The sequence below is a fragment of the Paenibacillus sp. Soil750 genome, assembly GCF_001428045.1.
GTDB classification, from domain to species: domain Bacteria; phylum Bacillota; class Bacilli; order Paenibacillales; family NBRC-103111; genus Paenibacillus_E; species Paenibacillus_E allorhizoplanae.
Map to the genome: position 1 here is coordinate 57672 of NZ_LMSD01000006.1, position 57671 is coordinate 115342.

Annotated in this window: 51 protein-coding genes (1 of these 51 only partly in view); 33 read left to right on the forward strand and 18 right to left on the reverse strand. The window is 44.1% G+C overall.

Annotated elements, in window-relative coordinates; all coding sequences use genetic code 11:
• Positions 1–61 precede the first annotated feature (61 nt).
• The 5 genes from ASL11_RS35690 to ASL11_RS07640 all read left to right on the forward strand — a co-directional run bounded on the left by ASL11_RS35690 (position 62) and on the right by ASL11_RS07640 (position 3258).
• Positions 62–235, forward strand: a complete 174-nt coding sequence (locus ASL11_RS35690) for a DUF1427 family protein (protein ID WP_082595318.1) — start codon at positions 62–64, stop codon at positions 233–235.
• A 93-nt stretch (positions 236–328) separates the two neighbouring features.
• Positions 329–2161 carry an amidohydrolase gene (locus ASL11_RS07625; RefSeq protein ID WP_056611978.1) on the forward strand — a complete coding sequence of 611 codons (1833 nt, stop codon included), beginning with the start codon at positions 329–331 and terminating at the stop codon, positions 2159–2161.
• A gap of 42 nt (positions 2162–2203) precedes the next feature.
• Positions 2204–2398 (forward strand): CDGSH iron-sulfur domain-containing protein, encoded by a 195-nt coding sequence (locus ASL11_RS07630; RefSeq protein ID WP_056611981.1) that lies wholly within the window; start codon positions 2204–2206, stop codon positions 2396–2398.
• Positions 2399–2471: 73 nt separating this feature from the next.
• Complete coding sequence (locus ASL11_RS07635) at positions 2472–2909, forward strand: Dps family protein (RefSeq protein WP_056611984.1); 438 nt, start codon at positions 2472–2474, stop codon at positions 2907–2909.
• 124 nt (positions 2910–3033) lie between these two features.
• Positions 3034–3258 carry a DUF896 domain-containing protein gene (locus ASL11_RS07640; RefSeq protein WP_056611987.1) on the forward strand — a complete coding sequence of 75 codons (225 nt, stop codon included), beginning with the start codon at positions 3034–3036 and terminating at the stop codon, positions 3256–3258.
• A 92-nt stretch (positions 3259–3350) separates the two neighbouring features.
• Here ASL11_RS07640 and katA read toward each other — a convergent pair whose 3' ends face one another.
• The 3 genes from katA to ASL11_RS07655 form a co-directional block, all read right to left on the reverse strand.
• The gene (katA, locus tag ASL11_RS07645; protein WP_056611991.1) at positions 3351–4808 is read right to left on the reverse strand and encodes a catalase KatA; all 1458 of its coding nucleotides are present in this window, start codon (positions 4806–4808) and stop codon (positions 3351–3353) included.
• 65 nt (positions 4809–4873) lie between these two features.
• Complete coding sequence (locus ASL11_RS07650; RefSeq protein WP_056611995.1) at positions 4874–6100, reverse strand: MFS transporter; 1227 nt, start codon at positions 6098–6100, stop codon at positions 4874–4876.
• A gap of 191 nt (positions 6101–6291) precedes the next feature.
• Complete coding sequence (locus tag ASL11_RS07655) at positions 6292–6678, reverse strand: hypothetical protein (RefSeq protein WP_056611997.1); 387 nt, start codon at positions 6676–6678, stop codon at positions 6292–6294.
• Between the two features lie 293 nt (positions 6679–6971).
• On the opposite strand from ASL11_RS07655, the gene ASL11_RS07660 reads away from it, so the two are divergent.
• The 8 genes from ASL11_RS07660 (at position 6972) to ASL11_RS07695 (ending at position 17227) form a co-directional block, all read left to right on the forward strand.
• Positions 6972–7919 (forward strand): ring-cleaving dioxygenase, encoded by a 948-nt coding sequence (locus ASL11_RS07660; protein WP_056612000.1) that lies wholly within the window; start codon positions 6972–6974, stop codon positions 7917–7919.
• Positions 7916–8527, forward strand: coding sequence for an alpha/beta hydrolase (locus tag ASL11_RS07665; RefSeq protein ID WP_056612003.1), 612 nt, complete (start codon positions 7916–7918; stop codon positions 8525–8527). The genes ASL11_RS07660 and ASL11_RS07665 overlap by 4 nt, the downstream gene beginning before the upstream one ends.
• Positions 8528–8564: 37 nt before the next feature.
• Positions 8565–9176, forward strand: coding sequence for a flavin reductase family protein (locus tag ASL11_RS07670; protein ID WP_056612006.1), 612 nt, complete (start codon positions 8565–8567; stop codon positions 9174–9176).
• A 304-nt stretch (positions 9177–9480) separates the two neighbouring features.
• Positions 9481–10425, forward strand: coding sequence for a LysR family transcriptional regulator (locus ASL11_RS07675; protein WP_235550414.1), 945 nt, complete (start codon positions 9481–9483; stop codon positions 10423–10425).
• Positions 10426–10675: 250 nt separating this feature from the next.
• Positions 10676–12370: an extracellular solute-binding protein gene (locus ASL11_RS07680; RefSeq protein WP_235550415.1), complete on the forward strand. Its 1695-nt coding sequence runs from the start codon at positions 10676–10678 to the stop codon at positions 12368–12370.
• Positions 12371–12405: 35 nt separating this feature from the next.
• Positions 12406–14289, forward strand: a complete 1884-nt coding sequence (locus ASL11_RS07685; protein WP_056612009.1) for a sensor histidine kinase — start codon at positions 12406–12408, stop codon at positions 14287–14289.
• A gap of 5 nt (positions 14290–14294) precedes the next feature.
• A complete protein-coding gene (locus ASL11_RS07690) occupies positions 14295–15860 on the forward strand; it encodes a response regulator (protein WP_056612013.1) in 1566 nt (521 codons plus the stop codon).
• 470 nt (positions 15861–16330) lie between these two features.
• A complete protein-coding gene (locus ASL11_RS07695) occupies positions 16331–17227 on the forward strand; it encodes a LysR family transcriptional regulator (protein ID WP_056612016.1) in 897 nt (298 codons plus the stop codon).
• Positions 17228–17549: 322 nt separating this feature from the next.
• Here the strand turns inward: ASL11_RS07695 and ASL11_RS07705 are convergent, their stop codons facing one another.
• Positions 17550–18140: a hydrolase gene (locus tag ASL11_RS07705; RefSeq protein ID WP_235550422.1), complete on the reverse strand. Its 591-nt coding sequence runs from the start codon at positions 18138–18140 to the stop codon at positions 17550–17552.
• A gap of 880 nt (positions 18141–19020) precedes the next feature.
• Here ASL11_RS07705 and ASL11_RS07710 point away from each other — a divergent pair.
• The 6 genes from ASL11_RS07710 to ASL11_RS07735 all read left to right on the forward strand — a co-directional run bounded on the left by ASL11_RS07710 (position 19021) and on the right by ASL11_RS07735 (position 24012).
• Positions 19021–19971 (forward strand): ring-cleaving dioxygenase, encoded by a 951-nt coding sequence (locus tag ASL11_RS07710; protein WP_056612022.1) that lies wholly within the window; start codon positions 19021–19023, stop codon positions 19969–19971.
• Between the two features lie 104 nt (positions 19972–20075).
• Entirely contained in the window at positions 20076–20702 is a 627-nt protein-coding gene (locus tag ASL11_RS07715; RefSeq protein ID WP_056612025.1) for a nitroreductase family protein, read from the forward strand.
• A gap of 25 nt (positions 20703–20727) precedes the next feature.
• Positions 20728–21426, forward strand: coding sequence for a pirin family protein (locus tag ASL11_RS07720; RefSeq protein WP_056612029.1), 699 nt, complete (start codon positions 20728–20730; stop codon positions 21424–21426).
• A 20-nt stretch (positions 21427–21446) separates the two neighbouring features.
• Positions 21447–21773, forward strand: coding sequence for a hypothetical protein (locus ASL11_RS07725; protein ID WP_056612032.1), 327 nt, complete (start codon positions 21447–21449; stop codon positions 21771–21773).
• 49 nt (positions 21774–21822) lie between these two features.
• Positions 21823–22821, forward strand: a complete 999-nt coding sequence (locus tag ASL11_RS07730; protein WP_056612036.1) for a type I glyceraldehyde-3-phosphate dehydrogenase — start codon at positions 21823–21825, stop codon at positions 22819–22821.
• 105 nt (positions 22822–22926) lie between these two features.
• On the forward strand, positions 22927–24012 hold the full coding sequence (locus ASL11_RS07735; protein ID WP_056612040.1) for a low temperature requirement protein A: 1086 nt from the start codon (positions 22927–22929) through the stop codon (positions 24010–24012).
• A gap of 470 nt (positions 24013–24482) precedes the next feature.
• On the opposite strand, the gene ASL11_RS07740 is transcribed toward ASL11_RS07735, so the two are convergent.
• From ASL11_RS07740 to ASL11_RS07755, 4 genes are read right to left on the reverse strand one after another with little or no spacing between them, the layout of a single operon-like run.
• Positions 24483–25586, reverse strand: a complete 1104-nt coding sequence (locus ASL11_RS07740; protein ID WP_056612043.1) for a GerAB/ArcD/ProY family transporter — start codon at positions 25584–25586, stop codon at positions 24483–24485.
• Complete coding sequence (locus tag ASL11_RS07745) at positions 25586–25822, reverse strand: hypothetical protein (RefSeq protein WP_056612046.1); 237 nt, start codon at positions 25820–25822, stop codon at positions 25586–25588. The genes ASL11_RS07740 and ASL11_RS07745 overlap by 1 nt, the downstream gene beginning before the upstream one ends.
• Positions 25823–25829: 7 nt before the next feature.
• Positions 25830–27050 (reverse strand): Ger(x)C family spore germination protein, encoded by a 1221-nt coding sequence (locus ASL11_RS07750; protein ID WP_056612048.1) that lies wholly within the window; start codon positions 27048–27050, stop codon positions 25830–25832.
• Positions 27047–28504: a spore germination protein gene (locus tag ASL11_RS07755; RefSeq protein WP_056612051.1), complete on the reverse strand. Its 1458-nt coding sequence runs from the start codon at positions 28502–28504 to the stop codon at positions 27047–27049. The genes ASL11_RS07750 and ASL11_RS07755 overlap by 4 nt, the downstream gene beginning before the upstream one ends.
• 345 nt (positions 28505–28849) lie before the next feature.
• Here ASL11_RS07755 and ASL11_RS07760 point away from each other — a divergent pair, with 345 nt between their 5' ends.
• Together ASL11_RS07760 and ASL11_RS07765 are read left to right on the forward strand one after the other, a co-directional pair.
• The gene (locus ASL11_RS07760; RefSeq protein WP_056612054.1) at positions 28850–29473 is read left to right on the forward strand and encodes a TetR/AcrR family transcriptional regulator; all 624 of its coding nucleotides are present in this window, start codon (positions 28850–28852) and stop codon (positions 29471–29473) included.
• 73 nt (positions 29474–29546) lie between these two features.
• Positions 29547–30752: a YhgE/Pip domain-containing protein gene (locus ASL11_RS07765; protein WP_056612057.1), complete on the forward strand. Its 1206-nt coding sequence runs from the start codon at positions 29547–29549 to the stop codon at positions 30750–30752.
• Positions 30753–30954: 202 nt separating this feature from the next.
• Here ASL11_RS07765 and ASL11_RS07770 read toward each other — a convergent pair whose 3' ends face one another.
• Positions 30955–31989 carry a sensor histidine kinase gene (locus ASL11_RS07770; RefSeq protein ID WP_056612060.1) on the reverse strand — a complete coding sequence of 345 codons (1035 nt, stop codon included), beginning with the start codon at positions 31987–31989 and terminating at the stop codon, positions 30955–30957.
• The gene (locus tag ASL11_RS07775; protein WP_056612063.1) at positions 31986–32657 is read right to left on the reverse strand and encodes a response regulator transcription factor; all 672 of its coding nucleotides are present in this window, start codon (positions 32655–32657) and stop codon (positions 31986–31988) included. Before ASL11_RS07775 ends, ASL11_RS07770 begins: the two co-directional genes overlap by 4 nt.
• A 189-nt stretch (positions 32658–32846) precedes the next feature.
• Here ASL11_RS07775 and ASL11_RS07780 point away from each other — a divergent pair, with 189 nt between their 5' ends.
• Together ASL11_RS07780 and ASL11_RS07785 are read left to right on the forward strand one after the other, a co-directional pair.
• Complete coding sequence (locus ASL11_RS07780; RefSeq protein WP_056612066.1) at positions 32847–33614, forward strand: ABC transporter ATP-binding protein; 768 nt, start codon at positions 32847–32849, stop codon at positions 33612–33614.
• Positions 33601–35526: an ABC transporter permease gene (locus ASL11_RS07785; protein WP_056612069.1), complete on the forward strand. Its 1926-nt coding sequence runs from the start codon at positions 33601–33603 to the stop codon at positions 35524–35526. The genes ASL11_RS07780 and ASL11_RS07785 overlap by 14 nt, the downstream gene beginning before the upstream one ends.
• Here the strand turns inward: ASL11_RS07785 and ASL11_RS07790 are convergent.
• From ASL11_RS07790 to ASL11_RS07800, 3 genes are all read right to left on the reverse strand, one after another.
• A complete protein-coding gene (locus tag ASL11_RS07790) occupies positions 35488–37065 on the reverse strand; it encodes a HAMP domain-containing sensor histidine kinase (protein WP_056612071.1) in 1578 nt (525 codons plus the stop codon). The two genes, ASL11_RS07785 and ASL11_RS07790, sit on opposite strands and share 39 nt — an antisense overlap.
• A complete protein-coding gene (locus ASL11_RS07795; RefSeq protein ID WP_056612294.1) occupies positions 37062–37760 on the reverse strand; it encodes a response regulator transcription factor in 699 nt (232 codons plus the stop codon). Before ASL11_RS07795 ends, ASL11_RS07790 begins: the two co-directional genes overlap by 4 nt.
• A gap of 88 nt (positions 37761–37848) precedes the next feature.
• A complete protein-coding gene (locus tag ASL11_RS07800) occupies positions 37849–38655 on the reverse strand; it encodes a hypothetical protein (RefSeq protein WP_056612074.1) in 807 nt (268 codons plus the stop codon).
• Positions 38656–39448: 793 nt separating this feature from the next.
• On the opposite strand from ASL11_RS07800, the gene ASL11_RS07810 reads away from it, so the two are divergent.
• The gene (locus ASL11_RS07810) at positions 39449–39955 is read left to right on the forward strand and encodes a hypothetical protein (protein ID WP_056612079.1); all 507 of its coding nucleotides are present in this window, start codon (positions 39449–39451) and stop codon (positions 39953–39955) included.
• Positions 39956–40053: 98 nt separating this feature from the next.
• Here ASL11_RS07810 and ASL11_RS07815 read toward each other — a convergent pair whose 3' ends face one another.
• Together ASL11_RS07815 and ASL11_RS37985 are read right to left on the reverse strand one after the other, a co-directional pair.
• Positions 40054–40968, reverse strand: a complete 915-nt coding sequence (locus tag ASL11_RS07815) for an SDR family oxidoreductase (protein WP_056612082.1) — start codon at positions 40966–40968, stop codon at positions 40054–40056.
• A 68-nt stretch (positions 40969–41036) separates the two neighbouring features.
• Complete coding sequence (locus ASL11_RS37985) at positions 41037–41570, reverse strand: CBO0543 family protein (RefSeq protein ID WP_327205092.1); 534 nt, start codon at positions 41568–41570, stop codon at positions 41037–41039.
• A 572-nt stretch (positions 41571–42142) separates the two neighbouring features.
• Here ASL11_RS37985 and ASL11_RS07825 point away from each other — a divergent pair.
• Positions 42143–43279, forward strand: a complete 1137-nt coding sequence (locus ASL11_RS07825) for a GerAB/ArcD/ProY family transporter (protein ID WP_235550417.1) — start codon at positions 42143–42145, stop codon at positions 43277–43279.
• A gap of 128 nt (positions 43280–43407) precedes the next feature.
• On the opposite strand, the gene ASL11_RS35695 is transcribed toward ASL11_RS07825, so the two are convergent.
• Positions 43408–45225 carry a copper amine oxidase N-terminal domain-containing protein gene (locus ASL11_RS35695; protein WP_056612091.1) on the reverse strand — a complete coding sequence of 606 codons (1818 nt, stop codon included), beginning with the start codon at positions 45223–45225 and terminating at the stop codon, positions 43408–43410.
• 391 nt (positions 45226–45616) lie between these two features.
• On the opposite strand from ASL11_RS35695, the gene ASL11_RS07835 reads away from it, so the two are divergent.
• Together ASL11_RS07835 and ASL11_RS07840 are read left to right on the forward strand one after the other, a co-directional pair.
• Positions 45617–47827, forward strand: coding sequence for a sensor histidine kinase (locus ASL11_RS07835; protein ID WP_157256847.1), 2211 nt, complete (start codon positions 45617–45619; stop codon positions 47825–47827).
• Positions 47824–48519: a response regulator transcription factor gene (locus ASL11_RS07840; RefSeq protein ID WP_056612097.1), complete on the forward strand. Its 696-nt coding sequence runs from the start codon at positions 47824–47826 to the stop codon at positions 48517–48519. Before ASL11_RS07835 ends, ASL11_RS07840 begins: the two co-directional genes overlap by 4 nt.
• 385 nt (positions 48520–48904) lie before the next feature.
• Here ASL11_RS07840 and ASL11_RS07845 read toward each other — a convergent pair whose 3' ends face one another.
• Both ASL11_RS07845 and ASL11_RS07850 read right to left on the reverse strand, forming a co-directional pair.
• Entirely contained in the window at positions 48905–50080 is a 1176-nt protein-coding gene (locus ASL11_RS07845) for a YncE family protein (protein WP_056612101.1), read from the reverse strand.
• A gap of 157 nt (positions 50081–50237) precedes the next feature.
• The gene (locus ASL11_RS07850) at positions 50238–51719 is read right to left on the reverse strand and encodes an S-layer homology domain-containing protein (protein WP_056612104.1); all 1482 of its coding nucleotides are present in this window, start codon (positions 51717–51719) and stop codon (positions 50238–50240) included.
• Between the two features lie 209 nt (positions 51720–51928).
• On the opposite strand from ASL11_RS07850, the gene ASL11_RS07855 reads away from it, so the two are divergent.
• From ASL11_RS07855 to ASL11_RS07880, 6 genes are all read left to right on the forward strand, one after another.
• Positions 51929–52783: an AraC family transcriptional regulator gene (locus ASL11_RS07855; RefSeq protein WP_056612106.1), complete on the forward strand. Its 855-nt coding sequence runs from the start codon at positions 51929–51931 to the stop codon at positions 52781–52783.
• Between the two features lie 83 nt (positions 52784–52866).
• Complete coding sequence (locus ASL11_RS07860) at positions 52867–54264, forward strand: ADP-ribosylglycohydrolase family protein (protein ID WP_056612109.1); 1398 nt, start codon at positions 52867–52869, stop codon at positions 54262–54264.
• Positions 54265–54709: 445 nt separating this feature from the next.
• A complete protein-coding gene (locus tag ASL11_RS07865) occupies positions 54710–55840 on the forward strand; it encodes an amidohydrolase family protein (RefSeq protein WP_056612112.1) in 1131 nt (376 codons plus the stop codon).
• Positions 55837–56217, forward strand: a complete 381-nt coding sequence (locus ASL11_RS07870; RefSeq protein ID WP_056612115.1) for a Rieske (2Fe-2S) protein — start codon at positions 55837–55839, stop codon at positions 56215–56217. Before ASL11_RS07865 ends, ASL11_RS07870 begins: the two co-directional genes overlap by 4 nt.
• A gap of 122 nt (positions 56218–56339) precedes the next feature.
• Positions 56340–57224, forward strand: a complete 885-nt coding sequence (locus ASL11_RS07875) for an AraC family transcriptional regulator (RefSeq protein ID WP_056612117.1) — start codon at positions 56340–56342, stop codon at positions 57222–57224.
• On the forward strand, positions 57221–57671 hold the beginning of the coding sequence (locus tag ASL11_RS07880) for a sensor histidine kinase (protein ID WP_056612120.1). It continues 1301 nt past the right edge of the window; 451 of the gene's 1752 nt are visible here — the first part of the coding sequence; the start codon lies at positions 57221–57223; the stop codon falls past the right edge of the window. Before ASL11_RS07875 ends, ASL11_RS07880 begins: the two co-directional genes overlap by 4 nt.

Here is a 57671-nt window from a genome sequence, read left to right on the forward strand (position 1 = left end):
ACAGAAGGTAAGGGTTAAACAAAAACATTATTAATGACAGGATTGAAGGAGGAAAGTTAGTATGTGGGGTTCAATGCTTATCGCTCTAGCTACAGGTATCGTCATTGGCGTTGTTTTTCAATTGTTGAAGATTCCCTCTCCGGCGCCGCCTTTTTTGGGATTACTTGGTCTCTTAGGAATGTTTTTAGGACAACGGTTGATGCCTTGGATACAACTTTGGTTAAACCGCAAATAACACAATAACAAAGGAGAACAAAATCATGTCTGAGAAACCGACGATTGTTGAAGTAAACCTAGTTCCCATTAAATAACAAAGGAGAACAAAATCATGTCTGAGAAATCAAGGATTGTTGAAGCAAGTTTAGTCATTCATAATGCCAATATCGTGACCATGGACGATTCTAATCCAACTGCAACAGCCATTGCAGTGAAGAACGGCCAATTCCTGGCCGTAGGGGACGATGCCGAGATCATGAAATATGCTGGACCTACCACTCAGGTTGTGGACGCAAATAAGCGAATGTTGATTCCAGGTTTGAACGATTCTCATATTCATCTCATTCGAGGCGGTCTCAATTATAATCTCGAGCTTCGTTGGGATGGCGTGCCATCCGTTGCGGATGCCTTGCGGATGCTGAAAAAGCAGGTGGATCGTACGCCAGCACCTCACTGGGTTCGTGTTGTTGGCGGTTGGACAGAATTCCAATTCGCGGAACGCCGAATGCCAACTTTGGATGAAATCAATCGAATTGCTCCGCATACACCGGTATTTATTCTCAATCTTTACCGTCAGGCTTTTTTGAATAAAGCAGCCTTACGAGTCATCGGATATACGAAAGATACGCCGAATCCGCCAGGTGGTGAAATCCAAAGGGATAGCCAAGGGAATCCGACAGGAATGCTCATCGCTAGACCTAATGCTACTATTTTGTATGCGACCTTAGCGAAAGGGCCCAAGCTTTCATACGAGGATCAAATTAATTCAACCCGATTGTTTATGAGGGAATTGAATCGATTCGGAGTCACAAGTGTTATTGACGCGGGTGGGGGCTTTCAAAACTACCCCGACGATTATCAGGTATTTGATGAGCTTGATAGACGTGGAGAAATTACGGTTCGCACGGCGTATAATTTATTCACCCAGCATCCCAAGAATGAACTGAACGATTTTAAAGCATGGACCGCTACAACGCAGCCGTATACGGGCAGCTCCTTCTATCGTCATAACGGAGCAGGTGAAATGCTTGTTTATAGTGCAGCAGACTTTGAAGATTTTGTAGAACCTCGTCCGGAACTTCCAGCTGTACTGGAAGATGATCTCTTCGGAGTTACCCAGCACCTCGTAGAGCAGCGCTGGCCATTTCGTCTTCATGCCACATATGGAGAATCCATCACACGTTTTCTCGATGTATTTGAACGCGTGAACAAAGAGGTTCCCTTTAAAGACTTGCGCTGGATTTTGGATCATGCCGAAACAATCCAGGAGAAGGATTTGGAGCGAGTTGTTGCATTAGGCGGTTCGATCGCTGTTCAAAGCCGAATGGCTTTTCAAGGTGAATATTTCGTCGATCGGTACGGGGCCGAAGCAGCAGAAAATGCGCCTCCGATCACCAAGATGATTAAAGCCGGATTGCGTGTTGGGGTAGGGACAGATGCAACCAGAGTAGCCAGTTATAACCCCTGGGTTGCCTTATACTGGTTAGTAACGGGCAAGACACTTGGTGGGCTAGTCTTATACCCTGCTTCCAATCGTGTAGAGAGGCATGAAGCGCTTCGCATGTATACGGCGGGAAATGCATGGTTCTCAAAAGAGGAAGATGTGAAAGGGCAAATTAAAGAAGGTCAATATGCCGATTTTTCGATTCTTTCTGATAACTTCTTTCTTGTCTCCGAAGAAGCTATTAAAAAAATTGAAGCTGTCTTCACTGTTGTAGGAGGCAAGATCGTCTATGGTACTAACGAATTTCAGGCTATGTCGCCGCCAGCTCCCCAAGCAAGTCCAGACTGGTCTCCGCATAATATTTTTGGAGGCTACTACAATGGGAAAAATTACGGAGGAGGCGGAGCAGGAGTTCAGGCACCACAAAAGGCGCACCATCATCATGGATGCAACCATCACCATGGCAGTGGCTTCTGTGACCTGGATTGCTTCGTTTTCTGAGTACGGTTCACTAAAAATAATCCAAAAAGAGGCGAGATTATCATGTCTGAAGTTACGATCAAAGTAAACGATAATGGACCATTGCGTATTACAGGCAAAGTAGAAATGGTGGATGCGGTGGGAAATCGCTTTGAGACCAAGGAAAGTTTTATTCTTTGCCGGTGTGGTTTATCCAGTCAAAAACCGTTCTGCGATTTGGCTCACAAAGGTAAGTTTGACAGTGCACCTCGAGCTTAATTACTTAGATTAAAAGAATATATAGCCTAAACTCATAGTTGGAAATGTTGCTAAATTCGAAAGGAGTTTTGTGATGACTGAAAAACTAACGGAAGTGCTTAACATCCAGATCGCTAATTGGAGTCTTTTATTCACCAAACTTCATAACTATCACTGGTATGTTAAAGGGTCGCAGTTCTTCACTTTACATCTAAAGTTCGAAGAACTTTATACGGAAGCTGCACTTCATGTGGACAATCTTGCCGAGCGTCTGCTGGCATTAGGCGGTGATCCAGTAGCGACACTGTATGAAATTATTGAAAAATCCACAGTAAAAGATGCAGCGGGCAATGAGGGTGCAAATGAAATGGTCCGCACGCTCGTAGCTGATTTTGGGATTATTGTGGATGAGCTTAAAGAGGGGATGAGTATTGCCTCCCGTGAAGGCGATGAGACAACTAGTGATATGCTATTGTCGATTCATAGCTCTCTGGAAAAGCATGTATGGATGTTGAAATCTTACTTAGGATAATTGTAATCTTTCTAAAGAATAATGGATTGCTGGAAGACCTGAAAGAGAGCGGCCTTAAAAAGCTACCTTTCTTGAAGGTCTTTTCCTTATAATATTAGACAATTTTGTCATTGAGGTGAAGAAAATGATCCCTATTCTTGGGCGTATCAACCAGCTGAGCAGGAAACAACGTGAAATTGGTTTGACAGAAGAGGAGAAATCTGAACAAGCAGCATTGCGTCTAGAGTATTTGCGACTTATTAGAGGCCAAGTTTTGTCTACCATGTTAAGCTTATCCGTTGTCGACCCTGAAGGTAATGACGTAACTCCGTTAAAGTTGGTGCACGAGAAAGAAGAGCCAAAAATATAGCCGGCTAGTGTATTGGAGAATTCCATCAGTAAAAAAGAGCAATTCCCCAGCTATCATTTACTGGGTGAACTGCTCTTTTTTGACGATTCGTATTAAGTCAGTTGGGGAACCCTCAAACCAAGCCCCTCGGCGATCGCTTGTCCCCATTCGGGATCTGCTTGATAGAAGTGAGAAATTTGAAGGAGTTTAATTTCATCCTTCTCCACTGGCGTCATGGCAATTACAATGTTATTTATTAAACGGCCGCGTTCCTCTACATTAAGCAATCGATACAGGTCACCAGCTTGCGTGTAATGATCATCCTGGTCATACGGGACGCTATCGGCTGGACCGGTTACTTCAAACGGGGCTGTCTTATGTGCTGCAGATTCGACAGCTCCGTCATAACTGTTTGGTTCATAGTATAACGAATTTCCCCCATTTCGATCGAAACGCATTTGGCCATCGCGCTGATTGTTATTTACTTCAACAACAGGTTTATTAATAGGAAGGGTATTGTGGTTGGTCCCAACCCGATACCGGTGAGCATCAGCATAGGCGAATAAACGGCCTTGCAACATTTTATCTGGCGAAGCTTCAATACCGGATACGAACGCTCCAGGGGAGAAGGTAGCTTGCTCTACTTCGGCAAAATAATTGTCCGGGTTTTGGTTGAGAACCATGCGTCCAACCTCGATAAGAGGGTAATCTTTTTGTGACCATACTTTCGTTACATCGAAAGGATCGAATCGATAGGTCTTGGCATCTTCCATCGGCATCATTTGTACATACAGCTTCCATGCAGGGAAGTCACCTTTGTCAATGGCGTTAAATAAATCATTAATATGATAATCTGGGTTTTCACCGGCCAACTTGGCAGCCAGCTCAACATCCAGGTTCTTCACGCCTTGTTCCGTTTTAAAATGATATTTGACCCAAATGCCTTGTCCGCCTGCATTGACCCACTTAAACGTATGGCTTCCGAAGCCATGCATATGACGGAGAGTCGCAGGAATACCACGATCGGACATTAAAATAGCGACTTGATGTAAGGATTCGGGAGACAAGGACCAGAAATCCCAAACAGCATTGGGGTTTTTGAGATGAGTTTGAGGGTGGCGTTTCTGGGTATGAATGAAATCTGGAAATTTAATGGCATCTCGAATGAAGAAGACAGGCGTGTTATTGCCCACCAAATCATAGTTTCCTTCTTCCGTATAAAACTTTACTGCAAAACCGCGCGGATCACGAACGGTGTCTGCAGATCCCAGTTCGCCTGCTACCGTGGAGAAGCGTATAAATACGGGGGTACGTTTGCCAATCTCAGACAAAAAGCTAGCCTTTGTATAGGCGGAAATATCGTTGGTTACTTCAAAATATCCGTGTGCGCCAGCACCTTTGGCATGAACAACACGTTCGGGAACGCGTTCCCGATTGAAATGAGCAAGCTTTTCCAGAAGGTGTACGTCTTGAATAAGGGTTGGACCGCTTGAGCCGGCAGTCATGGAGTTCTGGTTATCTCCAACAGGAGCGCCCCAACTTGTAGTTAAATGGCCATTTTTGGTTTTCATGTACAACTAAACCTCCAAAGTAATAATAAGTACAACGATCGCTATTGTGAACCGGTATTATCCGGCTAGTTCTTGTTGATTTCGATTTGGGATGATGATGAGTAACTGCGAGAAGGTTCTTCTAAACGAGTGAAAAAGGGAACAATTATGCTCAAACATAATAATCCAGCTGATACTTCAAAAGAAAGCAAATGGCCTCCGTGATTTATTAGATATATCGAGAGAATCGGTCCGAGCGTTGCACCTATGAACACCATAAACATGTGGAATGAAACTGCAATCGCCCGGATTTCCCCCGCAATTTGGCCAATTAAAGAGATTAAAGAGGGAAGCGCCATAGCAATTCCCGTAATAAACACAACGCTCATCGTTACTAGAAAAATGAGATTAGCCCAAAGGCCCAACAATCCCAAGCCAATTGCAGCCAAAACCAAACCACAACTTAAAACGGTTTTGACTCCAAATTTTGCGACCAATCTTCCGCAAAAAGGCGATACTATCATTCCGATTATACCTACCGCACGGACCCATAGAATATCTTGATGGCTTAATCCGAAGAGCGGACTGGTTAAATAACTTCCAAGTGTTGTGAAAAAGCCGACAAGCGAAATAAAGAGCGTAACTGAAATGATGTAGCAAAGAGGCAAACTTTTTTTCTTGAAAATATAGCCGATTCTTAAAAAGGCAGAAAAGAAGCTGCCATTCGGTTGCTGAGTTTTATCGTTCGGAATAAAGGTAATCAAGATCGTAGATATAAAATAAACCACAAGAAGGATATAGAATGCATAAGACCAACTCATGTATAAAACAATATAGCTGCTATATATTTGACCAACGATAGTTGCCATTAAAAAAGCCGTACTAATGAACCCAATAATGGTTACTCTTCTTTTAATCGGAAACATTTCCATTGCGTAGGCCAAAACAGACGGAGGGAACATGGACGCTGCCAAACCTTGTAAAGCTCGTAGGGCAACAAGCCAATAAAAACTGCTGACACTCCCGATTAGAGGAGTTATTACGGTGAGTAATAGTAACCCTGCCAACATCATTTTTTTTCGCCCAAAGCGATCGGATAAAACGCCAAAGAACAACCCCCCAACTGCAAAAGCAAGCGAAAATGCACTGCCAGCCCAAGCAGCTTGAGAAGACGACACCTTGAATACGTCTGCAAAAAGCGTGATTAATGGAATTGTTAAATACACGCAAGATACTACAACTAATGAACACCAGAAAAGTATACCGGTAATAAATGAGAAATTTGAAGATTTAAACAACGGTTTATTAACCAAAATAGCTCCTCCTTTTTTTAGATTTTTTCATTGGATTATTTATGTTCTGCTAACCAAACGGACAGCAAGCAGACACCAAGAGCGTAGATATTGTGAAAAACATAATAAATGAATATTTTACCTTCACTAATTATCACCCCCACCGTATTAATTACTTATCTGAGTATTACAGAGAAATATCATGCTTATGGTTAATTATGAATGTCCATTGCTTTTATGTTAGTAAAAACATTGACAGCAAAAACAAAGATGCCGATTCCAGCTACGGATTCACCAAAGTGTTTTAGTGATGTAACCCAATTCGGAGCGTAGCCATGGGCCATTAAAGTGAGGGAAATAAGCATGACGGGCAGGCCGATGCCTTGCAACCAGAAGTGCCACTTCGCTAAAGGAGATCCTGCCGCTTTGGGAAAACGAAGATACGTAAATCCGCAAAGAGCCAATGTTGCCCACCCAAAAAGATTTGTATGAGCGTGTACGCTTGTTAATGCAAAGTTAAGTGTTGTACCCATGTAAATACCGATGCAAATACCAACCAAAATATAAACGACAGCCATTTTTAAAAAACGTACTCCCATAAAACTTCCCCCTTATTAATGTAATAAAGAACAATTCATCCGGCCGGGAATTATCCTTAAACTTAAACTTCTTTTAATTGGAAGTTTATTCAGCTTTATCTTATAAGCCCTGATAGACAACTATCAATATGAATTTGACTATATCTAGTATAGATATTGCTTATATTAGCTTCGCCCTTGAAGATATAGCTAATGACTATACATGATATAGAAATAATGGAATTGTTCATGAATAATGATTTCAATATGATAGGACATAAACAGGTAAAGATCATGCGAGGAGTGTTTGCAAAATGGAAAGACATACAGATGGGATCCACCATATAACGGCTTTTGTAATGAATGCGCAAAAAAATGTGGATTTTTATGCAGGTGTACTAGGTCTAAGACTTGTAAAAAAAACAATCAACTTCGACGCCCCAGAAGTTTACCATTTATATTTCGGTAATGAAGCAGGCAATCCAGGCACCATAATTACATTCTTTCCCTATGAAGGTCGTAAAGGGCGTATTGGTGGAGGGCAGGTCGGTATAACTACATATGTCGTTCCTTTAGGTGCACTCGATTTTTGGAAAGAGCGCCTAATAAGCTTTCATGTTTCTTATTCTTTAAAGACGAGGTTTGGTGAGAATTACTTAACATTTTCAGATCCGGATGGCTTACAGCTAGAGATTGTGGAGCGCGAGGAAGGGGATTTGAGTCATTGGTCGTTCGGTGGTGTTTCAATAGATAAAGCTATCAAAGGTTTTGGCGGCGCTGTCCTTTATAGTACCGTTCCTGAAAAAACGATGAATGTACTAGAGCAGGTCTTAGGTCTTCAAAAGGTGGAACAAGAAGAAGACTTTATTCGCTATAAATCAAAGGGAAGTATCGGTAATGTTATTGACGTAAACATTGCGGCAATGGGGTGGGGCATAAGTGGAGCCGGTACGGTTCATCACATTGCATGGCGCGCAAAGGACAATGAAGATCACGCTTCATGGAGAACTCATGTTGAGCAACATGGTCTTCATCCTACACCTATTATCGACCGGCAATATTTCAATGCGATTTACTTTCGTGAAAAAGGCGGTATACTGTTTGAAATTGCCACGGACCCACCTGGCTTTGCAGTTGATGAGCAGCCAGATGTATTAGGTGAAAAACTGATGCTGCCAGAATGGTTCGAAAGCAATCGTGCTGAAATTGAAAAGAACTTGCCTCCTATTCAAGTGCGTGAATTGGAGTCGTTCAAGCCATGAAATATATTTTTCGAAAAGGCTCAAGTCCGAAGCTGCCAACGCTTCTTTTATTACATGGCACGGGCGGTACGGAATACGATTTATTACCGATTGCTCAAATGATCGCCCCGGACTCCAATGTTATAAGTATTCAAGGCGAGGTTCAGGAGAATGGAATGGCACGATTTTTCAAGAGATTGGCTGAGGGTGTGTTTGACGAGGAGGACCTTTTGTTTCGAACGGAAGAGTTGAACGAATTTATTGATCAAGCAGCGAACCAAAATGAATTCGACCGTCAGAATGTCGTGGCCGTCGGGTATTCTAACGGTGCCAACATTGCAGGCAGCCTCTTGTTTCATTGTAAGAATTCATTAAAAGGTGCGATTCTATTCCATCCTATGGTTCCTCGTCGGGGTATAATACTTCCCGAATTAGCTCAAATCCCTATATTTATTGGTGCCGGAACGAATGATCCAATCTCTTCTCAAGAAGAAACCAGAGAACTGCAGTTGCTATTGGAAGGTGCAGGCTCTTCCGTTGAAATACACTGGGAGCATGCGGGTCATCAGGTAACGCACCAAGAAATCAATGCGGCAGCTCAATGGTTCAAAAAGCATTTCTATTCCTAACCTGTTCGCATACTTTATATGTGGAAGAAGGGTAACTATGATATCGATTAATTCTAACAATCAAACGGAACGGGACAATTATAAGCTGCTAATCGGAAGTATTGTTCCTCGGCCGATTGCGTTTGTGACGACTCTATCGACAGACGGCATACTGAATGCTGCTCCTTTCAGCTATTTTAATATTGTTACTTCGAATCCGCCCATGCTGTCAATCTCCGTACAACGGCAACAGGGCAAACAGAAAGACACCTCAAGAAATGCGATAGAAAAGGGAGCGTTTGTCGTTCACATCTCGGATGAGTCGAATATTGAGGCGGTCAATCAAACGGCGGTCAATTTGCCATCCCACGAAAGTGAAGTCGAATGGGCCCGCTTAACTCCTGTTCCTAGTACGGCAATTGATGTTCCAGGTGTAGCTGAAGCTAAGATTAGAATGGAGTGTGTCCTCGAGCAGGCGATACCCCTTGGAGGGAATACAGCAATGCCAGGTTGCGATCTATTGATTGGGCGCATCGTTCATTTCCATATTCATGAATCTTTATACCGGGAAGGCCGGATTGATCCAAATAAACTTCAGCCGGTAAGTCGGCTCGCAGGAGATTTCTATTCGAAGCTCGGAGAACGATTTTCAATAAAGCGGCCCCAGTAGGCCCAATAAGATGTCCAAGCAAAAACGCAGGGTTATGAAAGCAGTTAGATTATATAAAAACCTAGTAAAAGAAGAGCCTGCTTCCTATCGAGAAGCGGGCTCTTCATATTTTTAGACTACACACGTAGTGTTTCCAACGCACCACCCCTAAAATCTAGTAACCTTAACCTGAAATCTAGCGGATATATTACATGACAGGTTCCTTGATATAATGTTTACAAAGGTTCAACAATCACCAAGATACGGGAATTTTTGACACAAAATACGCTAGTGTACCTTGAGTACAGGGAGGTGTTCGCCTAGAATGGGCACCTGGAGGCAACTTTATACATCAGTACTTTTCTATTCTGGGATGATCGGGGGGATCTATATAGAGCTTCGCCAGCTTGAGTATTTTATTCAAATATGCAAATCAGGAAGTTTCACCAAAGCTAAAGAAGAACTAGGTGTGACTCAGCCTACACTAAGTCAGCAAATGCGGGTATTAGAAGATGAGTATAATATTCCATTGTTCGATCGGGTAAGTAGGGGAGTTGAAGTAACGGAAGCGGGGAAAATTCTCTTGAATAAGGGTAGCGCTATTATGAATCTTCTTGAAGAGGCGCGAAATGAAATATTTGGCCAAAACAATATATCTAGAGAAACAATTTCTATTGGATGTTGTCCTGCTGAGCTTGGATATCTAGCTCCTTATTTCATGAGATTTCGCGAAAAGTACCCGAATATTTTATTGGAGATTATCGCTGCAGAGGATGCCGAGAAAAAAGTTTTGGAACAAAGGGTAGACATTGGAATTACTGCAAATCCGATTTCAGATGCTTCGGTCATTTCGACTTATTTGTATAGACAAGAAATGGCGCTATTGATTCACTCAGAACATCCTTTGGCCGATAAATCTTCGATTCCTTTTCGCTCCTTGATGCAAATGAATTCGATTATGTTTCGAGAACAAAATAAATCATTAATTGAAATGTATTGTTTCTCTTATGGGTTTACCTTGAAGTCTATAATAGAAACGTCCTCCATTGCAGTATTGATTCATGGGGTTCGATCTGGACTTGGAGTAGCTCTTATACCAACATCTTTGCTTGAAAGTCTAAAGGACGATTCTTTGCGTATTGTAAAATTAGAAGGCAATGTTCCATGTTGGGATATCTCTCTTGTATATTTTAATTCCGTTACTATGAGGTCTACTGTACGGAAATTTATTCAAGAGATGAATCCATATGTCCAAACGGTGCTGCAATAATGAAGAATTAGTTACAACATCATAGCTAACGAACGCGAGCAAGACGAAGGAATATTTCCTTGTCGTGCTCGCTTATTACGTTGGCTGCTTAGAAAACCTGAGTAACACTACCTAAAATGTAAGCTTTCTTTATTTTTCTTGCAGTAACCCTTATACTAGCTGAAGAGTTCTGCGCAGCAGTAAGCTTGTTTGCGTATGACAAGATCACCACTTTCTCTTATACATCTGCACAGACGAAGGAGAATTATGAATGAAAATAATGCGTAAAAATGCAGTGCTTTTACTAACTCTGATGATGTGTTTGACGTTAGCAGCTTGTTTTGGGAACACTGGTACTCCGAGTAATGGCACTGCTGAGGGTCATACAAACCCGAATGCTATGCAGGCAGAGGCTTCTCGAACGAAGCCTTCTCCGGATGTGCCTGCCTGGAAACTGGACACGACACCGATTACGTTTGACTGGTATATTAATTTCGATTGGTTTACCAGCAAGTGGGGAGGGAACGTCGTTTCCGATTATATTACGAAGAAGACGGGCGTCAGCTTGAACTTTATAACGCCTGCTGGCGACGCCAGCGAGAAGCTCAACACGATGATGGCATCAAGGACGCTCCCTGACTTCATCACGCTAGGCTGGTATGAGGATGCCGTGTTGAAGATGATTAAGGGAGATATGGTGCTTCCATTAAATGAGCTAGCGAATCAGTATGATCCTTATTTCATTAAGGTTGCAGACCCCGCAAAGCTTAGTTGGTATACACAGGCCGACGGAAATGTGTATGGCTATCCGAATGCATCTTCATCACCTGCGGATTACCAAAAATATGGTCAGCTTATTACGTCTAATCAGACCTTTGTTGTTCGGAAAGACATGTATGAAGCACTTGGAAAGCCGGATATGAGTACGCCGGAAGGGTTTCTAGGAGCGCTAAAGGCCGCGAAGGAGAAATTTCCGGAAGTGGACGGCAAGCCACTTATTCCGATCGGCCTGCATGAATTTACGGAAACTGGCAACTTTTCGCTAGATACGTATCTTCAGAACTTTCTAGCCATTCCGCAGCAGAAAAACGGCAAACTGTACGACCGCCGAAGCGATCCAACATATCTAAAATGGCTGAAGGTGTTCCGCCAAGCGCATGAGGTCGGACTGATGCCGACAGATGTCTATATTGATGAAAAACGACTGGAAAAGGATGAGAAAATATCGCAAGGGCGATATTTTGCCATGTTGTATCAGTGGTCTGATTTTACTGAGATTAATCAAGCGTTGTATCAGAAGGACCCGAATAAGGTGTATATCGCGATTGATGGTCCGGCAAATGATGCGAATGATGCGCCAACACTTGCAGGAAATGGCGTGTCCGGTTGGACGGTAACGCTCATCTCAAAGAATGTCAAAGATAAGAAGCGGGCAATTGCCTTCCTTAGCTATTTGCTCAGCGAAGAGGGAAACAAGGATCTATACTTAGGAGAGAAGGGTATTACCTACGATACGATAAACGGCAAAGATCAGTTCCTGCCAGAAGTCATGCATCTGCTTAATACCGACCGCAAAGCGTTCGATAGCAAATATGGCGGTTCTTATATGTACTGGATGTTAATGGATACAAACATGAATTTAGCATGGATGACGGGAATGGATGCTGAGCCTGCCAAACAAATTGCCGATTGGACTAGGGGCAAGACAATTGGCATGACCGAGTTTGATAATCTGGATCCAGACCCGACGACGAAGGAAGGTATTGCGGAAGACCAAAACGTGCGGCTATGGGCCGAGACGCTACCTAAACTGCTGATGTCCAAGTCGGATGCTGAATTCGATCAACTGTTCACTGCATTTATGAAAAGCATTACCGAGGATCCAGAGTATGAAGCTCTCGTAGCTAGCCGCCAAGCAGCCTATGAACGAAATGTACAGAAGCTGAAGACGTCGCTTAATAAATAGTTCGATAGAGGGAGCAGCAGGATGTGAAATAGAAGATGGGATTCGCGGCAATCCGTAGGTTATTGGGGATACGTGCATTTACGTTTAAACTTTCGCTTCAAGCCAAACTGATTCTGTCATTTGTGTTCGTTATCTTCATACCGGTGGTACTATTCTCCTGGTATACGCTTAATGAAGAGTCTACCAAGGCAATGGAAGAATTAACGAAGAACAGCGAGAATGTGTTGGCGGTCGAGAAAATAAACATCGAGAATAACGTGGAGCTGATCGGATGGACCGATCAGCTTGCGTTATCCAACCGGGAAATGAACAATTATCTGCAAATTAAACAAATTCAGGATACAGCGCGTGTTATTCGTATTAAGCTTGATGTTGTCAACAACTTTCAATATTTTTTGTTCAACAATCCACGAATTGCGAATGTCCGATTGTTCACGGACAACCCTTATGTGAATGAGATTTGGCCAGTCATTCTAAAGGAATCACGTATTCAGAACAAGCCTTGGCATGATGAGGTGATAAAGCAGAGCGGTTTGCCCTGGTGGGAGATACAGGAGAACGTCGCCCTCACCGATATGCCATCCGAACCATCGCAGAATGAGCCCTTCATGACGTACTTGCAGGAATTTAAATATGCCGATAACAAACATAACGGGATTCTAGAAATATCGATGAAGTTGTCGGATTTCTTCTCCCGAACTTTCAGTAGTGTGCAGGACAAGAACTCCCAGCTGATCGTAGTAGCAAGGGGCGGACAGGTATTTAGCCTGAAGGCTTCACCAGTGTTCAAACAGCACAGTTCGGAGCAATTAATGAACAGTGTGAAGCTGACGAGTAATACAGATTTCGAGAAGGTACATTTCAAGGTTAATGGGCAGTCCTATCTAGCATTTCAGAGCTACATTCCATCGATCGACGTACATCTGGTCAATATGGTTAGTCTTGCGGACACGATGGAAGGCATTAACCATTCGAGAATTCTTTATTTTTTACTCATTTCGTTACTAGTGGCCTTTCTTGTACTGCTATCTTACTCAATGCAGTCGATAATTTTGCGCAGGCTTAAGGTGTTAAGAGAATCAATGCAAGAGGTAAGAAGCGGTAACTTCAACGTCGAGCTGCCGCCGATAACCGGTACCGATGAGGTAGGAGAGCTAGGCTTGCATTACCATAAGCTCATACTGAAGATTAACGAGCTCATTCAAGAGCAGGCAGCTAGGCAGGCGGCAGGCAAAGAAGCGGAGCTTCGGGCGCTGAAGAACCAGATCGATTCCCACTTTCTGTACAATACGCTGGAGAATGTCAAAATGCTGGCGGAGATTGAAGGACAGTACCTTATATCGGACATAATGACTTCGCTAGGCGGTATGATGAGGTATTCAATGGAATGGAAACAGGATCATGTGATGCTCAGCGATGAAATTAAGCAGGTTCAGCATTTTGTATCTGTCATGAACATCCGTTATGATGGAAGACTTGATCTCCGATTGTCCATTGCACCGGAATGCCTCAAGCAGGAATCGCTTAAAATGTCACTGCAGCCTGCAGTCGAGAATGCAATCAAGCATGGCATGAGCCGGATGCATTCCAGCGACGGAAATCTTGTCATTATGATCTCTGCCGTCTGGCGTGATCAAGCTTGTGTCATAGAGATCACTGACAACGGCTGCGGCATACCGGAAGAGAAGCTGGGCTTATTGAATCGAATGCTACGAATGGAGGAGACTGCATATCAGGATGTTCGGCAATTAGTCGTTCGCAAAAATAACCAGGACAGCAATGGAATCGGTCTCCGTAATGTGGACCAACGCTTAGTGATGAGCTATGGGACGGAATATGGGATCCAGATCGAGAGTCAGGAAGAAAGCTATACACGCATAATCATGACTTTGCCGTATCGGGTCATGGAAGGGGATTAGAATCTATGATTAGCTTGCTAATCGTCGACGACGAGAAGATCATTCAGAGGGGCTTGCAATCGGTGATTGAGAGGCAATTTCCTAATCTGTTCAACTACCGTTTTGCCGAGAATGGACAAGAGGCGCTGGAGCGGCTTAGCCAGGAGCCTGCGGATATAATGTTCACAGATATCCGAATGCCAATTATGGATGGAATCGAACTGCTCGAGCAACTGCAAGTACATCCCATAAGGCCCGAGATTGTACTGCTGTCTGGCTATAATCAATTTGTATATGCGCAGAAAGCGATTCGCTATGCTGTGAAGGATTATCTTGTGAAGCCTGTGATACGGGAGGACTTGTTTGCCGTCCTGGAGCGATTAATTAGGGAGATAAGGATGAGAGAAGAGCGAGCAGACAAGGCGGACGTAGATGCCAGCCTTGTTGCTGCCGAGCTAGTTACCCAGCATTTGACCCAGAAGGATGTGTGTGATGCGATAACACAGAACAAGCTGGAGCAGGCAGGCTTTAGCTGGTTGGATGCAGGATATACGCTGGGCTTGCTCACGCGACGCGGTGAAGGATCACAGGCTAGCAGTACGGATCCTGCTTCTTTCAGGAATCAAATCGCTGATCTGTTACAAGGGCATATGGATTGGATGCTTACGCGTGATGGAAAAGGCGGAACGATTATGATCGCACGCGATCCGGTTATCTTTTACCAGTTGACGGAACGGTGGAGGTTGAGTGTATACGAGTCTCAGCTGCGAATCGCGATTAGCGAGTCCGTTCAAGGAATACAGCAGATAAGGTTGGCATATAGCCAAACGAAACAAACCTTGAAATACAGTATTGTACTTCCAGAACTCGATGTGCTGGATTACACCAGCGTAAGTAAGCGCAATGAGCGGCATGTCGTTCCTGTTGAGTTGATTCAACGATTATCGAATCTGATGGGAATGGGAAAAGGTAACGAAATGAAGCAGCTTCTCGATCAAATTCTAGATGTTCGTATCATTAGCTGCTGTGAAATCGGCTACCTGGAACGGATTAGCCAGCTGCTCAATGAAGAGCTGTTCGACAAGGTATTCGGCATATACGGAAATAAAGTGCTTGGCCTATTAAGTGACTACGCCTCTGTTGGCCATATCGGGAATTTCGATCGATTTGAACATTATTATGCAGTTGCTGAGCAGCTTCTCAATAATCTGGATCGATTCATCCAAGATCGGAGAGAGCAAGCGCCTACGGAGCCAAATACGATGCAAAAAGTTCTCGACTACTTGCAGACGCATTATGCCGACGATTTGAACATGGCGGTCGTGTCCAACCACTTCTCACTCAATTACTCGTATTTCAGCCAAGCCTTCCAGGAATACTACGGTGAGAGTTTCTCGAACTATGTTCGCCGGTTAAGGCTGGACAAGGCGAAGGAGCTGCTGGTGCACTCTGATTTGAAGGTGTACGAAATCAGTGATCAGGTTGGATTTGAAAATGTGAAGCATTTTACGCGAATATTCAAGGATACCGAAGGCATCACAGCACTGGAATACCGAAGCCAGCGCAGGCTGTTTGAAATCCAAGAGAGATAAGATTGCACTGAACTTAGCAGGCCCTCTATCATGTGACTACGCCTAAAATGGGTAATAAATTGAATCTTGAAGTGATTACAACACAATAAGCCTTCCGCCTTCGCACTTCTTGCCATCAAGCTAACGTAATCACTTGGAGGCCGCTGAAAAGTCTCCTGTATAAAAGTAAGGTACAGATTTCTTCGTTTTTGAAGAGACTGTACCTTTTTTCTGTATAATTAAGAGTTTTAACTAAGCGGATGGTTAGGGATAATAAAAAACCAAATTGATGATATTGCATAGCGTTCTTAACGCACCAGCCCTAAAATCTAGCAACCCTCACCTGAAATCCAGCGGATATATTACATGACAGATTCCTTGATATAATGTTTACAAAGTTGAGCAACATCCGATCACACTCATCAGCACCAGCAGGCAAATGCTTAAGTGCGTTACAACTTTATTGTGAAAATAGGAGTGAATTAATCTTCATGTTCAGACAATTAGAATATTTCATTCAAATTTGTAAAGAAGGAAGCTATACTAAGGCTGCAGAAGTTTTAATGATTTCTCAACCTACATTAAGTCAACAAATCCGATTTTTAGAGGGGGAAGTTGGAACTCCTTTGTTTGAGAGAGAGGGTAGAGGGGTTAAGATTACAGCTGCCGGGGAAATACTTTACCAAAAAGCTCTTTTCGTGATGAGGCTCATTGAAGAATCGAAGAAAGAAACTTATGAGTTACGCAATACTCGAACAAAAAAACTTTTGCTAGGCATCCCATCTATGGATTTTTTTTATTTAATACCCTGGATTTTAAAGTTCCATGAACAATATCCTGATATCACATTAAAATTTGCCAGTGCAGAGAATACATCACAGCAATTATTAAATGGTAGTATCGATATTGGCATTACCGACAACCATGAACCAAATAAAGAAATTCATATGATGCACCTGTATAAAGAAGAACAAGCATTGGTCGTTTATGAGGATCATCCGTGGGCAGATCGAACCGTTATTTCTTTTCAGGAGCTAGAAGATTTAGATTCTGCCTTGTTTGTTAGGGAGATAAGTTTAATCGATCAACTTCATATATGTAGCGATAAGATTACCAAATCTTTGCAATCAAAGTTCGAGTCAACTTCTGCGGAAATTCTTCTTTTTATGGTAATGCATAAGATGGGGGCAGCTATTTTACCTGCTTCTTTAATTGAAAGCTTTTTTGGTCAGAAATTGAAAATGATTCGTCTTGTAGATCCAACGCCAGTTCGTGAGATCAAGCTTATTTTTAAAAAACATCATTATAACAATCCTTCGGTTCAAACATGTATCGACTTTTTTCTAGAACAATCAAAAAAGTTGGCCGACTATGGCCATTACAAATAGGAATTTAAAAAAAGCTTCCTCAAATTGCTCTCTAGCCCAACACAAACATATATTTTCATGCTCTCCAATATTTCTTTTGCTTCGTCAGAATATGTTTGATCACCGAACATTTTATGGAGCAGCATATAGTCATTGTATTCGTCTAGCCATTCGTTTACCTGAATTGGTTTCACTTTTCATCCAATCCCTTCCTATGGCTTCATTTATCAATTTATATAATTTCCTAGTATCTTAAATTTAACACGTATTGAAACCATTCAATTGATTGATGAAAAAAATTCACGAAGTAATATTTACTTCGTGAATTTTGAATGCTTATCGATTAATGTCCCTCATTACCGCCAAACATTTCTTGGGAGTAAATAATACCTAATCCATAAGCGCCACCGTGTTCTTTAGCAATATCTGTTGTCGCTTTGTACGTTTCAGAACGTGCCCAATCACGTTGCAATTCAAGCAGGTACTGTTCCCATGTAATTGGTGTTACACCAGCTTGTATCATTCGCTGAATGGCCATGTCGTGAGCTTCTTTTGATACACCACCTGAAGTATCGGTAACAATATATACTTCATATCCTTGATCAATCGCGGAAAGAGCAGCAGATAAATCACAAACCTCTGTCCATAGACCAGAAATGACTAGCTTTTTATTACCATAGCTGTTCACTTTATCTACAACACGTTGATCCTCCCAAGCATCCATTGTTGTACGGTCGATTGGCTGCTGATCAGGGAATACGGCTTGGATTTCCGGGAAAATCGGTCCGCTGAACGACTTTGCAGCTACCGTTGTTAAAACAGTTGGAACATTGAAAGCTTTAGCTGCCTTAGCAAGTCCAGTTACATTATTACGTAACTCTTGGATGTTAATCGACGATGTAGCAAATGCCATTTGTGGTTGATGGTCGATCATAAGTAGCGTATGGTTCGTTGGCGTCAGTAATCTTGGAGACGGAACCGCCTTTGCCTGAATGGCTTGCTTATCTTTGCTAGCGGCAGTCGCAGCCGGCGTTTCTGCTTTTGCAACGATCATATTTCCGAATGCGCTTGTCGATACGACAGCAGTTAAAAGTGCTAGCGTTGTTACTGTACGGCTTGTAAGTATTTTTTTCATGGTTTTTGGCTCCTTTTATATTGAAATATTAGATACCTTTTCAACTTGTTTATATTTTGGTAAACATGCTGCCCCTTCGCGCCTCAGAGGTTTCAACCGGAGCATCTGCTACAATGGGTGCATTGTATACTTTTGCCTTTTTAGTCAGTCTCTGTCTATCAGCACTTTGCATAGCGAATAACAAATGTGGTTAATGGTCAATAAGGATGATGGCAGAGTTACCTGCAGTAAGCAAATCGATTTTGTCATTAATCATGTAGAATCCCACCTTTCATTTTATTAGTTACGACAGCATCTGAAACAACTAGTTATGAAGTCCGTTGCATGTTTCTATCGTATTGAAACGTAATATATCAATCAATTCTCTTTTTTCTATACGTTCTATAGATTAAAATTATAGTATCGTTCCTCAACATACCCGATAATCTTAAAAGTGGTAGGCCATTCCAAAAGTCATTTAATTGACTATTGGAATGGCCTCTTTTAAATAAAATTATAAACACTGATAAACTGCTATCATTATGCATCTATATAAAGTATAGATATGCTTCTATTAGCTTCGCCCATATAGATATAGCTAATGACTATACATGATATAGAAATAATGAAATTGTTCATTAATAATAATTTCAATATGATAGGACAAACAGTTAAAGATCATGCGAGGAGTGTTGGCAAAATGGAAAAACATACAGATGGGATCCATCATATAACGGCTTTTGTAATGAATGCGCAAAAAAATGTGGACTTTTATGCAGGGGTACTTGGCCTGAGACTTGTAAAGAAAACGATTAACTTCGACGCTCCGGAAGTTTACCATTTATATTTCGGTAATGAATCAGGTCGTCCCGGTACCGTAATTACCTTCTTTCCATATGAATTGGGTCGTAAAGGACGTATTGGTGGAGGACAGGTCGGTATAACAACATATGTCGTTCCTTTAGGTGCACTCGATTTTTGGAAAGAGCGCCTAGAAAGCTTTCATGTTTCTTATTCTTTAAAGACAAGGTTTAATGAGAATTACTTAACATTTTCAGATCCGGATGGCTTACAGCTAGAGATTGTGGAGCGCGAGGAAGGGGATTTGAGTCAATGGTCGTTCGGTGGTGTTTCAATAGATAAAGCTATCAAAGGTTTTGGCGGCGCTGTCCTTTATAGTACCGCTCCCGAAAAAACGATGAATGTACTAGAGCAGGTCTTAGGTCTTCAAAAGGTGGAACAAGAAGAAGACTTTATTCGCTATAAATCGAAGGGAAGTATTGGTAATGTTATTGACGTAAACATTGCGGCAATGGGGTGGGGCATAAGTGGAGCCGGTACGGTTCATCACATTGCATGGCGCGCAAAAGATAATGAAGATCACGCTGCATGGAGAACTCATGTTGAGCAATACGGTCTTCATCCAACACCTATTATCGACCGGCAATATTTTAATGCGATTTACTTTCGTGAAGAAGGCGGCATTCTCTTCGAAATCGCTACAGATCCTCCCGGATTTGCAGTTGATGAGAAGCCAGATGTATTAGGTGAAAAACTAATGCTTCCGGAATGGTTTGAGGCTAACCGTGCAGAAATCGAAAAAGGTTTATCACCTATCCAAGTACGTGTATTGGAGTCAGAAAAGGAATGAATGAAGAATTTAATGAAGATAAGAAGATGTTTTTTCCACGTCTGCAAGCAAGGAGTAGGACAAGAATTAGTTAGGCGAGTAGTTTCCGAGAGGAATGTGTTCAATTGAACGATTTTATTTCAGTGGTTAAAGAGCGAAGATCTGCAAATAAATTTATTCCAGGAAAAGAAATATTTGAACGAGAGCTTGACGAGATTTTTAATCTTGTAAAATTCTCCCCTTCGGCATTTAATTTACAGCATACTCATTATGTGGTGGTAAATGACCCCGATGTCAAAGAAGACGTATATCAGGCTGCATTTAAACAGTATAAGGTTCAATCGGCATCGGCAGCAATTCTAGTGCTTGGCAGCATGGATGCCTATAAGGATGTAGCAAGAATAAATGAAGGATTTCTTAATCTAGGAGTTATTAATAAACAAGAATACAATATGACTATCGAATCGGTTACAAGATTTTATGAAGATAGAGGGGAAGGCTTTATGCGAGATGAGGCAATTCGTAACGCTTCCTTATCCGCACAATTATTTATGCTCGCTGCAAAGGAAAGAGGTTGGGATACATGTCCAATGATCGGTTTTGATCCTGTATTAATGCGGCAAGCACTCCACATTCCTGATCGATATGTGCCTGTCTTATTGATTGGTATAGGTAAGGAGGATACCTCCAAACAACGGCCTCGAGGTTATCGTAAACCCGTTCGTGAGTTCGTTAGTTACAATCAATTTTAAAAAAGCTGATAAGGGGAGTTTTAGAATGATCCAAGTATTCCCGGCCAATTCCCGGTTTAACGTAGATCATGGATGGCTGCGCAGCCGTTTAAGCTTCTCGTTTGGCAATTATTATGACCCAAATAATACCGAGTTTGGGGTTTTGCGAGTATGCAATGACGATGACGTAGATCCCGGCAAAGGATTTGGTGCCCATCCCCACAGCGATATGGAGATCTTGACAATAGTACTTGCAGGATCCGTTCGTCATGAAGACAACTTGGGTAATGTGGAAGTAACAACAACTGGGGAAGTGCAACGAATGAGCGCGGGGTCCGGAGTCGTCCATGCTGAATACAACGCTTCGCAGAGTGAGCCGATGCGAATCCTTCAATTGTGGTTCATGCCAAATCAACGAGGATTAGATCCTTCCTATGAAACCCGTAGGTACAATTCGGAGAAGTTAAAGAATGCCTTACTCCCCATCGTTGATCCACAGGGATCAGAGCAGATTGTTAAAATCCATCAAGACCTAACGCTCTATTTATGCAGGTTGGATAAAGACAAAAATATTACCTTTCGGCAGGAAGAGGAACGCCGTATATTTCTTTTCGTCATTGAGGGACGAATCGCAGTGAATCATACTCAATTAGGTGAAGGGGACACGGCGCGAATCGAATCATTGTCTCACTTGAGCATCATGGCGGGGGAAGATGCATATTTAATGCTGATTGACCTTCCATAAGAACGAATAGGAGGGTTTGTATGAAAGAGGTACTTGTTGTTAGGCACTCCGTTGGAGGCAGGACATTTATTCATACCGGACAAAAACCCATGGAATATTCGGTGACACCTATTGGTCAGGGTTGGAGAATTACTTTAATCATTACACAGGACGTGGATATTCATGAGATTCTCCATTGGAAACAGGAATTAAATGTATTTCTTTTTCGGGAATTCGATGACCAACCTGTGAAAAAAATTTGGTTTTATGTTAAAGATGGTCCTGTGACGTACGATGATCTGCTCAAGCGGATTACTATTTTCGCCGAGTCTCGGATCGAGTATATTCCAAATGAATTTGGCATTTAAATTATGGATGAATAAGAAAATTTTATTCAACAATCTATGGAGGTTATCTATGGGCAAAATAGGAATATTTGGATTTGGGCGTATTGGAAGGCAATTATTAAGAGTCGCTTTGCAAGATCAACTTTTTGTTCCGGTTTCAATTTCAGATATTAAAGATGTAGCGATGCTTGCTGCTCTTTTCGAAGTGGATACTAACTATAAACGCTGGCCAGAATATGTCTCCGGACGGGATGGTCTAATGGTTATCGGTGGACGGGAAATTCAGTTTATCAATTCGTCTAAAGAAGTTCCGGATTGGAAGGCCTTGGATGTGGATCTGGTAATCGACTGTACAGGCCGAGCCGTTACCCGTGCTATTGCTCAACTCCATTTGGATCGTGGTGCAAATCGAGTACTGGTTAGTGGGCCAAGTAAGAGCCTTGAAGATTGTGATGCTGTATTGCTAAAAGGGATAAATCTGGATAGTTTCGACCCGGAAAAACACAAAATCATTAGTATGGCGAGTTGTACGACAAATGCATTGGCTCCAGTAGTCAAAATCGTAAGAGAAAACTTCGGGATCAAATACGGTCTATTCTCGACAGTCCATTCCTATACAAACACGCAATCACTTACGGATCAGCCTATGAAGGATCGCCGGGATTCATGGGCCGCTGCGGAAAATATCATTCCCTCTTCATCTGGAGCCGCAAGGGCCCTTAAATTCATATGGGATGATTTACAGATTACAGGTAAGGCATATCGAATTCCGACTCGTACTGGAAGCATTGCTGAATTAAACCTTGTTACGGACAAACCGTGTACGGTACAACAAGTAAACGATATTTTCCGTAGTGCCGCTACAGATGGCCAGTTGAAGGGAGTCTTGGATGTTTTAGAAGGTGAATGGGCATCTTCCCGTATCGTAGGTGATTCCCATTCCTCCATCATTGACCTTCCTCTGACGCAAGTACAGGGAGGACTCCTATCTGTCGCAACATGGTACGATAACGAATGGGGATACGCTTCACGATTAGCTGAAGTTGCGGCTTATTTAGTAGATAAATGATAATGCTATATCAATAAATAAATTGAGGGCTATCGAACATTACACCGATAGTCCTTACCTCATTATTAAGTGAACATCGCGTCAAATAAAGGGAGTTTTGAAGTTATGGTTGAGAAAAAAGTAACCTGGTTGGAGCTTTTTTACGATCTACTTTTTGTATCAGCAGTATCAAAAGCGAACAGTGTCTTAATGCATGCCGATTACGGTACCATTTCCATTGAATATTTAACTAAGTTTGTTCTTATTTTCATTCCAATCTGGTGGGCATGGGTAGGACAAACTCTATTTAATAATCGTTTTGGGAAAGATATCGTTACTCATAGAGCATTTATGATCCTCCAACTATTTTTTGTTTTAATTATGACAGCAAGCCTATCCATTAATTTCGATCACTTCTATATTCCCTTCTTTGTAGGCTACATTGGCTCGAGAGCACTGACAGCTACTCAATATCTGACGATACACAAAGCAACAGGCACACATCAAATGACCGCTCGATACTTAGGGACTCGCTTTTGGATTGGAATATTGATATCAACTTGCTCGCTTTTCTTTGATTCATGGTTCCGTTACTTGATTTTGTATGCAGGAATTGCTGTAGATATTTTGCTACCACTAATCAGCCGACGGTACCTGGTGAAAACACCCATACATACCCATCACTTATTGGAACGCTTTGCAATGTTTACACTTATTCTTCTTGGTGAATCAGTTATCAGTATACTTGCTGTTTTGCAGTTAAGTGATTGGACCATGCCATCCATTTTGTTTACCTCATTTACATGTATATTAGTTATTGCCATGTGGTGGCAATATTTTAACAATATTGAAAGGAAAGTAAGCAAGGAAATACAAACTGTCGGCCAAACGATTATTTATGGTCATCTATTCATTTACTTATCCATGAGTATGATAGCTGCTTCAATCCAATTGTTATTTAAGGAACAACTGAATTATCCATTCATGTTGGCTTTTATTTTTGGTTCTGTACTTCTTTATTTTTTTTCTACATCACTGGTTTTCAACCGGTATAGAAATGGACATCTACAGCTGAGGCACTATCATTTGCGGATATTCTTAGGGATAATTGGGTGTTTTATAGTGGTGGACTTGGTTTTTCATATGCCTAATTATGCAATCATTGGAGAAATGATGGTATTTTTTATCGTATACGCTAAATTAACGACTTGAGGGCGATCTGAGTGAAACAAAGTGATAGCAGCTGCGTCAACTACAATTTAAGAGGAGTACGCTAATCGTTTACATCACGGGATCACGGTCCCACGGGCAGAGACGTTCGCCCCCGGCTACCATTACTAAACCTCTAAAATACAAAAGAGGTCAACCAGTAAAAACTGGTTAACCTCATAATACGAACGGGCAGATTAACGCAACTTTCAGTGTATTTCCAGAGTCTAAAATATGGGATTATTTGTAATGCTGGAGTACAGAGGGATGATTATATGCTGATGGAAGAAGAGGTCACTGTATTACTGAGAATAGGCTTAATTTTTGTAATGATTCCTGTCGCAAATTCCGACCATTTGCTCGTTCAAACAATGTGCTCCGTCGCTAGCGATAAACGCAAGAATAGGACTTGCATCTTCATATGGCTTGCCGACATACCCATTCACATTCCTTCACCCGGCATGCTTACCATGCTAATTCTCTTTCCTTTTGGAATTCTTTGCTCTTTTAAAAATGCCGACCACCCAGATCAGGATGGGAAAAAAAATCCCGAAGAACATCGAGTAGAAGGGCCATACCTGGAGAGAGGCCGTGTATTCCGCTGTATTGTCCCTGATGATATTCGCCATGACCAGAGCGATCAAGGATAAGGGAATTAGCAAGGGCCGCGGATCCTGCATACCGAGAACAATGGCCATTCCGTGAACAGACACATGCAAAAACAATGACAAGCGGTAGAAAATGGTGATGTACCACAAGACTGCGACTAATACTTCGAATCGTTCATAAAAGTCACCGATACTGATCGTACGGACGGCAAAGTAGCTTGGGTACATTACATTCGAAACAACACCGTCGCTGAGAACGCATATCGTCAGAATCGTCATAAGAAGAAACATACAGCCGCTCACCAAGGAGCTTTTAATAACCGCTGTTTTCCATTTGTGGGCTTGGCGAATGGATGGCATCAGGAAGAGGAACAACACCGTTTCAGCGTATGGAAATATAAGCATCGAAAATGCAGCAAGAAGGATGGGTTTCCATCCGTGTTCAAGGACAGGCATTAGATTGGACATTTCCGCACTTGGAATGAGCGAGGCATAACCGAATGCGAACAGCAGCATCACTATAAAAAACAAAATCTCCGCTGTTCGCCCGATAACAGCCGTACCGGAGCGGACGATATAGATGACAGCAGCCATCATGAGAACCAGAATAGCTTCAGCAGGTGTCTCAGGAATGACAGAAGTCGTGAGGAAGTCGCTTAGATCCCGCAGTACCAGAATATAAATGAGATAGGGGTAACCTACAACAAATCCAAACAGCAGAAATTTGCCTCCAATCCGACCGAACAGTTCAAGAATATGGTCGCTGATGGAGGTTTCCTCGAGTTGTTTGGCAATGGCTGTATAGAGAGGCAATATCAGAAAAAAAGCACCGATTGCAAACAAAACGGATAGCCAAGCATCCTGCTCCGCTGTGCCTGCAAGCACTCTGGGGAGCAGCAGAAATGCACTGCCCAATTGAAACAGAATAAACCACATTGCAGCTTGCCTAGTGGTCATGTCTTGTTTCATCACGAAGACGCCTCCTTCCATACGTCAAGAAGTTGGCTTAAAGGCTGAAACAGCGTGTTGATCCCATTCATGGGACTCGGTATTTCCACATGAAGCAATCGCAGTATGCCGAGTGTTAATCCAGCAGCTAGAAGAATAGCGCTGGAGATCATTTCCCTGTATCGTTTCAGTTTCTTCAAACTGCGATATTCCAAGAGCGCCGCCACGAGGAATAGAACTAAGATAGGAGCTAGCACTGTTTCCTCACTCCTTTTCCGTTGGATTTTCTCCGAAAGTATTGATTATTTTTCCATTCTTACGAAGCTTGTAATCGATCATAATTTCAACCGGCATTTTCTTGAATATCTGATTCCAGTTTGCTTTCCATTTGGACCACTGACGTGGATACTTTCGATGAAAAGCTTCCCCGAATCCAAAAATATCCGAGCCCATGGATTGCGCTTCGCGGACTCCGTCCTTAAGAATCTTCCTCAGATCTTCCCGGGCAGCTTCCTCCATTGCAAGAAATATGGCTTCATTGTTCAGACCAACCGGACAGCCGCTTTCTCCTAAGTTTGCTTCTATTGTCGCATCCAATTGGATACGAGGTTCTTTGTTATGAACGGATGGAACGATCTTGACCTTGGAACGCGTGACCTCCACAACAAAATCGCTTTCTGATTGAGGACACTTAACACTGCCGACAGTACTTGATACTTTATTGGTAATATAGTTGTATGCCTTGCTGTCCGACTCATTCAGCCACCCGACCAGTTGATCACCTCGGAAAACGCTGACTCCGAAATATTTGAATTCCGAAAGTCTGGTTGGTTGTTTAACATTTTCCAGTGTTTTGCCCTTCCTAACATCCCCGACGATCTCTCCCCAGGTCAATACAGGTTCAACACCGATTTTGGTCAGCTTTTTCATCATTTCTGTCACCTTAACGGCTGATGTAGGAGCCCATACCTTCTCTGAGACCTTTAACGTCTTGTACAAGCCGATGGAAGGAAGCATCTCGGTCGGGGTGATGAATGAAACAACATCCTTGGCTGAAGTGCCTTTAGTAACAACCATATAGAAATCCGGCCGAACCTCGTGATCACGAAAGAGAAAATCCAGCGGCTCTTTGATACCCTTCCTTGCTGTCTGTTCGTCAAAAATGACTAACCGAATATGCGCAAGATACATTTTTCGAGCTGATTTTGTCGTTATTTTCCGAAAGGCTTCAAATATTGTCGATGCTTTTTGGGAAAATACAGAGACGGATGAACGGTCCGATCCACGGTTTCGAGACATTTGCGATGGCTCAGCGACTTGCACAGATACTTCATACTGACCGTCAGCCGAATCTATTCCTACTACCAAAACAACCGCAAGCTCGTTAAGTTCTCTGCGGTTCCAGCATCCAGTTAACAGCATTATCAGTACCCCCATACAAATCAAGAGACAGAGTGGCGACTGCAAGGACGGGGTCCGTCTCATGATTGTTGTCTCCGTTTTGTCTTCCGATTGCCCGAGTACCAGAAGGGAAAACGAAGGATCGCATCACTCTGTTCGTCGCGGTTGTATGGAGCAATCGGACTCATATAGGGCATATTAAATGAACTTAAATTACATAAATGCACGACTAAAATGATAAAACCGACCGTCAGTCCGTATACGCCGAAAGTTGCAGCTAGGACCATGAACGCAAAACGGATGATGCGGATCGGAATAGACATAGCATAGGAGGGAATGACAAAACTTGCAATTCCCGTAATGGCAACGATAATAACCATTGCTGCAGATACGATGCTTGCTTCTACGGCAGCTTGCCCGATCACAATCGTGCCGACGATGGAGACGGCTTGTCCGACGGTGCGTGGCATGCGAATGCCAGCTTCCCTCAGAATTTCAAACGTAATTTCCATCAACATCGCTTCCACGAAAGCGGGGAATGGAATGCCTTCCCGTTGTGCTGCCAGACTGAGCAGTAAGGTCGTTGGCAACATGTCCTGGTGATAGGTCGTCAGCGCGATATAGATAGATGGTGCAAGCATGCAAATAAACATGACGATGTAACGCAGGATACGAATGAATGAGCTAAAAATAAAAGACTGATAGTAATCTTCAGCAGATTGAATGAAATCAACAAAGAATGAAGGTACAAGTAAGACAAAGGGGGTCCCATCAATAAATATGGCAATTCTCCCCTCCATGATCCCCGCTGCAATCGTATCCGGGCGATCGGAATTGTAGAACATAGGGAAAATCGTCACTTGCTTCTTGCCGTGCAGAATCTCCTCCAGATATTCGCCTTCTAGAACACGTTCCTGATGGGCATTGCTAAGCTGCTCAACCAGTTGATGTATCAGCTCCTCATCCGCCAAATCATGGATATACATGATAGCGACATCGGTTTTGGACAGTCTGCCGACTTTAATCGTTAGGACTTGCACGTTTACATTCTTCACTCTGCGACGTACTAATGTGGTATTGGTACGCAGCGATTCGGTGAAAGCATTTTGCGGTCCTCTGACGACGGTTTGAGTTTTCGATTCAGAGATTGCGCGGTCTTCCCAGCCCGGCAGGGAGATTATGATTCCAGCGCTGAAACCGTCCAGCAGAAGTAGCAATCCACCGGATAAAACATGTTCCAGGGAAGCTTCAATTGTTGTTACTTCGCTGACTTCACCCGCATCAAGCACAGATTCCTTAATCATTTGGACTGTTATAGCACCGGCAGGGCTTCGGTCGAGAAGAGCGGATATGACGTTGTTCTGTACCGTTTGCATATCGACCATGCCATCCAAATAGAAAAGCGCTGCTCGATGATGAGTCCCAATGGTGACCTCGCGGACAACGAAGTCTGAACTTTTTCCCATGAAGGAATGAATACGTGCCATGTTGTCTGGAAGATGCGAAGAAAATTCGTGGTCCGATACTCGTTCAATCATGAATAGCCCTCCTTACTACATTATTATTACCAATAAAAGGGGGTTCAATCAGAAGGGAGGTACTTCACGCGTCCGCTTGAAGCAGATTATATTTAATTTAGGGATTTTCTTATCTCAGCTTTGTTAACAGTATGTATTCGAGGGATTTTCATGTCGTCGAGCACGTTATTGAGGTATTTTCATGTCATGAAATTCTACGCTTTTAATGATTGTAGGGACTTTCTTGTCGCTAATGATGGTATTTTTTTCTTGTCGTTAGACTTTAACCTCTTGCTTTTACAAAAAAAGTGGTCTATAATTCATTACACGATCGTTGAATGAAATAATGAGAGCGAGATTACATGTATGAAAAGAGTGCCCAAAACAAGCCGCGATCATCAGGCTGCCGAACGTAGAGAGCAAATCTTACTTGGTGCGAAGCAACTGTTTGCGGAGCATGGCTATCACGGGACGTCGATTCGCGCAATGAATAAGCATATCGGGATCACAGATGGCTTGTTGTATCACTATTTTCCAGGAGGAAAGCAGGAGATACTGGAGACCATTTTCCATGAGGCTCAGAAAGATCGCATGGAGCTGATGGATCAGTTGATTAAAGGGATTCATCCAGGTCAGCCGTTGGAAGAAGCCTTATATCTTTTTATCTCAAGATTGGTGGGTACCCTCATAGGGGATCCGGATTTTATAAAAATAATGCTGCGTGATTCAGATAATATCTTATCTGAGGATAAGAATTTTATGACCCAGCTAATCATGCAGCGCCACCAGGCGTTAACGGAAGCTCTGATGAAAAGAGCTGAGGCTGAAGAAATCCGAGAGATGGACTTCCGCTTAGCTGCCAAACAAGTTATTTCCGTTGGTATGATGGCCGTTCTCGGACAATTCACAGCAGTGAATATGATAGAAACCGATGTCGATAGTTATTTGAAAAATATGGTCGCTTTCACCGTATCACTTTGGAGAAAGTGATTCTTTTTTAGTAATTTCGTTCACGCAACGTTGAATGAAATATATGAAATTATGAATCTGAGGGGGCATTACTATGAATTATTTTTTTAAACAGAAACATCCGTATTTAGCCATCATTGTAGTTTTTCTTGTTATTCTTCTATTAGGTATTGCGCAACTCGGCTCTACTGTGAATCCAACGCCTAAGAATCTGCCCGTGCTGCTCGTTCAAATGGATGCAGGTGAGAAGCTTCCAACCGGGCAAGAAATGAATTTCGGTAAGCTGATTCAGGAGAAAATAACGGCTGCCCCAGCACAAGCTGATAATGTATCGCCACTCAAATGGACGACTTTAGCCAGCGAAAAAGAAGCTATCGATGCGATGGACAGAGAGCAAGCCTATGCGGCAATCATCATTCCGGCAGACTTCAGCCATAAGCTAGCTAGTTTATTATCTCCTGCGCCGCAGGCGTCATCCTTAACACTTTATATAAACCAAGGGATGAATAACACTGCTGCTACGATGGCAAACGGCGTGCTGACCCAGATTATGAATGGCGTTAACGGTCAAGTAAGAGAGCAACTATTAGCACAAGTTAGTCAAAAAGGCGGCACTCTCACCGTTGATCAAACCAAAGCGTTCGCCTCACCAATCGTCGTAACAAGCAAAAACATCAATGCCGTTGGCACGAACAGCGCGAATGGGAACGCACCTGTTGTGTTGACCCAGCTTGCTTGGTTTGGAGCTATGGTGACAACCTTATTCCTCTTCATGGCTGCTGGTAAAGCTACCCAAACAGGCTCACGCTCGCATCGCTTCGGTATTCAAGTTTCCCAATTGCTCAGTGGTGTTGTCATCACCGCAGCTTCTGCGGCCAGTATTCTACTTGTAGCAGGACAATGGTTGGGCTTATCCATCCCAAGTTACTGGGAAATGGGGTTATTCCTTACTTTTGTAGGTTTTGCCTTCTTCCTGTTACAAACGGCCGTTGTCAGCTGGCTTGGTTTAAAAGGTGTACCATTGTTCGTGCTTGTGTTCTTCTTCGGCGCACCCGTGCTTTCCCTGCCAGTCGAATTATTACCATCTTTCAGCCAAGACTGGCTGTACTCGTGGCTGCCTCTTCGTTTCGCTGCGGAAGGACTTCGCGATTTGTTCTACTTCCGTCAGAACTTGAATTTGAGTAGTCCGATGTGGACGTTAGGCCTCATTGGTGTCGTGGCTATCGTAGTTATTTTCTTATCTCTGTTGAAAAAACACGAGCAACCGGTAGTTAAGGTTGAGGCTTCACGTTCTATGTAACACAGTCTGTCTGTTGTAGATACCACAGAAATGTGATTTGGGCGAAGGAGGGTCACCCTCCCCACCATATCCACTGAGTTAGTAGGTCATTAATGGGGTTAAATAACCTTATCCAGTGGCCAATACGAGGGCCGATGACAAAAAGCCTCCAACCTGACACCCAGGTTCGGAGGCTTTTCGCTTTTTCGTCTTTTTATCAACATCAACGCAAATCATTATAATGCTGTATCTTCATGAAGTGTATGGTGACCGTAGTCCCCTCGCCAACCGCTCCGGTAATCGACAGATCATGACCAAGTTTCAGCGCCATTTGTTTGGCTAAGTAGAGTCCCATTCCGGTGGAGCGGCTGTGCGTTCGGCCATTTTTCCCCGTGAAGCCTTTATCGAACACGCGACCTAGTTCAGCGGGATCAATCCCTATCCCTGTATCTTGAATAATCAACCGCTTCTCGGAGTCGGTTTCCTCTGAACGGAAGGTGATGCTCCCACCATTGTCGGTATAGGTCAAAGCATTCGCCACGATCTGATTCACGATGTAGCCCAGCCACTTGCTGTCACTGTTCACATTGTGGGTCAGCAACTCCATGTCGGGACGAATCCGTTTGGAGATAAACAGCTTGGCCACCTTCTTGACACTATCCTTCACAAGGGCGGTCAGCGACAACTCTGAGATGAAATAATCTCTGGAAAAGGAGTCGATACGCGAGTAGTAGAGCGCCTGCTCGACATAGCTATCGATCTTACTAAGCTCATCTTCGAGCTTGTCTATGAGATATTCCGCGGTCTTGCCGGCGCGGTTCTCCATGATGAGACGGCTAGCTGCGATAGGCAGCTTCACTTCATGAATCCAAGAGAGGATGAATTCCTGATGATTCCGGATCTCCGCTTGCAGGAGATGTGTTTCGTTGGCTTGATCCTTAGACAGCTGAGTTAACAGCTGTAGATAGAGCTCTTGCTCATTGGTTTGAGGCTCGGGCATTGCCGCGATGGCCCAATCTTGATGTTGATTTTTGCCAAGAAACTCATTTAGTTCCTTGTAGAAGGACTTCCGATAGAAGTAGCCAAAGGTTATATAGAGGGATGCGAACAGAAAACAACCTGCATTCGTGTAGGCGATATTATTCAGGGCGGCCTGCCCTTTTACACTGACAAGCATAATCATTGAAATGAACAGCATGGTCACCGCATACATCCCTATGAAATAGCGTTTATCCTTTAAATAAGAGAGAAAACTCATAGGATCATGTACCCTTGCCCTTTCTTGGTGGTGATGAAATCATCGCGTCCAAGTTCTGCAAGCTTTTTGCGCAGGCGGGTAATATTAACGGTTAACGTATTATCGTCAACGAAACTTTCATCCTCCCAGAGGCCTCGCATCATCTGCTCTCGGCTAACTATAGCGCCTTGATGCTGCATGAGAATGGTGAGAATTTTGAATTCGTTCCGGGTAAGCTCTGTTTTCTGATCCCCACAAGCGATGTCACCATCCTTCAAATTCAGGACAACACCATTATGGGCCATTACGTTAGCTGATGTCTCCATATAGGAGTAGGTTCTGCGCAGCAGAGCATTGATTTTCGCCACGAGGACGTCGGTGTAGAAAGGTTTCTGGATAAAATCATCGCCACCCATATTCATCGACATGACCATATCCATGGGTGTATTTCGAGACGAGAGAAAGAGAATAGGGACATTCGAAACTTCCCTGATCTGTCGGCACCAATAGAATCCGTCGTACGCCGGTAAATTAATGTCCATCAGGACGAGATGGGGATTTTCGTTCACATAAACGGTGAGCACGGCGTCGAATTGCTCGATAATAATCGTTTCAAACCCCCAGCGGCCCAGTGCTTCAGCCACCGTATCCCGTATCGTTTTATCATCTTCCACGATCATAATTTTCACAGATAGTCGATGCCTCCTTAAGGAACGAATGAGCCGATTATACCACTTCATCAGAAATGGTAGCATAATCATGACAAAATTGTAAGGTAACGCGAAGGAGTTGTAAGTTACTTCGATGGTTGCATGATCCCGGAGATAGTAGGATAGAGGTATCAGGAAGCAAACCATGTTATTGGAGGAATAACCGATATGAAAACGATCGTTGAAGCTAAGCAATTGAAGAAAGTATACGGCACCAAAGGCAATGTATTTACGGCGCTGAAAGATATCGATTTAACCATTACCCAAGGTGAGTTTGTAGGTATTATGGGACCGTCTGGATCGGGCAAAACGACACTGCTGAACATGTTAGCCACAATCGACCAGCCAACCTCAGGGGAAATCATGGTTGACGGAATTAGTTTAATGAAGATGAAAGAGGCAGAGCTGGCGAACTTTCGCCGCGACAAGCTGGGCTTCATTTTTCAGGACTACAACTTGCTCGATACGTTGACGGTGAAAGAGAACATCATTCTCCCACTTGCCCTAGCACGAATGAAGGTGGCTGAATTGGAGCGCCGCGTAGAGGTGATCAGCAAGAAGTTCGGCATCGATCCCTTGCTGGATAAGTACCCTTACCAAATTTCTGGTGGGCAAAAGCAGCGAACAGCCGCATGCCGTGCCATCGTGTCAAACCCCAGTCTTGTACTGGCCGATGAGCCGACAGGGGCACTGGATTCCAAATCTGCGACAGAACTTCTGGAAAGCTTGCAGAGCTTGAACGTGCAGGATAAATCAACCATTCTCATCGTAACGCATGATGCTTTTGCAGCCAGCTATTGTACACGTGTTGTCTTTATTAAAGATGGTCAATTATTTACGGAGTTAAATAAGGGGACGTCTTCGCGCAAGGAATTCTTCAACAAAGTCATGGATGTGCTCTCGGTGCTAGGGGGTGGGGCAAGTGACCTTATTTAGTTTGGCTAGAAGAAATGTTATCGGTAATCTCAAAAATTATTTGATCTATTTCATCTCCATGATTTTCAGTGTCGTGATTTATTATACGTTTGTTTCTTTGCGCTACAGTGAGGAGATTGCGGCGAATGTGCAGAAATGGGAGGGCATGAAGTCCGTTTTCACACAAGCTTCGATTGTGCTCATCTTGTTCGTTGCGGTGTTTATCTGGTATTCCAACTCGTTTTTCACCAAAAAGCGAAAGAAAGAAGTAGGCTTGTACGCCTTGCTCGGCGTAAGGAAGCGTAAGATTGGCACCATGTTATTTTATGAAAATATGATGATGGGCATTGGCGCCGTTGCGGTGGGCATTGTGCTGGGGACTTTACTATCCAAGCTGTTTGCGATGATGTTCCTCAAATTGCTGGATTCAGCTGTGGAAGTCAGTTTCAGTATTTCCTCGGAAGCGATTGTGAACACTTTGATCGTATTTGCCATCATTATTGTCGTCACTTCGATCCACAGCTATCGCTTGATCTATCGCTTCCAGCTCGTGGAATTGTTCAAGGCAGAGCAAGAGGGGGAACAGGTTCCGAAGCCATCGGTTTTCTCAGCGGTATTGGCCATAGCCCTATTAATTATCGGCTATTGGACGGTGTTTCAGCCTATGACGACTGGGGCACAAATGGGAAGGAACTTCCTTATTATCTTCGGCACTTTGATCGCCGGCACGTATCTGTTATTCCGATATGCACTCATTTATATCTTGAAAATCGCCCAAAAGACGAAGTCTCGGTACTATAAAGGTATGAATATGATCTCTACGGCGCAATTGATTTATCGCATTCGAGGCAATACGCGAATGTTCACGATGATTGCGCTGCTCAGCGCACTAACGCTTTGTGCGGTTACGGTAGGCTCAAGCGCCTATTTCACGATCACCAAGGAAGCAGAGGAGGAAGCTCCTTTCAGTTATATGCACATTTCACAAGGGGCCAGCTTCGATGGTCAAGTTAGCGCAATGTTGGAGCAGGATAAAGAACATCCAATCGAAGCTAAGCTGGATGTTCCCATTATCAGAGTTACGGCAGATATGACGAACTTCTTCTATCATCCATCAAGTCATTCGCCAAGTTCAGTTCCCATCAAGCTGGTGTCAGCCTCCATGTACAATCGCACCTCAGAGACGTTAGACAGAGAGGGTCAAGTTGTACTCCAAGATCAAGATATCGCAGTCATTCAGCCGAGATATTCGACGTTTACCTTGAATGAAGTGAAGGGAGATACGATTTCTTTCAATGCTCAGGCAGGCAAGCAAACGCTAACTGTTCAGCAGTTAATCGTAGGAAGAATGCTGCCATGGAGCTTCCCGGATCTCGTCTTCATCGTGAGTGACACGCAGTATGCCAAGCTGCTTCCAGGATCAGACGAAGTGACATACAAAGGGTATGTCGTCAAGAATCAAGGGTCCACGAAGCTGACCTCTAATGCCCTGATGAAGCTGAAAACAGATCAGAACGGGCTGTCCTCCTACTATTATCAATATCGTCAAAATTTGGAGTCCGCTGGCATGGATATATTCACATTGGGCTTCCTAGGACTTGTCTTCCTAGCCGCGACGGGATGTATGATATATTTCAAACAGCTAACGGACGCCAACGAAGATAAAGAGCGCTATGCGATGCTGCGCAAAATCGGTGTAAGCCGCAAAGAAATTAGGACGACGATTGCCAAACAGACCCTGTTCGTGTTCATGCTGCCGCTCATACTAGGCGTCCTGCACAGCATCATGGTTCTCAAGGCGCTAACAACGATCCAGCTGATTAGCGGAGAAATCTTAATCCCGGTTATAACGACGACGATCCTTTATGCAGCTATTTATTTCTGCTACTTCGTGCTATGTCTCGGAGCCTCGAACCGTATCGTCAGCAGGTAAAATGGTGAACGTGACGCCATCACGTTCATTCTTAGCCTGAACGCTCATCCCGTGATGATCCATAATTTGTTTCACGATGGCCAGACCGAGACCGAACTGCCCCTTGCCGCCAGTGCGGAATGGCTCAAACAGATTATCCGCAATCTCTTGATCTAGGAGCGGGCCATCGTTACTCATCTGAATGTCAAAATAAGGAGCGGGGCTCATGCGGATCCGAATGCAAGTCTCGGCATAACGAAGCTGATTATCGAGCATGTTTTCCAAAGCGATCTTCCATTGTTCCTGATCTCCCAGGAGCGTGTGAGGAGCTAAGTTCAGTTCCCAGGTGATCTCAGGACGTTTATAGCGGAGTCGTTCTACAACATCTTCGATAACTGCTTTGATTTCAAAAGCATGGAAAGGCTTCTCTTTGGCCGTAAAATAATTCAATTTGTTCAGCAATAACAGATCGCGAATGCGCTTCTCCAGCCGTTCGCCTTCTTTCATAATGACGCCTAAACTTGCACTTAACGTGCCTTTCGGAAAAACACCGTCCTGAATGGATTGCGCATAACTGCGGATCACCATGACCGGTGTTTTTAGTTCGTGCGACGTATGCTGCAGGAAGAATTGCTGTGCACGATCTTGCTTCACAAGCCGCTGCCGCATTCCTTCAATGGCCTTGCCTAGGCGGCCAATTTCATCTTTACGGCGGCCCGTGTCGATGGGCTCATGCCAATCACGCTCGGCCATGCGTCCCACATGCTGTTCCATCTGAACGAGGGGACGCGTGAAATACCGAGCGAGCAGTAAGCAGGGGAGCCAGCTGATCACGATAAGTCCAACCATCAATAGGATCAGTCGGACGAACATCGACATGATGAGATCATTGCGGTAGTTGCCCCAAGCGTAGGAAACGATAAAGTTAGGTGCTCCTTGAACGATCTCTTTGCGAATGACATAAAAGATACTGTTATCATCAATACTGCGTGTATACTTGGCAACGGGCTGCATCTGGGCTAAAGCATCTTTCTCCATGGCCGCCATGAACGGCTCTGCTGAATGGAGTGCTGTCGTAGTAGCAGCTGTAGCTGCTACGGCCTCAGCTGCTTGTGTACCGCTAATGGTAAAATGCCGAATAGAAGGGCCGGTCAGTGTTCTTTGAAAAGGAGCTGTTATCTGGGCGGAAAGTTTAGAAACTTCGGTCAATGTGGGAACAGAAGCGCTCGATGAATCTCCCATTTGCACGATACTGCTTCCGTCGGCGTTAGGGACAACTAGGACGCGACTTCCAAGCGATGGATCGGATCCTGAGATGGATGTCATATTCATAGGCTGTGGTGATAGGGGGATAGCGAAAACAGGACTCACAGCTCTTGTTGCTTCCACTTGGAGACCACTTTGGGTATCCATCAAAATATTATAAAGCTGCTCGGTGAAAAAGCCCTTTAACGTCCAAGGCAATAATACCGCGAGCAGTGTGAAAATGAACAAAGTCAGCGCGGCGAAGGCTCCCCATAATTTCATGGCGAGCGGCCACTGGCCTAGTCGAAGACTCATGCTTTCACCATCCTATACCCGTATCCGTATACGGTTTCTAAACGCATGTCGGGCAGCTTGCGGCGCAGTCTGCGTACTAAATCATCAACGACACGATCCGTGCCGAAGTAGTCGATGCCCCAAACAGAGCGCAGCACTTGCTCCCGTTCAAGCACATGTCCTTGATGTTGAATGAAGTAGAGCAGCAGCTCGAATTCCTTTGAAGTCAAATCGAGTGTAGCACCCTCGCGATCGGTTACGGTGCGAGCGGGCTCATCGATCGTGTAAGTAGCTAACGTAGTGAGCTGTGCGCGGCGCTCCATGGATGCCGTTAGCGCGCTGTTCCCTTGCCGTTCATATACACGTTCTAGCAGCTTGCGACAGCGGATAACTAGCTCGCGTGGCAGAAACGGCTTCGCCAAGTAGTCATCGCTTCCAAGCTCAAGACCTATAATGCGATCGATATCCGCATCGCGGGCCGAGATGAAGATCACGGGTTGTGATGGTTGATCGGCTTTAATCTCTCGGATGAGCTGGAAGCCATCTACGCCTGGCAGCATAATATCGAGGACCCACAAGTCCGGCCGCTCCGAGATTGCTTCTCTGGCTGAGGTCCCATCGGGGAACGAACGCACCTGCCACCCCTCTTTCTCCAAATATGCGGCAAGCACGCCTCTTAAATGCTCTTCGTCTTCTACTAAAAAGATGCTATACATCGTATCCCTGCCTTCCATGCCTTCTATAACATGAGGAAAAGTGGAGCCGAATCGCATGATATGCGATCGGATCCACCTTACTTAACATTTATTTTTTCTCAGCTTCTGTTGCTTGCTGCTCTTTGATTTTTTTAGTGATGTCACGCATGTCTTCTGTTCCCTTTACAAAATCCTTCAACAAATCTGGCAAGATCGCACGGATCGCTTCTGCATCATCCGCTTCTACCGCATCTGTTAATTTTTGTTGGAGTTTCATGCTTTCAGACTCTACGGGCTTTGCTATCATTATATCACTCGCTACACCAGCCTCAACTGGAAGAAGACGGGTAATCTGCTCTGGAGCTGTTCCATCGGACTTCGTTATGGTTGTAAAGAAGCCATTTGTAGGACGAGCTGCCCCTTCTGGAAGATCTTTGATCTCTACAGCTGTGAGAGTAGGTAATGAAGGCAAAGCTTCAATGGCTTTTCCGCCTTCAAATGAAGTAACGAAAGTAGCGCCTTCAGAAGGGAATACTTGTGTGCCACCATCCGCAGCATCTTTACTTGAAATCGTTACTGTCTGAGCGAAGGAAGGCTTCGGCAGATCGGCTTCTGCTTGCTTCCGATCGTCGAGTGCTTTCTTCCAGTCAGCAAGGGTATCTGGTGCGTACGTAGTGGCAAGCATTTTCAAATAGTTGCGCTCATGAGCAGGTTGGTTAAGCAAGCCTGCACTCGAAGAGCGGAAGTGAAGGGCTGGCACTGCTCCAACAGCCTTTACCATTTGTACGGCTTTGGCGGTGGGTGGTGTTTCACTTGTTGTATCTGCCGCAGAGGCACTTACTGCACCGAATGCGATGGTTGTCATAATAGCTAGCAGGCTCGTTTGAACGGCGCGTTTTTTCCATGTTGTTTTCATAGTTTGAAAACTCCTTTCGATTTATGTAGCAATGCAGGGATGGTTGATTTCCCTTACACCCTTACTGTACCGAAAGATTATGGACATCCTATCGTAACATTGTGGGAAATTGTGTGTGTGAGAAAACACCACCCTGGGGGGACAGGAAGGTTTGTATCCTTCTTATACCAAACGGGTGGTGAGTATTTGCCGGTGATATTTGATCAGATATTGGGAGCTTTCCAATGGCTAATGATTGGGGAATATTGGGGGAAATAGGTTATAAGGAAATGAAAAATAGTGAACAATAACACCATAAGTTTCCCAGGAAGGGAGCTCCTATGGTTTTTCTATTGTATAGCTTCGTTACTTTCTTCGTATTTGTTTACTTTATGAAATATCAAAAAAAACATCTGTATTCGTTAGAGATCTTTTTTTACTGGTGCCTAGCTTCTTTGCTAATTCAAAACCGGTCTGCTATTTTTACGATGAATATGAAAATTGTTGTGATCCCGCACTCGATTATGTTTGAGTTTTCGCATGTGCTCATACGCCTAGTGTTGTATCCATTAGTTACGCTGTTCTGCTTAAATGAAATTGCCGCCGCTGCATCCAGAACAAAAAAAACATGGGTGATCATCAAATATTCGGCATTGTTGTTTGGTTTAGAATGGATTTCCGATTGGTTAGGTGTTTTTAAACACATGAAACCCTATTTATTTTGGTCGGCTGTATTTTGGACAGGTTATTTGATTTTGATAATGATGATCATGAAAGTTTTTCGCAGAAAATTTTATAAAGGATACCCTAAACCATGAATTTTCACATTGATTGGAACGAATGGTTCGTTGTTATTTGCTCAATTATAGCGATGACAGTGTTTTTTAAGATACGAAAGCATTTTGACACTATCACCATCGTCTTAATTTGGACGTTTAATATCTTATTTGTTGCCACTTATGATTACGCACTAGCGGCAACACCATTTGAGCTTTATTACTGCGGTGATAATGTAACTTACGAGCCTATTGCAACATTTGCTCACGTTTTCTTGTATCCTCCGTTTTCCTTTTTTCTTTTGTTTTTTTATGATAAATGGAATCTACGCGAAAAAAAGCATCGAAAGCGTCTTGTACTTTATCTTGCTGGATGGACAGCATTTGCGGTTTTCTTTGAATGGCTGCATGTGCTGAATGGTTTCTTTGTATACACTGGTTGGAAATTGTATTATTCAATCCCTCTGTATCCAATATCTGCTTTAATTTTACTGAGAATTTACCATTTTATTGAAAATAATTACCCTTTGCGAAAGAAAACATAAAATGCCCCGGAATCTTCCGTGGGCATTTCTGTTCACCAACAATTAACTGACTAGTGCACCTATGTATTGAGCGCTCATGGATGAGCGCTTCAGCCTCATCACAAGCCCATATACTCTCCACCGTTCACATGAATCGTCTGACCGATTACGAAACGCGATTCTTCCGATGCCAAGTATAAATAGATAGGTGCGATTTCGTAAGGCTGTGCCGTTCTTTTGATCGGGCCTGAATTATTTAAAGACCCATAAGACATGTAAAATTCAGGTGGAAATGAGGAAGGGATAAGAGGAGTCCATGTTCGACCAGGGGCTACGGCATTGACCCGGATACCCCGATCGGCGAGAGATACCGCCAATGAACGGGTTAGTGCGCTAACGGCACCCTTAGAAGCGGAGTAACTAGCCATTGCGGGATAGCCTTTGTCAGCTGCGAGGGAGCTCGTATTAATGATTGCACTGCCCGGCTGTAAGTAAGGAAGTACAGCTTTCGTAAAATAAAAACAGGAGAATACGTTAGTCTGGAATATCCGCAACAGCTGCTCGGATGACAGGTTAGTCATGTCCTCTTCATAAAACATTTCAGCCGCATTATTGATTAAGATATCAACCCGTCCGAATCTGGACATGGTAATCTCTACTGCCTCTTTGCAAAATTTTTCATCACCGATATCCCCGGCAATCGTCAAGCAACAGCGGCCTAATTGCCGGATTCTCTCCTGAGTCTCCAAGGCATCCGTGTGTTCATTGAGGTAGACTACAGCGATATCCGCACCTTCTCGAGCAAATAAATAGGCGATAGCCCGACCGATTCCACTATCCCCCCCGGTAATAATCGCAACCTTATTCTGCAGCCTACCCGATCCAACTTGCCCCGGCAGCTCCGAAACGGGCCTTGGCAGCATCAAAAATTCCAATCCTGGCTGTCCAGGCTGGTACTGGGGCGGAAACTCGACCGGGATTTCTTCGCATTTCGTTACACGAGGGTCATGGGAATGCAATGGGTTTCCCTCCATTTTTGCGTTAACTACTATTAAATTATTCTTGAAGCTGAAATGGGTGCGTGATTATCACAATCGACTATTCAATTTAGTGGAACTTTGAAATACCACATCAGTACTATGATAATTATTAACGAGAAAAAGTAGGCGCGTAGTGGTTTAGTATGATGCAGTCTAAGCATAGGAAACATCATGATATCAAACAACACTGAGTACCAAAAAGTCCAGCCATTATCGTATGAGATTCTACCAGAGATCTGTAAAGCAAATTCGACAAATGAATAAATAAATACCCATTTGAGTATGTACATAAGCTGCTTGAACTTAGTAGTTATGGGGTAGCTTGAGAGGAACAAAAGAACGCTTAGGGGCATTGTTATTACTGCATATACAATGACCGTTATCCGATGATTGTATAGAAAGTCGGGATGAAAAACCCACAAATTATAGTCCTTGGTTAGATATTCATACAAAAGACCACCAGCCAGGATAAAGAGCATTGTTGGGTGATACTTTTGCCAATTCTTCCAATCTGCCCAACGCCAAACTGAATAAATAGTAAATAAAGCTATTACAACATGCATAGAAATTGACCACCTTCGTATCTTATACAACATATCACATATTGTAAGCTTTATTTTACCCGCAATTTTTCGATTGATCCAAATTATGGATAATTATGTTCAACATTGAATAACAAGATGTAGAGTGCACCTCTTTGATAATTCGAAGTGGTGTATTTTTTATGGCAATAATCGTGCATACGATTGGGTAAGCCATACTTTATTGATGATTTTTGGGAATATGGGAATAGTATCAATAAATTGAATCACTAGTGAGGGAAGTATGAATTTGTTAGTCGTATGTTTGTACAACAAGGTTGGAGATTATTTTCCATGGATCATTTTGTTATTTATTATTTTGATCATATGTCTCGTACCGGAGATTCAATTTGAAATGTTGCAGCCCATGTTCACTGTTGGATATAACTTATGATAAAAGCAGCCTTGTCGGTTGCTGGTACTTCTTCACTTCCTTTTATCGTGCTATTCATGGTATTCCCGGTTCATGTCAATCAAAATCAAAAAGCGAAAAAGGCGGATTTTTTTTTCTGAAAATTGCCCAATCCTTTAGATCTCATCACCTTTGTTTATCAACCGTGTAGCGATTTCATTCTAGGGTTTTTACAGTGAAATTGCGTACATACGAGAGGAGGCATAACAAAGAAATGGGAAAAAGTATAATTGGCATCCGACAATTTACCATTCTCGTCATACTATTCACAGTTGGAAGCTCCATATTAATAACCCCCTCTGGTCTAGCAGCGGAAGCGAAGCAAAACGCGTGGATAGCCGCCATTCTGTCAGTGTGTATTGGTTTGCTGACCGTTTTTCTTTATCAAGCATTGGTAAGACAATTTCCTAACCAAACATTGGTACAGATGTGTGAGACTTTATTTGGCATTTGGATAGGTAAAATCGTTTCTTTGCTTTATTTCTGTTTCTTCTTCCTTCTTGCAGCGCTTGTATTGCGGAACATCGGCGACTTTGTGGTAACCCAGGTTCTCCCCGATACGCCGCTTCAATTTATACTTATGATTTTTCTCGCAGTTGTTATTATGGCAAGTAGGCAGGGTATTGAAACTATTGCACGTACCGGGGAAATTTTTTTTCCATGGGTTATGATATTCTTTTTTGCTATGGTTTTATTTCTGGCACCGCAATTCCGACTTATTCAGCTTAAACCTTATCTCGGCGAAGGTATTATTCCTGTCATCAGAGCGAGCTTCCCTTTTACAGGAACCCCCTTTATGGAACTTATCGTGTTATTGATGGTTATTCCTTTCGTGAATTGTGTGAAAAAAGCAAATAAAGCGTTTTTTGTGGGGACGTTGATCGCGGGAATATTATTGATTATGATAACCTTGATCTCGATTCTTGTTCTTGGAGCAGGAATAACCGCAAGGAATTTGTATCCAAGCTATAGTTTAGCGAAAATGATTAGTGTTGGAAAATTTCTAGAAAGATTAGAAGTCTTAATGGCGGGGATCTGGTTTATTACGATCTTTTTTAAACTAACGATTTGTTTCTACGCTTCAGTCCTTAGTTTCGCTCAAGTTATCAAAATGGAAGAAATTCGCCCCTTGTGTTTCCCTTTTGGGATGATTTTGATTGTGTTATCTATCGTTACATATCCAAACGAAAGCTATTTCCTTAACTTCGTATCAAAAATATGGTTTCCCTATGCGTTCACATTTGGCTTACTACTACCTATTTGTATGATTGGTTTATCTCTCTTTCGAAAGGGAGAAAAATATAACGGATAACGATTTTAGGCTTCAACTAACATTCTCTGTTAGCTGAAGCCTTTTGTTTTACCTAAGATTAGATTATGGTCAGGGGCATTTTAACGATAAGGTTCAATCTGGTCATTTGCATGGAATCTATCCCGCGTTTATGGAATCTTGACTTCAAGTTCACTTAGATATTTGGACGTGTTTACGCCGTTGGGCTCACGAAATTCGACTTCGACAGAATTGGAATAAGCACCGCCATTGCTAATTGGCAAAGGCATCGGAGCGTATCCTTCGGGCATCCATCGAGCCGTTGCCTTGTACTTGCCGACCGGAATTTCATCAATACCTCCGCCGCCAATAACCGGGCCTCCACGTTTAATGATCGTTTGTCCCGTGCTGCCATCAAGGAGCGGACCTACAGGTGTGAGTGTCACTTCCAGATCGCTCAAATCGAATTCTGGCATCGAGTCATCGGAAGATGTGAAAAATGGATATATATAAATTTGTCCGTTAAAATTCGTCCAAGTAAAATTCCGAACCCCGCCTTTGCTTCCCGTTAATGGAACTTCATTATCCGATTCCAGATGGAATTTGTATGTTTTACCGTTAAATGATTTAGTGATATCAGCTGACATCGACCAGGAAGTCGCAAGCTCTGGTAGTTCAATTTCGTAATGACCATTCTCATCGGTTACACCAATGATATTGCTGTCGTACAACAACGTGTTATCGGCATACACAACGATGTCAGGGAGCGGGTGACCCTGCATGTCGCGTACATATCCTTTTGCTAAATAAGGCTCAGCGTTTTCTTTTGGGAAATCCGGAATCGGTGCTGGTACGGGAGTTGGTACAGGTACAGGTACAGGTGTTGGTCCGGGTGTTGGACTTGTGTCCTTAGATTCTTCAATTCGGATTGTTGCTGTAGTTCCATCGCTCACATAAGTGACTTGATAACCGCTGTTTTCTGCAACAAATCGGAGTGGTACCATGGTGTGATTGTCAATGATTTGAGCTGGTATGGTCAAGCTAACGTCTTTACCGTTCACTTTGGCTGTGGAACTATTCATCGTGAGTTCGATGGTTAGCCCATTTTTCGTACCAATCGCCTTTTGTGTAGTTCCGTTATCGACCCAACTCACAGAGAAACCAAGAGATTCAAATAGCTTGCGAAATGGAACTAATGTAGAACCGTCTTTAATAATCGGTTTGGCGTCTTCAAATTGGAGTTCTTGACCCGACAGCCATACGTGAATCATCGGACCTTGTGTTGGAGCAGGTACCGGCGGGGTGGAAGGGGTCGGGCTTGGTATTGGTGATGGCGTCGGTGCCGGTGTTGGGCTCGGACTTGGCGTTGTGGTAGGTGATGGCGTTGAAGTGGATGATGTTCCGCCACCCGTCATTGGCTTTTTATACTTAATTGGTTTCGAAACAACCGTACCTTCGGGAGTCTCAATCTCAAGTACATAAGATTGCGTTTCTTTAATTGTGCCATTGTTGCTGGCGTACAAATCAAACGTTAGGTTGCCAGCAAACTCGCCCACTGGATCTTTCACATCTTTACGAAAGCCTGTGTTGATAATTTCACTTTCATGGGTGGTACCGCTCGGCGTGACAACGGTTTTATCCTGCACAATCCCCAACAGCCAACCTGTCGTGACGCGGTTTGTTCGCCAAACGCCTTGATAGTTATCCTTGCCGAAATCATCGGTTGACCGCAAAACAACAGACTTAATCATGGTTTTATTAGCGAGGTTCAGCAGCAGCTTAAAGTGGCCGTCCTTATTTCCCTCTGGGGTAAAATCGGCAGCGCCAACGACATCCGTTGCGGTATCCAGCAGGCTGAATTCTTTAATCTCAACCCCTGTCGGCACCGTTTCGCCAAAAGCGGCTGCGATCCCTCCAAACGTTAAAACACCAGCCAGCACTGAACTTAACGCAATGGAGTGAATGATTGTTTTCCTTTTTTTTGTCATGAGTAACGTTCCTCCCACACTTGAATTTGCTTCTGGCATTATCTTACAATGCCTGCAATTCACTTTCCTAGAGACATCGCTGGGAAAAGTTTGGGAAAGCTTTGGGAGTCGTTCGGGATAGGTTTGGGAAAAAAGCTGCGAAAAAGATTGGGAATGTCACAATGGAACTCTGTGGGTTTGCGTGGGATAAAAAATGACCCACAGCAACGGGCTGTGGGTCTAAGTATATATATTTTAAAGGGGGGTTGGTCTTTATTATAGGCAAGTTACATTAAAACAACATGAAAGTTAGATTTCATTTTCATTACAAATTTGTCAGTGGTAAAATAAGTTGGAAAGCTAAACAAAAGCTTGAGCTGGAGAGCGGGGTATTTCCTTGAAGCATTATTCCATGAGGTCACATTTAACGATTACATTTGCCCTAATGGCCTTGATTCCAATCCTAATTCTAGGCGGTTTCCAGGTATCGCAAATTAAGCATATTACACAGGAAACGAATCAAAATCAGAGGCAGACAACGTATCGCCTTGGAGACGCAGTTGAAGCCTATATGTCCTATCATCGCAATGCTGTTGAAACTTTGGCGGCAACGATTTCGGCTTCGGATGCAGCATTTCGAAATCGGGAGAGTCTGACGTTGAAGCTGCAATCCTTGCAAGAGAACCTTGAGGGATTCACAGGTATTTATGTGGTCGATGACAAGGGGATGATCAAAGCCACACATCAGATGCCCACGGACTTAATTGGAACGGATGTCAATGATCGAGACTATACAGCACGTGTGAAGGCTGGTCAGAAGGCGATTATTTCTTCGTTATTCAAAGGCCCTGAGGGATTGAATCAACCGGCTATAGCTATAGCTGTACCGATTTATAAAGGCAACAAACAAGTCGACGGATTCGTGTTGGCTGTGCTTGAATTAGCGCCAATTAAGACACTTGTTACCAAATATGACTATGGGACAGAGGCGTATCCTGTTGTCTTGGATCATGCAGGCAAGCCGATTTATCATCCGAACGCAGCGCTAACGGAAGCTATGGCGGATTTATCCAAGGAGTCAGTCGTCGCCGATGCCAAAATGCTTAAACAAGGCGAAGGCACCTACACGCTAAGCTCCTCGTCACATAAAGAACTTATTACATATAAGCTAATTCCAGATTTGAATCTCATTGTATGGGTAAGCAGGTCGACCGCTGCTGTCAACGCAGCATTCACGGAATCTTTACGGATTACGCTGCTGTTGTTAGTGTTCACGCTGATCTTAACTGTGTTACTTGGCAGTCTGTTGGCCAAAAGATTAAACGGCACGATCCACGCCTTAGTCGGTTATACACAGCGATTAGCTGGAGGCTCATTCGCCCAGCCTGACCAGAAGGTTGTACCGCGCGGAGCACCCGCAGAGCTGCATCAGCTCGCGGAGCATTTCTTCCGCATGGCTGCTCAGATCAAGGAAAACCAACGCGCCTTGCTGGAATTGAATAGCGAGCTTGAGCATCGCGTGGAGGAGAGAACACAGCGATTGCAGGACGAGCACGCGACACTGAATGCTGTCTTAGAAAGCATGTCGGATGCGATTGTCCTGATTGATGTGCAGCATAACGTGCTGTATGCCAATCATCAGATGGCGGAAAGTTTCGCGATTCCAATGGGCGAATTGTCCCATATGCCAGAGGCTGATTTATTTGAGCGAATTGCTGAGCTATTGCCAGAAGATCAGGACGAGCTCCAATTGCGTAAGTTGACAGCGGAGCCGAGGGTACAGAGCGCCTTAACGGTGAAAACAGAGCAAGGCAAGCCACGCTTTATGATGGTATCCGCGTTTCAGGTTGCGCGGGAGGGGCGGGTATTTGGCCGCGGTTATGTGTGGCGTGACAGAACGAAGGAGCATGAAATCGACGCGCTGAAGAACGATCTCATCTCACTCGCCTCGCATGAATTCAAAACCCCGATTACGAGTATCCGTGGAGGTGTGGAAACATTGCTGCGCAGGGATGCGCACTGGGATGAGGACTTTAAGCTGGAGCTGCTTGAAGGCATTCATGAGGATATAGGCCGTATCCAAGATCTTATCGATGAGTGGCTGGATATATCCAAAATCGAATCAGGTGCGATGGGGATTCATCCGCAACCGTTGAGGCTAGCCGCCGTGATCGAAAGTGCTAGACATCGATTGCCTGAAGATATCAGTGCTGCACGAATTCAATTGGAGGTTGCGTTATCTTCGGATACGCCTCTTGTCTTTGCAGATAAGCTTCGAATGGAACAGGTTTTCTTGAACTTGTTCATCAATGCCGTTCGATATAATGAGCGGGAACCGATCATTAAGGTAACCACGCATGCGGACGAAGAGTATGTCTATGTTCACGTACAGGATAATGGGATCGGTATAGCAGAGGAACATTTGGCGAAATTATTCGATCGCTTCTATCGCGTGGACGTATCGTCCAGTCGTCAAACCGGGGGCACAGGGCTTGGATTGGCGATTTGCAAAGGAATTATGGAAGCCCATGGCGGAACCATTCAGGTTGAAAGCCAACTGGGTGAGGGAAGCCGATTCACTTTGATGATTCCACGGTTTAATGGGGGAGATGAGCTAGCATGAGCGCAAAGAAAATCATGATCGTCGACGATGAGCCGAAAATCATTCGGTTTATCGCGGCGAATCTCAAATCGTTAGGATTCGAAACGGTGGCCTGTCAGAACGGGGCCGAGGCTCTGGAGAAGGCAGAAGCCGTTGATCCAGATTTAATTTTGCTAGATCTGATGATGCCAGGGATGGATGGCTTCGAAGTATTGCGCAGACTGCGTACTTATTCCAGCGTGCCTGTTATTATGCTAACAGCAAGGAGCAATGGTGCGGATAAAGTGCAGGGGTTGAATCTCGGTGCAGATGATTATTTGACCAAGCCGTTTTCGTTGGACGAGTTGTTTGCCAGAGTCAATGCCGTGCTGCGTCGCTTGGATGGACGTATGCCTGCACCATCTACAGTAAGCGAACTGAACGTTGGGCCTGTGAACGTCAATTTAGCTCAGCGCCGAATTTGGGTTAGCGAAGCGGAAGTGAAATTCACCGAGACAGAGTATAATCTGTTCGTTCTTCTCTTGCAGCATGAAGGCAAAGTAATGACGCATGAGCAGTTGTTGAGTGAGATTTGGGGAAGTGAGTATCGCGATGAGGTCGAGTATTTGCGCGTTACTATCGCGCGAATTCGGCAGAAGCTGAAGGCACACACCGAAGGGCAGGAATTGATTGTGACCTATCCTGGTGTTGGTTATATGGCGAAGGGGGATTGATTTTCGGCGATACAGGATGAAAGAGGCATTTGAGCAATTCAATACCTACCGAGATACTTTTTTGAAGTTGGCGAAGAATTAGGGCATGATGATGTGTGAAATGCTGGTTGCGAGTAGAGTAACTACTGTCTTTCAGGTAAGTAAATGGATTTTATACAGTTAAATATTGAGGTTTCCCGAACAAACGCAGATTAGATGGAAAACCTGTAGTTAATTTCGACCACTTTAGCCGGATATGCACAAAAGAGGCAATATTAACTACCTATTTTCCAGTTAAATCGATTATTATAAGAAATTTGGCCTAAATAGCTGTATATTATCCAGTTAATCAGATTTGTGAATCATGACTGTCTCCAAACCTAGGAACTCCAAGGATCGGCTAAGACTAGTTATTCGTCAAAAGCTGCACATCCAGCGGATAATCGGGCAGCTCGAATTCGCGTGTCGTGCCTGCTGACAGGTCGACTACCGTCATCCCATTCCAGCCCGTATCCGCATAAGTGACGCCTCCTGTGAGATAGGCATAACGTCCATCGGCGCTGCTAGCGACCATTTGGTGCATGCGGGCTAATGGAATAATCTTTTCCTTATACGTATTGGCGTCGAGTATGGTCAAATTAGGCTTGCCCGTTGCACTGCCTGCTGAACCGATGCCAACGATCAGCAGCTGCTTGCCGTCTGGGGTGAGCGTGACACCTTCCTGATGCGTGTTCCCCGTCAAGGGTTCGGTGGTGTAGCTGCCGCTCTTCGGATCAAGCACTACAAGGCCACGGCCTTGGTAAGGCAGAAGTAAGCGGCCATCTGCCCGGACGACGGCGTAGTGCGGCTTCTCGAAGCCGCCTTTACCGAAAGGAGCAGCCTCTAACGTGCGACCTTTTAGTGTAAATGGATCGACAGCCGTCACGGTGTAGCCGTCATGGTCGATACTATAGACTTCGCGGCCGTCGAGGCTGGTCACGACATCAAAAGGTCGTACGCCAACAGGAAATCGGCCCGTCATTGCGAGCTTTTCTGTATCTAAGATCTCAAGTTGACTCTTACCTCCATCCAGATAAACACCAACATAAACGAATTTTCCATCTGGAGATACCGCAATTCCCATACCGCCCGAGCGATATTCACCAAAGCGTGGTTTACCCACATCGGCCTGATAAGGGACAAGAGCAATCCGTGTACGGAGCTTCGTATCGATGACGGCGACGCCTTCAGCAGTCGACACATAAGTGCGATGATTCGGCCCCTCTACGATGGCAAAAGGGGCTGTTCCCACGACAAGTTTCTCCATGCGGCCTGAAGCAGGATCGAGGAAGGACATATAGTCACTTTTCGAATGCGAAACCATCAGGGTTGTGACTGTAGCGGCTGGCGAAGGCTTTGCAGTCGCAGGTAAGGAACTTGTCACTGGCGTTTGTGTTGCCGCAGCAATAGGAGATGGCGTTGCTGTTTTCGTCGGATTGATGCTGTTGACTGCATTCGGCTGTTGGCTGCTGCAGCCAATTAAGACAAGAAACAACGTTAGCGGTGTTAAGCTTGCGAATAGAGATTTATTTGTGAATATCATATAGAAGGTCACCTCTGCATTAAGAGTATAAGAAGAGAATAAGAAGCCTAGGAAACAACAGTACCTGTGGATAAGTGTAGCAAACAAAGGTAAGGAAGAGAACCTGATCACAGGTCATCTTCCTTATCTTTTTGTTATTTGATTTTATTATTTCTGCTTACTTTTTCAAGTTTAAAGTGACTCCTGTTGCTGTAGCCCATGCACCCACTGGCGCAACTGTGTACGTCGTATCTGGAACCAACTGAGCATTATTGAGAAGCGTGAACGTACCAACGGCACCTTTGCGTGTCGTCAAGCTATATTCAGCAGTCAGAACTGTGCCATCGGCAGCAGTTAGAGTTACGCGGCGTGAAACGAAAATTTCATCCTTCGGATCTTGCGTTAGTGTAACTGCAATCGTCTTCGCATCTACTGCTGCTGCGGATTGAAGCTGAAGCGGAGCGATTTCTTTTGCCGTAAAAGTAGGGTTCTTCAAGGTTGCCCAGTCCGCGGAGACTGTATAAGTTACACCTGGATGGAAGGTCTCTCCGTTAGGCAAAATGAACTTAGGCGCTTGGCGACCATCGGTTGCTTGTGTGAATGGCAAGTAATTAGCCGTCATTGTTGCACCACCCTCAGGGGTGATTTGAACTTGGCGATTACGCATGGAAGATAAGATTTGGTAGGTCGTGCCATTGTACCGATTATTTTCATCAACGATAAATGAACCTGGACGGCCCTTACTGTAAGCCGCGATCACATAACCATAATCTGCAACACCGTCAGTTAGATGGGATTCAACTTCAAATAGATCATTAGCAACCTGAGCCGTGGAATCCAAACGGATTTTCTCTGTGCTAGCTGTGAAAGTAACGGCAGGTTGGCCTTTATAAGTCAGCGAGTACGTCGTGCCTGCTTTCTGCGTTGGAACCGGTACAATATACGTGGATACAGAGCCTGTTTTTAGGCGCGGCACGTTATTGATGGCAAGGCCATTGTCAAAAACAAAGTTTTTGGACGCGGGATCCAGCTCTAATTCAGCAGTAGGAATTGGTGCTGAGAAGGTCACCTGTAGGGAAATAGCATTCAGAACTTCAAGCTTCGTCACACGAACAGGAGCCACTTTCTGAGCTTCAACCAGAAGCAGGGCAGCTTGACCGCGTGTAACTTGGCTGCTAAGTGAAGCGTAGCTTGGCAACTGGCGAATCGTTGTAACGTCAACTTGAAGGACTTTCGCAATAATGCTGCTTAACTGCTCGGAAGTGATCGTTTGCGCCCCACCGAATTGCTTGCCAGCCACATCATTCATCGCACCAAGAGCCTGCAAGGAAATCGCGTAGTTATAGTACCAATCTTTTGAACTCACATCTTGAAAAGGATTAACTGTCGTTGCATCCACAGAAGTGTTTACGTGGAAAGAGAGGGCTACCATTTTGGCAATCTCACTGCGTGTGACCGCTTGATTAGGTTTGAAGCTATTGTTCTCATAACCGGATAGCACCTGCTGCTGAGCTAATTGCTCAATCGCAGTCTGGATTTGTGCAACACTTGCGGAATCCGTGAAAGGATTGGCTGCTAGCGCATGGTAAGGTAGAAGGGCGGATAATCCGACAGTTGCTGAAATAGTTAGAGCGGCAAGAACTTTTTGTTTATTTTTCATCGAGAAACACTCCTCAAGTGGATTGGATTTGTTTGTTGCGCTGTTGTCTACAGGACTAAGCTTACTAATTTGCGCATAACAATCGCATAAAAATGAGAGGTGAGACATTACAATTTCGTAAAAATGAGTACAGGCTTTTTTATTTTCCACAACATTTTTGCTAATGGTAAAATAGAGCTATCTCAATTTCGAAGGTGGACTGAAACCAATTGAAGCAGAAGATAGAATATGACAATCTCATTCCAATTAATGCGTATCTTTGGTGTCCAAAACCATATCCACAACCTCTTCATTTCCATTCTAGTTTGGAAATTGGCTATTGCCTGGGAGGGAGAGGGCAATTCATTTTTGAAAATAAGCTATACGAAGTTCGCAAAGGTGATGTCTTTATTGTCAATAATACAGAACTTCATATTGCTCAATCCGCGCAGCACGATCCAAGCCGATATATATTTTTGAATTTTGATCCGAGTCTCTTCCTTGAAGAAGATGAAAAATTATTGCTGCCATTTGCCTATCGATCGGAGAGATTTGAGAATCATATTGGGGCTGGAACACTGCTTGCACAGCAAATCGGGGTACTCATTCAACAGATTTATGAGGAGCTTGATGCAAAGGCTGAGGGTTATCTAACGATTACTCGTTGCAAATTGCTAGAGTTGGGTGTTATCTTGCTTCGCCATTACAGAAGTGCCTTCAGCAATGAGCAATGGAAGAATATGTCCAATTCGCAGCGCGAGATCAAAGAAGTGATGCTTTTTGTGAAAGAACGGTATCAAGAGCCCCTTCAACTTACGGATGTTGCTGAGCATTTAGGCTGGAGCACCGCGCGGACAAGCCGCCTTTTTAAGGAGCATACAGGTATCAGTTTTATTGCATATATTACACAGCTACGGATTAGCGAAGCGAAGAAACAGCTTGTCACGAGCCTGGATAGTATCGCGGACATTAGCTTTTCCAGTGGGTTTCAGAGTTTGGCCTCCTTCTATCGCGCCTTTAACTTGGATGCCGGACTATCCCCTCAGGAATATCGTAAACAATTTGGCGTCAAGCAATTATTTTGAGAAGTGTGAAAGAAATTGAGAAGATTCGCTGAGGCCAAATTCGTATAATCAGCTTAAAATCTTACATAAAAGGTGGTTTTACGATGGCTGGCTGGGAGCATTTAAAGGGAATTGTACATGCTGAAATCAAACAAAGGGGAGAAGAAGGTTGCGATGTCAGCGGATTTCTAGACAAGTGGGCTGCAGCCGAGGATGATGACGCGAAGCTAATGGCCGTGTATCAGCAGTTGATGGCGCTTGAAATTCGTGCAGACTTCCCCTATCAGGAGCCTTCCGACTTGCCTGGCATTCGTGCGACTCGGCCTGAAGGACCTCGCCAATTAACGGCGGATAAATCGGAAGCTGCATGGCTCAATCAATTTCAAGGGGCGTGGCTCGGCCGAAGTATCGGGTGTGCACTAGGTAAACCGTTTGAGAATGGTCAATTTATGTATGGCAGTGGTGGAAGAGACGGATGGAAGAATATTGAGCTATGGTTCAAGGGAGCAGATGCTTGGCCAATTAGCGGATATACCCCAGGGACTTCACGAGCGTCAGCCGAGTATGATTTGAAAGTGAATGACTGGTGTCGGAAAAGCTGGAAAGAAAACATTCAGTTTATGGAAACTGACGATGATATCCGTTATACCGTGTTAGGTTTGATTCTTTTAGAGGAAAAAGGATTGAATTTCGATAGCTGGGATATTGGCAAGCTGTGGCATAAGTACCTTAGCTACCAGCAAGTATGTACAGCAGAGACACAGTCTTATTTGAATTTCGCCCAGGTGACCTCGCATATGCAAGGTGAACAAACAGAGGACTGGGCACAGAAGAGTGAATGGGTGCGAACTTGGTTAAATCCGTATCGGGAGTGGATTGGGGCTCAAATTAGAGCCGATGGATTTGCTTACGGTGCGGCGGGAAATCCAGAGCTTGCAGCTGAATTAGCATGGCGGGATGCTTCCTTTTCCCATGTGAAGAACGGTATTTATGGGGAAATGTTTGTGGCTGCTATGATTGCAGCGGCTTTTAACGAAACCGATAATGAACGCATTGTGGAAATTGGACTTAGCGAAATTCCTAGCAATAGCCGCTTGGCTCATGATATTCGACAAGCCGTGGAAATTGCGCGTAAGGCGGTTGATCAATTAGATCTAGTCGAGCGGATTTGGAATGCGTTCGAGCACTATCATTGTGTACATACGAACAATAATGCAGCTTTGGTTGCTGCGTCGTTGATCTTTGCTAAGGACGATTTTGAGTTGGCTATTACGACATCGGTTCTAGGTGGTTGGGATACCGATTGCAATGGCGCTACCGTTGGATCGATTATGGGTGCGAAGCTAGGGGCTGATAAGCTTCCGGCCTCTTGGGCCGAGCCGCTTAACGATACGTTATATGCAGAGGTGACAGGGTTCCATCCGATCGCAATTTCGGAATGTGCCAATCGCAGCTATGAGGTATTTAAGAAGATATCGGCTGAATATGCTGCCGGAAAGTAACTTTCATGCCTGTAAAGACTAGCCTAATGGGCTGGTCTTTTTTCAACTATGTTCGGTTCACAACTGGCAAAAATGCAAAAAGGCATCCTTTTCAGAGGAATTCATTTCAACGCTTTAAATAAATGCAAAAAGGCATCTTTTGAGGTTGAAAAGGTCAAAACAGTGCTGAAAATACAGAAATTGATGCCTTCTTGCATCAATTTCACCTGAAATCGTGTATTTAATAGAGAAAAGTTGCTTTTTTGCATTTCTCAGTAGATGGAGAGTGTGAGAGCCATCCCCTAGTCACATGTAACCACCTTACAAAATCGCAAAAGATACAAGACACGACAGCATTGTTGTTTCGACACCAGAAACGTAACATTAGAGTCAAGAAGCCAGGATGGTTCGTATCTACGACCTCACATCCTGCTATCTAATGTAAATTGCTGGAGGGGCAAAAGATATGCAGACTTCGAATACCGACACACAATTAACGGCGGACAAACGTCCGAAGCTGAAACAATCCATTATCGATTGTGACATTCATCATGCAACGGGGTTGGAAGCATTAAAATCCTATATGCCGCGAGGTTACCAGGAGCTTATGAAGCAATACGGGCCAGCGCTGCCGGGAGGCATGCACTTTAATGGCGGCGTAGGCGGCAGGATGGCTGACGCGTATCCCGAAGGGGGCGGATCTGCCGGCAGTGATCTGGCCTTGATGCAAAAGCAGCATTTGGACCGCTACAATGTCGAATATGGCATTCTCACAGGGGAAGGCTATGCCGTTCATGCGACCCCTAACTATGATTACGCTGCTGCACTCTGCCGAGCGATTAATGAATATACGATTGAGCACTGGCTTTCGCGAGAAAGCAGACTGCGGGGGTCCGTTTTCATTGCGAAGCAGGCGCCGCAGCTTGCTGCGCAAGAAATTGACCGCGTCGGGGGCCGATCCGACATGGTGCAGGTGGTTGTTTCCAGCGGCGCTACTCTGCCATATGGAAATAGGCACTATGATCCGATTTATGAGGCCTGCGTTCGCCATAACTTACCCTTCACCATCCATGTTGGATTAGAAGGTGAAGGCATTAATAGCCCGCATACTGGAGCTGGGTATGTGACGCACTATATTGAGCAGCGTTGCGCGCGTCCTGCGGTCATGGGCGCACATTTGGCCAGCTTTATCTTCGATGGGGTGTTTGAGCGCTTCCCTACGTTGAAGGTTGTCTTGCAGGAAGCCGGCGTCTTGTGGCTAGCCCCATTCCTGTGGAAGCTGGATCAAGAATGGAAAGGACTGCGGGTGCAAACGCCATGGGTTCGCAAGAAGCCGAGCGAATATTTCCGAGAGCATGTCCGTGTGACCACACAGCCATTTGAAGAGACACCGAACCGTGAGATCTTCGATCATTTATTAGAGAGCATCTATGCGAAAGAAACGCTGATGTTTTGCAGTGATTATCCGCATTGGGATTATGATTCACCAAGTCAAGCATTGCCCAAACTGGAACCTGAGCTATGGGACAGCATCTACTATCAGAATGCAGCCAAACTATATGGTCTGCCTCCACGCAAAACGGAGGAGACGAAATGAAGCGAAGCTCGCAGCACATCGTAGGAACAGTAGGGGAGATTCCAACTGGTACGCATAAGATTGTGGAGGTAGAAGGGCGCAGCATAGGTATCTACAACATTAATGGCGGCTTTCATGCTCTGCGCAATATTTGCCCTCATCAAGGAGCAGAGTTGTGCAAAGGGTTGGTGACAGCCTATGTGACTTCCGAAGGACCTGGTGATTTTCAGTTTGATAGGGAAGGTGAAATCGTACGCTGCCCCTGGCATCAGTGGGAATTCGATATCGCATCGGGCTGCATGATCACGGATGTGGCCATGCGCACCAAGACGTATGATGTCACGGTAGAGAAATTTGGCGTTTCGATTGAAAATGATCTGATTTTAGTTCATATATAAGAAAGTAAAAACCTCTCTCAAACAGGCAGGATCCAATTGCCAAAGAGAGAGGTTTTATTTCGCTTCTGTGCCATATTCAATCATCTTCAGCATTTGCTACAATAGAAGGGATAACGGATAGGATGGTGAACGGCGTGCAGGAAACCGCTAAGGAATTTTTTGAATCAAAACTATTCGTTCCTGATGAATTCGCCAAAAAAGGCGGCATCTGGCCGCTCCGTCTTGGTCGCAATATCGCTAAGCCCAGCTATCAAGCAGGGCCTATGATTCTTGAGTATTACAATATGCACTTTATTATGGAGGGGAAGGTTGAGTTCACCTTTGACAAAGAGCACATTATTTTGTCCAAAGGCGATGTGTTTGCGATGGTACCGGGGAGTACTTTTCGTTATGGGTTGGCCCCGAGTGATGCCACCCTACAGATGATTTGGATTTCCATGGATGGATTGCAAGCACCTGAACTTTTCGCTAAAGCGGGCTTTAGTAAGGCCGCTCCTTACCTGTACGGGGTCATGTCCAAGGATCTTGAAGCTACACTTCGCCAGTTGTTCCTTCCCCGCAAATACGACATGAAACGGCATAACGAGTTATGTTCCATCCTATATCGCATTTTTGGCCTTATGATTCCAACGGACCCGTCCGAAAAGAATCAGACTGGCAAAGAGAACTGGGTTCCTAAAAGCGTTGCTTTTATGGACACTTACTATATGGAAAATATTACGGTTCGTGATGTTGCTGATTACTTAGCCCTTCACCGCACTTATTTCTCGAAGATGTTTTCGGAGGAAATGGGGGTATCCCCTGTCCAATATTTGCATCGATTGCGGATGGAAAAAGCAGCTGAGTTACTTTCCTCTGATTTTATGATCAGTGAAGTTTCCTTATTGCTTGGTTATTCCGATGCTTACGCTTTCACGCATGCTTTCAGTAAATATTACGGCAGCCCCCCAGGCAGCTGGAGAGCTGCACAACGAGATTCGAGCATAGAGAGGAAGGAACAACCGTGAAAAGCACACAGGGTGCGATTTCCTTACAACTCAAGCTTACCTTAACTTTTTTGCTGATCCTAATACCACTGGTCAGTGTAAGTATATTTGCCAATAATTACTCGCAAGGCATTATGAATGTGCAAATTAGTGACCGGACGAAGGGGGCACTCCTGACGTCACTTGCCTATATGGAGCAAATTGCGAATACGATGGATCAGCAAACCCTATTGATCAGCTCCAATCCTAGTATCGTAAACATCTTTAGGGATATTGAAGACCCACTTAACCCCACTCATTTATATGATATTCATACAGTCATGCAGCAACTGACTTCTCTTGCCAATATTAACGGTGCCATTCAAGAGGCTTATATTGTTCATGGGGCTAGCGGCAATGGCGTTTCAACAGCGCTGGGGGCGTTCAGATGGCCTCAGGTGAAAGAAGAAGGCTGGTTCCAGCAAGTCG

Excerpts from the sequence above, each read along its gene's own strand:
- ASL11_RS35690 (WP_082595318.1), top strand. The coding sequence starts at position 62 with ATGTGGGGTTCAATGCTTATCGCTCTAGCTACAGGTATCGTCATTGGC.
- ASL11_RS07625 (WP_056611978.1), top strand. The coding sequence starts at position 329 with ATGTCTGAGAAATCAAGGATTGTTGAAGCAAGTTTAGTCATTCATAAT.
- ASL11_RS07630 (WP_056611981.1), top strand. The coding sequence starts at position 2,204 with ATGTCTGAAGTTACGATCAAAGTAAACGATAATGGACCATTGCGTATT.
- ASL11_RS07635 (WP_056611984.1), top strand. The coding sequence starts at position 2,472 with ATGACTGAAAAACTAACGGAAGTGCTTAACATCCAGATCGCTAATTGG.
- ASL11_RS07640 (WP_056611987.1), top strand. The coding sequence starts at position 3,034 with ATGATCCCTATTCTTGGGCGTATCAACCAGCTGAGCAGGAAACAACGT.
- katA (WP_056611991.1), bottom strand. The coding sequence starts at position 4,808 with ATGAAAACCAAAAATGGCCATTTAACTACAAGTTGGGGCGCTCCTGTT.
- ASL11_RS07655 (WP_056611997.1), bottom strand. The coding sequence starts at position 6,678 with ATGGGAGTACGTTTTTTAAAAATGGCTGTCGTTTATATTTTGGTTGGT.
- ASL11_RS07660 (WP_056612000.1), top strand. The coding sequence starts at position 6,972 with ATGGAAAGACATACAGATGGGATCCACCATATAACGGCTTTTGTAATG.
- ASL11_RS07665 (WP_056612003.1), top strand. The coding sequence starts at position 7,916 with ATGAAATATATTTTTCGAAAAGGCTCAAGTCCGAAGCTGCCAACGCTT.
- ASL11_RS07670 (WP_056612006.1), top strand. The coding sequence starts at position 8,565 with ATGATATCGATTAATTCTAACAATCAAACGGAACGGGACAATTATAAG.
- ASL11_RS07675 (WP_235550414.1), top strand. The coding sequence starts at position 9,481 with ATGGGCACCTGGAGGCAACTTTATACATCAGTACTTTTCTATTCTGGG.
- ASL11_RS07680 (WP_235550415.1), top strand. The coding sequence starts at position 10,676 with ATGAAAATAATGCGTAAAAATGCAGTGCTTTTACTAACTCTGATGATG.
- ASL11_RS07685 (WP_056612009.1), top strand. The coding sequence starts at position 12,406 with ATGGGATTCGCGGCAATCCGTAGGTTATTGGGGATACGTGCATTTACG.
- ASL11_RS07690 (WP_056612013.1), top strand. The coding sequence starts at position 14,295 with ATGATTAGCTTGCTAATCGTCGACGACGAGAAGATCATTCAGAGGGGC.
- ASL11_RS07695 (WP_056612016.1), top strand. The coding sequence starts at position 16,331 with ATGTTCAGACAATTAGAATATTTCATTCAAATTTGTAAAGAAGGAAGC.
- ASL11_RS07705 (WP_235550422.1), bottom strand. The coding sequence starts at position 18,140 with ATGATCGACCATCAACCACAAATGGCATTTGCTACATCGTCGATTAAC.
- ASL11_RS07710 (WP_056612022.1), top strand. The coding sequence starts at position 19,021 with ATGGAAAAACATACAGATGGGATCCATCATATAACGGCTTTTGTAATG.
- ASL11_RS07720 (WP_056612029.1), top strand. The coding sequence starts at position 20,728 with ATGATCCAAGTATTCCCGGCCAATTCCCGGTTTAACGTAGATCATGGA.
- ASL11_RS07725 (WP_056612032.1), top strand. The coding sequence starts at position 21,447 with ATGAAAGAGGTACTTGTTGTTAGGCACTCCGTTGGAGGCAGGACATTT.
- ASL11_RS07730 (WP_056612036.1), top strand. The coding sequence starts at position 21,823 with ATGGGCAAAATAGGAATATTTGGATTTGGGCGTATTGGAAGGCAATTA.
- ASL11_RS07735 (WP_056612040.1), top strand. The coding sequence starts at position 22,927 with ATGGTTGAGAAAAAAGTAACCTGGTTGGAGCTTTTTTACGATCTACTT.
- ASL11_RS07740 (WP_056612043.1), bottom strand. The coding sequence starts at position 25,586 with ATGAAACAAGACATGACCACTAGGCAAGCTGCAATGTGGTTTATTCTG.
- ASL11_RS07750 (WP_056612048.1), bottom strand. The coding sequence starts at position 27,050 with ATGAGACGGACCCCGTCCTTGCAGTCGCCACTCTGTCTCTTGATTTGT.
- ASL11_RS07755 (WP_056612051.1), bottom strand. The coding sequence starts at position 28,504 with ATGATTGAACGAGTATCGGACCACGAATTTTCTTCGCATCTTCCAGAC.
- ASL11_RS07760 (WP_056612054.1), top strand. The coding sequence starts at position 28,850 with ATGAAAAGAGTGCCCAAAACAAGCCGCGATCATCAGGCTGCCGAACGT.
- ASL11_RS07765 (WP_056612057.1), top strand. The coding sequence starts at position 29,547 with ATGAATTATTTTTTTAAACAGAAACATCCGTATTTAGCCATCATTGTA.
- ASL11_RS07770 (WP_056612060.1), bottom strand. The coding sequence starts at position 31,989 with ATGAGTTTTCTCTCTTATTTAAAGGATAAACGCTATTTCATAGGGATG.
- ASL11_RS07780 (WP_056612066.1), top strand. The coding sequence starts at position 32,847 with ATGAAAACGATCGTTGAAGCTAAGCAATTGAAGAAAGTATACGGCACC.
- ASL11_RS07790 (WP_056612071.1), bottom strand. The coding sequence starts at position 37,065 with ATGAGTCTTCGACTAGGCCAGTGGCCGCTCGCCATGAAATTATGGGGA.
- ASL11_RS07795 (WP_056612294.1), bottom strand. The coding sequence starts at position 37,760 with ATGTATAGCATCTTTTTAGTAGAAGACGAAGAGCATTTAAGAGGCGTG.
- ASL11_RS07800 (WP_056612074.1), bottom strand. The coding sequence starts at position 38,655 with ATGAAAACAACATGGAAAAAACGCGCCGTTCAAACGAGCCTGCTAGCT.
- ASL11_RS07810 (WP_056612079.1), top strand. The coding sequence starts at position 39,449 with ATGAATTTTCACATTGATTGGAACGAATGGTTCGTTGTTATTTGCTCA.
- ASL11_RS07815 (WP_056612082.1), bottom strand. The coding sequence starts at position 40,968 with ATGGAGGGAAACCCATTGCATTCCCATGACCCTCGTGTAACGAAATGC.
- ASL11_RS37985 (WP_327205092.1), bottom strand. The coding sequence starts at position 41,570 with ATGTTGTATAAGATACGAAGGTGGTCAATTTCTATGCATGTTGTAATA.
- ASL11_RS35695 (WP_056612091.1), bottom strand. The coding sequence starts at position 45,225 with ATGACAAAAAAAAGGAAAACAATCATTCACTCCATTGCGTTAAGTTCA.
- ASL11_RS07835 (WP_157256847.1), top strand. The coding sequence starts at position 45,617 with ATGAGGTCACATTTAACGATTACATTTGCCCTAATGGCCTTGATTCCA.
- ASL11_RS07840 (WP_056612097.1), top strand. The coding sequence starts at position 47,824 with ATGAGCGCAAAGAAAATCATGATCGTCGACGATGAGCCGAAAATCATT.
- ASL11_RS07845 (WP_056612101.1), bottom strand. The coding sequence starts at position 50,080 with ATGATATTCACAAATAAATCTCTATTCGCAAGCTTAACACCGCTAACG.
- ASL11_RS07850 (WP_056612104.1), bottom strand. The coding sequence starts at position 51,719 with ATGAAAAATAAACAAAAAGTTCTTGCCGCTCTAACTATTTCAGCAACT.
- ASL11_RS07860 (WP_056612109.1), top strand. The coding sequence starts at position 52,867 with ATGGCTGGCTGGGAGCATTTAAAGGGAATTGTACATGCTGAAATCAAA.
- ASL11_RS07865 (WP_056612112.1), top strand. The coding sequence starts at position 54,710 with ATGCAGACTTCGAATACCGACACACAATTAACGGCGGACAAACGTCCG.
- ASL11_RS07870 (WP_056612115.1), top strand. The coding sequence starts at position 55,837 with ATGAAGCGAAGCTCGCAGCACATCGTAGGAACAGTAGGGGAGATTCCA.
- ASL11_RS07875 (WP_056612117.1), top strand. The coding sequence starts at position 56,340 with ATGGTGAACGGCGTGCAGGAAACCGCTAAGGAATTTTTTGAATCAAAA.